This window comes from Flavobacterium aquidurense (genome assembly GCF_001404985.1).
GTDB classification, from domain to species: domain Bacteria; phylum Bacteroidota; class Bacteroidia; order Flavobacteriales; family Flavobacteriaceae; genus Flavobacterium; species Flavobacterium aquidurense_B.
Genome location: NZ_JRLF01000012.1, coordinates 230,686 through 288,356, shown reverse-complemented (window position 1 = coordinate 288,356; position 57,671 = coordinate 230,686). Strand labels below are relative to the sequence as shown.

The window sequence follows — 57,671 nt, the reverse complement described above, 5'->3', positions numbered from 1 at the left end:
AAGAAAAACTTCCAGATCTCCTGAACTTTCACTTTGTCCCTTTTGTTGATTTGATATTTCGGAGTTGTTCCCATCCTCATTTTGAATTTCATCCGGATATAAATTATGAATTCTAAATTTATTAAAAGGTCTTGGTTCGAAATCTACCAAAATTGCAGCTAATTCTATTGTACTGTTTTTTGCAGGCTTTTTCCCTACTTTGTAAAAAGTTCCAACTTTTCTAAATTTATCCGTGTATGTAGTTGAAGTATTTTCTTCTTTAGGATCAAATTCAAACTTAAAAAAATCCAAGTATACTTTCAAATCATCATATTTAGGATTAGATCTAAAAATCTTCCAGCATAAATCCCTTAAACTTGCTTGGCCTGGAACAGCTAAAAAATCATAATATTCCCCTCCTTCTTTTTCTTTACGATATTTTGCTCTAATAGCTTCTTTATAGTCATTTTCAACATTTTCTCGGGTATTTTTTTCCATAAGCTTTCAGGATTTTCAGGATTTTCAAGTTTTTTTCCAGGATTTTTCAAGTTTTTCAGGAGATCTCAGGAAAGTTAGTATATCCCGGAATTCCTTATCAATTCAGGCTCAAAGCCGTTGTTACTTTGCGGTATCAGAATTAGTTCTTGTTCGATATCGTATTAAAACAAAAATACAAAACTAGTTCAATTAAAAGTACGGAAAACCGTAAGACAAGATTTATCTGGGAAGTATAAATCAACCTCTTATAGTTCTACGCACTTCACTTCCCAAAACACGAAATGATTATTGCTTTAACAAGATCCGGACAACCTCCGGACGGCAATACTCATGCTTACTTTAAAATTATAAAAACATGAAAAAGTTATTTATATTGGGAGCGTTTGCGCTATTGAGTACAACTGTTGTTTCTTGCACAGCTGATGAATACGATGAGGTTAAAAAAGAAGTTAAACCTACAGTACCAACATATGCCGATGGACCTGGCGATGCACCGATACCTGTGCCGCCACCAAAAAAACCAGACTAAAAATACTGGTTAATATAAATTTATAACTAAATTCGGGGAAAGTAACTTTTATGCTACGGTCCCCGTTTTTTTGTTTTATTATTTTCTTACTTGTCCTTTCTTGTAAAGAAACAACAACACCATCAATACATAAAAACAAAGTATCTGAGGAAGGTTATAGTTTAAGGGAAAAAGGAATCTCTACTCTTGAAAATAAAAACTTTAATAGTGCTTTTTACTATTTTAATAAATCAAAAATAGCATTTGAAGCTACAAAAGACAGTAGTAATATTGTCTACAATCTCATTCAAATGGCTTCTATCCAGCAAATAAATGGAGATTATTACGGTAGTAAAGAAACTTTAACCGAAGCATTACCTTATATTAAGAAGAAAGATATTTATAGTGCGGCTATTAATAATTTCTTTGGCATTGCAGATAAAGAACTATCCTTATATAATGATGCTATTTTTTATTATAAAGAAGCTTTAAAAGATTGTACAGACGAAGCATCAAAACAATATCCGTTAAACAATATTTCTGTTGTATTTATTGAGCAAAAGAAATATGATGAAGCCATTAAAATTTTGGAATCTGTATTAAACAAAAAGCTTATTGAAGAAAACCCTTCTAATAAAGCCAGAATTTTAGACAATTTGGGTTATGCATACTTTAAAAAAGGTTTACCAGAAAAAGGGCTTTTATTAATGCAAGATAGTTTTAACCTGCGTAATAAAATCAACGATACTTACAGTAGCATAGAAAGCAATATACATCTTGCAGAATATTACTCGAAAACAAATCCTGATAAATCTCATCAATATGCTAAAACGGCATATCAAATTGCTACAAAATTGCACAGTATTGATGAACGCCTGGAATCATTATCTTTTTTAATTTCAAATACTTCCAGCATTCATACTACAGAATATGCGCAAAAATATGTTTTCTTAAATGACAGCATCATTAAGATTAGAAACAATTTTAAAAACAAGTTTGCCAAAATAAAATACGATTCTAAAAAAGAAAAAGACGAAAACCAGAAACTGCGTTTAGAAAAAGCAGAAAATGAATTATCCTTACAAGAAGCAAAATATCAAAGAATATTTTTAATAATTGGCGTTGCCTCTCTTCTACTTTTATTATTATATCTCAGAAAATTTTACCAAAACCGAAACAGGATTGAGAAAATAAAAACTGCCTACGATACCGAAACCAGAATTGCAAAAGATATTCATGATGAGTTGGCAAATGATGTTTTTAATGCCATGACTTTTACACAAACGCAATCTTTGACTAAAGAGGAAATAAAAGAAAACCTGCTTCAAAAACTGAATCACATTTATACCCGCGTTCGTGGAATTTCGAGAGAAAACAATAGTATCGATACCGGAATAAATTATTCGGTTAATCTAAAAGAAATGCTTTCGACCTACAATAGTAACAATACAAATGTGATTATTAATAATATCGAAAAAGTAAATTGGGAATTAGTCGACACTATTAAAAAGGTTACCATTCAGAGAATTTTACAAGAGTTAATGGTGAATATGAAGAAGCATAGTCAGGCATCGCTGGTTGTTGTAAAGTTTGAAAGTAACGGAAAAATAGTTTTTATTGATTATACCGATAACGGAAAAGGCTGCGAAAAAGATCAAATTGTAAAAAATGGTTTGCAAAATATGGAAAACCGTATTTTATCCATAAAAGGAACTATTACTTTTGACACTGAACCAGAAAAAGGATTCAAAGTAAAAATAACACTGCCTAAATAAAAGCCTATGTTTAAAAAAGTAATAATAGCCGAAGATCTTGATGCTATCAGTTTAGGAATTGAGCAAGTTTTAAAAGATTTAAATATTGTTGATTTTCAACATTCAAAGTATTGTGATGATGCGTTTTTGAAAATACGTGCCGCTATTAATAAAAATGAACCTTATGATTTATTGATTAGTGATCTTTCGTTCAAGACAGATCATCGAGAAGTAAAAATTGCCAATGGTGACGAACTGGTCCAAAAGGTTCGGGAATTACAACCTGATATTAAAATCATTGCCTATTCTGTAGAAGATAAAAGTTACCGGATTAAATCTCTTTTTGATAATGCAGATATTGATGGTTTTGTATTAAAAGGTTTAACCAGTATTGAAGAATTAAAAAAAGCAATCAATCTCATTTCTACCTCTGAAGCAAAATATATTTCGCCCGAAGTTGCCTCTGCATTGCAGGAAAAAAGCAATTTCGAAATAGACGATCTCGATATTAAGATCTTAAAACATTTATCATCCGGAACTCCGCAAGATGAAATCATACAAATATTTAAAGACTTAGGTGTAAAACCCAATAGCAAAAGTGCGATGGAAAAAAGGCTTTCGAAATTGAAAGACTTTTTTAAAGCAAATAATACCGTTCATTTGGTTTCTATCGTAAAAGATATGGGGATTATTTAAAATCTCATTATCATAGAATTATAAATTTTAAAAGCTCCTTCGGGAGCTTTTTTTATTGCCTGAATTTAAAAAATTGCTGATTATGGATTTCCGTAAAATACTGGTTTCAAATAGGTTTAAGTTTGAATTATAAATCAATTTAAATTTAAAATTATGAAAAAATTAGTCGTTTTATTTAGTTTATTCTTCCTGGTTTTAGGAGGTAGTATTGAAGCTCAAAGTGGTCACTACAAAAGTGGAAAAGGGAGTTCTCATAAAGGAGGGAAATATAAAAACTCAAGTACCAATAATCACTACAAAAAAAGGAAATAATATCCTCTGACTTCGATTGACATGGAAAAAGTAAACGTCAAGAGAAGTTTTTAAAATTAGAAAAACTTTAATTAACTAAACTTAAAAATCATGGGCTTTCGATTTCAAAAAAGGATAAAACTTGGAGGAGGACTTGGGTTTAACATAAGTAAATCCGGAATTTCTCCAAGTTTAAGAACAAGAATGGGAACATTTAGCAAAAGCGGTTATTCTACCAAAACCGGTATATCCGGATTAAGATATCAAAATAGCGGATGTGTCGTATTAATTGCATTTACAGGAATCATAACATTTTTAATTTATATCATATAACAATCATGGGATACAGAAAAGGATATTTCAAAAAAAACGGAACCTATGTTCAACCTCATTTTACCAATACAAGATCAAAATATTCAGGGAAAAATAACGGATGCATGCTAATATTACTTATATCAATGACATTTGGATTCGCAATTTCTTGTTCAGAATCATCAGATGCATCAAGCACAAATGATATATCAGGTTCAACAGGAAATTCATCAAATTCATCAAACTCGAATTGCCCAACTAAAACTTGTGGAGATTTTGCAACTCGTTCCCAAGCGCAAGCAGCTTTTGACAGTAACAAAAAATGCTACAAAAACTTAGATGCTGATGGAGATGGAATTGCATGCGAAAACTTAAAATAATAAACCAGAAAAAAACATGATAACACTAGAACTAAAAAGTCACTTTTTAAGATTATATCAAATGGCATTGTCTGATGATCAATTTGATGTTTTAGAACTTCAGATGCTATATCACTTTGCAGACGAACGCGGAATTCCGAGAGAGGAACTCGATAAACTTTTTCTGAATCCAATTAATACAGAATTCATTGTACCGGACGACTTAAAAACCAAAATTGAGTATTTGTATGATTTTACAAGAATTATCTGGGCAGACGGTAAAATTACCGATGATGAAGAAAATATGCTGAAAAAGTATTGCCGAAAATTCAATTTTTTAGATGAAAACATCAATGATCTATCGAGTTATCTTATTGATTGTGTCCAAAAAAATATTCAGAAAGAAGAAATTATTAGTCAATTAAATTCCTAAGTTATGAAACCACTATCACAATTATTCAGTTTAAAAAAAACAGAGGATTCTCAGATCAAAACTTTAGATGAAAATGAAGAAGACAGAGAACAAATCAGAATAACGTATTATCAAAGCGGATTTGCTGCATCGATAAAAGCAACCGGAAAACCAATTGTATTAAAAGCGTGTTTACAAAACTTATACATGAGTTTTGAAGATCAATGCCGAAAACAAAAACTGGAACAAGACAGGCTCAAACAACCGTACAAAGAGGAACAGGAGAAAAACAGAACTGAACTTAAAAAATCTGAAGCCGCAATAGGCATCTACGAAAAGAAAGAACAGGATATTACGGATGAAATTGACCAGATCAAGAACGAAATTATCGAGGTAAAACGCAATCCTGATAAATACGGAATCGAAGACGGAAAAGGCTTAAAAGCGCAATTTTATATTGGTTTATTTTTATTGCTTCCTATTACGCTTTATGTATTGGTGTTTTATATTTCGGCGTCTTATTCTGCATTTTTCAAGGAATTTGCAAATGATAGTTTAACGGCTGCAATTTTTGATGCAAATGCATTAACCAATTCTTTTAAGGCAAGCTGGCTCGAAGGTGTTTTGGTAATTACGATTCCGTTTGTATTTATGGGGTTAGGTTATGTTATTCATATGGTGCAAAAAGGAAAAGGGATAAAAAATATTTTCAGAATGATTGCGCTTTTTGTTACAACCTTTTTGTTTGATGCTCTTTTGGCGTATCAAATCGAAAAGAAGATATACGAATTTAATAAAACTACAGATTCCGCTCCTTATAATTTGAATATTGCATTGGGTGAAGCTGAGTTCTGGATGATCATATTTGCCGGATTTGTCGTGTATATTATTTGGGGACTTGTTTTTGATTTTGTAATGAAAGAATTTGAAAATATTGATAAAATCAGGGCATTTATTAGAGGGAAAAAAGAAAATCTTCTTGATCTCGAAAAGCTAAAAACAGATTACATCAACAAGGTAAATGACTTTAAACAGCAAATAGTAACCATAACGGGAAAAATCTCTGAACTGCAATCTAAAATCGACGGTTTTGTATTTCCTGTAAAAGAATATCTGCATTATCATCATCAATATAAAGAAGGATGGTTTCAGGCTATTAATACTGAAATTGCTTTGCCACACACAGAAAAATCAGAGTTATTACAAAATTGTGATCTCTCGTCAGAAGAACATTTAAGTAAATTAAATCTGGTAGATCCTGATTTTCAGCATTTGGTTTATTTTAAAAATTAATAGTTATGAAAAATATTTTACCTATAATGGCAATGTCGTTATTGCTTGTTTTTACAGTTTCGTGCAAGCAGGATTCAGATAAGGAACCAGAAAAAGAAAACGCAACAAAAAGTCCGGTTTCTGAAAATTATAACATTAGTATTCTCCTTGATTTATCGGATAGAATTAGTCTGCAGAAAAATCCTAACCCAACGATGGAATATTATCAGAGAGATTTAGGATACATAAAATCTGTTTCTGAAGCTTTTACAGAACATTTAAAATCAAAAAGAATAAGACAGATTGATGACAAAATGCAATTATTTTTTAACCCAGAACCTCTTGATCCTGCAATTAATACAATTGCCCAGGATTTGAGAATTTCTATTGATAAAAACAATGCTTCAAAAGATTTATTAAATTCTATAAATTCAAATTATGCCTCAAAAACTTCAAAAATTTATGAGTCGGCCATAAAAGATAATAAATATGTAGGATCAGATATATGGAGCTTTTTTGATCATAAAGTAAAAGATCAATGCATTGAAAATAAATATAGAAATATACTCGTAATATTGACTGATGGATATATGTTTTATGAAAGTACGGTCATGAAAGAAGGAAATCGAACAACATATATCACGCCGGAACTAATCAGGAAAAACGGACTGAATACTAAAGATTGGGATAAAAAATTACAAAATCAGGATTATGGTTTTATCAAGGCAAATGACGATTTATCAAATCTCGAAGTTTTGGTGATTGGTATTAATCCGAATAAAAACAATCCGTATGAAGAAAAAGTGATCAGAGCCTATTGGACAAAGTGGTTTACTGAAATGAAAATAGGTCATTTTGAAATTAAAAATGCTGATCTGCCATCAAATATGGAAAACATTATAAAGGATTTTATTCTAAGTAAAGAATAAGAATTATATCAATTTTATACATTTAAAAGAGGAAATTATTGTCCTCTTTTTTCCATTTAAAAAAATCTTCAAAACTTTCCTGAAAATCCTCCCACTTTACGGATTTCCATAAAATACTGGCTTTTATTGGTTTTACTTTTGAAAAAAATACTGGAAACTTTCATACTTTATGAAACCGTATTAAAGCTAAAATCAAGTATTAATACGCATTATAAAGAAAGTATTTCTAATTAGATTTAAGACCTGAAATATTGTTATAATTATTTATTTCAGATGCCAAAAAACAGCAATTTAAATTTTAAATTTTATCCAAACGCCTATGCAAAAAAACTACTTTATTCTATTTTTATTACTTGTAACTCTTTCCTGTAAAAAGGCTTCTGCTCCACCTCCACCACAAATTAATTCGTTCTACAAACAAGTAATTACGCCGGATGACCGTAAAACAATTACAGCCGAAGAAGCCAAAACGTATCATGTAAACAACAAATACCAATATGAATACAGAACTGGAAATCCGGGACAATATGAATATAATTATGATGTAAAAGGAATCAATTTTAAAGGCGATTCTGTTTGCGGGAATATCAATGTTCAGGGAAAATACGGCGCAGGAATTTTAATTTGTGATACTGTCACCGATGTCGAAATTAATACCGAATGGATTTCATACGGCAAGTTAAAAGCCTGCGATAAAAAAGGAAATGAATACCAATTAATTGTCAAATAAAAAACCGTTATGAAATATACATTACTACTTCTATTTGTTTTTCTGACCTCTTTTGGCCCACCGGAAACTAAAGTTTATATCTGCGGATCAACCGGTGCAAAAAAATACCATTTTACTGAATCCTGTCGCGGTTTATCTTCTTGTAGCCACGGAACGGTAAAAACATCTCTTAAACAAGCACAAGGATTAGGCCTTACACTTTGTGGTTGGGAAGATTAATTAAATTGACTTTTATAAAACTTAAAAAATAATTCACTCATTTACAAATCATTACTTTGTATTTGAGTGATTTTTTTTGAATAAAAAAACTCTGTATTTTTATTTAACAAAAATTTATCAGGTAAATTATTATATAAAATAAACACATATATTAATTTTGTAAAATATTATTTACAAAAAAGTGTTTTACAATAAAATAAATAGTGCTTTAGAAATCAAGAATAAAACAAATTTTGTTTTACTATTTAGCGTTATATTTTTATTTTTTCTCTCTTTTAATTTGTTTCTCAACAGCAAAACTTCATTCTTATTACAGGAGAATTCAAAAAAAGAATCTTTACTTAATAAAGTATTTGCTTTAGCAGACAATCATACAAATGCTGCAATTTCTTTAGAAGATATTGATCTGGATAATTTCTTTTTTATCTCTTATAAAATATTTACTTATTTACAAATCAATTCATTTGATAGTCGATCAATTCTGAAAGATCATCAAATAACTATACAATTTCACCTCCCATTATTTTTGCGTTATCACGCATTAAAAATTCCTTAGTTTTTTTTCTATTCGGTATTTGGTTGTCCAAAACCCCTACAACATTCCCGTATTTCTTCAATTTAATAATCTTAAATAAAATAAACATGCACTTAACTCCCAGAGAAACCGAAAAATTGATGGTTTTCTTAGCTTCTGAAGTTGCTTTAAAAAGAAAAGCCCGCGGTCTGAAACTTAATTATCCAGAAAGTATTGCACTGATTACCGCTTATGTAATGGAAGGCGCCAGAGATGGCAGCAGCGTAGCCGAACTCATGCAAAGCGGTGCCAAAGTTCTCACCCGTGATGACGTAATGCAGGGCGTTCCTGAAATGATTCATGACATACAGGTAGAAGCAACTTTTCCTGACGGAACAAAACTCGTAACCGTTCATAACCCAATTCGTTAATCTTAAAAAACTAAAAATGATACCAGGAGAAATATTTATAAAAGAAGGCGATATTATCTTAAATGAATACAGGGAAACAACAAGCATAAAGGTAGTAAACACAGGTGACCGCCCCATACAAATTGGATCTCATTTTCATTTTTTTGAAGTAAACAAAGCTATGGAATTTGATCGCAAAGCCGCATTTTGCATGCGTTTAAATATTCCTGCAGGAACAGCGGTTCGTTTTGAACCGGGAGAACACAAAGAAGTAAACCTGGTAAAAATTGGCGGAAATCGTAAAATTATAGGACTTAATAATCTTGTAAACGGAGATGCTAATTCATCTCAGAATAAAAAATTGGCATTACAATTAGTTGATAAACTGAACTTTAAAACCATATCAAAATGAGCCTTAAAATAATCAGAGATAAATATGCTAATCTTGCCGGACCTACAACCGGAGATAAAATAAGATTAGGCGATACCGATTTAATCATCGAAATCGAAAAAGATTATGCCGTATATGGCGATGAGGTAATTTTTGGAGGAGGAAAAACCGTTCGTGATGGTATGGGACAATCTACCACAACCATAAGAGAACAAGGTTCATTAGACCTGTGTATTACCGGAGTTATCATTATTGATCACTGGGGAATCGTAAAAGCTGATGTTGGTGTTCGTGATGGTAAAATCGTAGGAATTGGTAAAGCAGGAAATCCCGATATTATGGATGGTGTAGATCCTAACCTCATCATAAGTGCCTCTACAGAAGTTCATGGTGGTAAAGGCTATATTCTAACTGCAGGCGGAATTGACACACACATCCATTTTATTTGTCCGCAGCAAATAGAAACCGCTTTATACAGCGGTATTACCACAATGATTGGCGGAGGAACCGGACCAAATGACGGAACTAATGCAACAACCATTACTCCAGGAAAATGGAACCTTGAAAAAATGCTTCAGGCCGCAGAAGAATATCCCATGAATTTAGGTTTCTTTGGTAAAGGAAACTGCTCTACTCTACAACCCTTAATAGAACAAATTGAAGCCGGTGCTTTAGGACTAAAAATTCATGAAGACTGGGGAGCAACTCCAGCCGTTATTGATGCATCATTAACTGTAGCAGATCAATATGATGTACAAGTTGCTATACATACAGATACGCTAAACGAATCTGGTTTTCTTGAAGATACCATGAACGCAATTAATGGCAGGGTAATACATACTTTTCATACAGAAGGTGCCGGAGGCGGACATGCACCGGATATTATAAAAGCCGCAATGTATAAAAATGTTTTACCTGCATCAACAAACCCAACAAGACCTTATACTAAAAACACAATCGATGAGCATCTGGATATGTTGATGGTTTGTCATCACTTAAGTAAAAACATTCCTGAAGATGTTGCATTTGCAGATTCCAGAATTCGCCCAGAAACAATTGCGGCCGAAGATATATTGCAGGATATGGGCGTTTTTAGCATTATGAGTTCAGATTCTCAAGCCATGGGACGCGTGGGAGAAGTAGTGACCAGAACATGGCAGACAGCAAGTAAAATGCGTTCGCAAAGAGGTTATCTGGAAACAGATACGGAGAATGATAATTTCCGCGTAAAAAGATATATTTCTAAATACACCATCAATCCGGCAATTGCTCACGGGATTTCTGATTATGTAGGATCTATAGAAATTGGTAAAATGGCTGATTTTGTACTTTGGAAACCCGCTTTGTTTGGTGTAAAACCTGAAATAATCTATAAAGGCGGATTTATTGCAGCAGCAAAAATGGGAGATCCAAATGCTTCGATTCCAACACCTCAGCCTATTATTTACAGAAATATGTTCGGCGCACATGGAAAAGCCAAATATGGTACCTGTGCCACTTTTGTATCACAAATTTCTATTGATAAAGGAATTATTGAAGAATATGGCCTGAAAAAAATAGTGCTTCCGGTAAAAAACTGCCGAAAAATTTCTAAAGCAAATATGATTCACAATAGCGGAACACCAGATATTGAAGTAAATGCAGAAAACTATAAAGTATTTGTAGACGGAGAACATATCACCTGTGAGCCGGCGGACAAATTACCATTAGCACAACTGTATTTCATGTTTTAGGAATTAGTCCAGAAGTTATTATAAAAAAGTTATCATATGCTTATTAAAGAAATATTAGGTAATACCGCCCTGCAATCGTTAGGTAAACTAAAAATTGATCTATTAGAGATGGAATGGTATGATGCTACAAAACGAATACAACGCAAAACAAGTAATGGCGGAACTGAATTGTCTATAAAATTCCTGAGAGAAGGACAGCGTTTGCATGACGGTGATATCCTTTTTACAGATAATGAGAAAGCAATCGTTGTACATATAAAACCATGTGATGCAATAGTAATTACCCCAAAAACGATGTTACAAATAGGAACTGTTTGCTATGAAATTGGCAATAAACACATGCCTCTTTTTATTCAGGACGAGTTAGTTTTAATGCCTTTTGAAATGCCTATGTTTCGATGGCTGGAAGCCGGAGGATATGAACCTGTAAAAGAGGAGCATCAATTACTTCATCTATTAAAATCAAACGTAGAACCTCACGGGCACTCCGGGAACACCTCTTTATTTAGTAAAATAATCAATATCGCCTCAAAAAATGACTAGTAAATTTTTAGGCAGCTTATTGCACATTTCAGATCCAACATTGCCAATAGGGGGATTTTCGCATTCAAATGGTTTAGAAACCTATGTACAGAATAATAAAGTAAATAATACCGCCACGGCAGAAATTTTTATTGAAAATATGCTGCAATACAACATCAAATTCAATGATGCATCCTTTATGCGATTGGCGTACGAAAAAACATTAAACGATGATCTGCAAGCCCTGATTCTTTTGGATCAGGAATGTACCGCATTTAAATCCCCCAGAGAAATGCGGGACGCGAGCCAAAAATTAGGGCTGCGATTCATTAAAATATTCAGACGGCATAAAGAGTTTGATTTAGCACAACAATATGAAAAAAGCATTCAGAAAGGCGATGCAACAGGTCATTATGCGATTGCATTTGGTATGCATGCCTGCTTGATGGAAATTCCGATTCAAGAATCCTTATTTGCCTTTTTTTACAATAGCTGCATCGGGATGATTACCAATAGTGTAAAGTTAGTGCCTTTAAGCCAGTTAGATGGTCAGGACATGATGTTTCGCTTTCAACCCAAAATAGAGCAATTGGTACAAGAAACCCTTTGCCTGGACAAAAATCTCATAGGAATGTGCAGTATTGCATTCGACATACGTGCCATGCAGCATGAAAGGCTGTATTCAAGACTTTATATGTCTTAAAATAATAAAATAAATACTCAAATGGAAGAAAGAAAATATATAAAAATTGGTGTTGCAGGCCCTGTAGGATCCGGTAAAACCGCCCTTTTGGAAAGACTTTCCAGAAAAATGATCGATAGTTATGATATTGGGGTAATTACAAATGACATCTACACCAAAGAAGATGCAGAATTCATGACTAAAAACAGTCTTTTGCCAAAAGAAAAAATCATAGGTGTCGAAACCGGCGGATGCCCGCATACGGCAATTCGTGAAGACGCAAGTATGAATCTGGAAGCCGTAGATGAACTCGCAAAAAGATTCCCGAATATCGAAATTATTTTGATAGAAAGTGGCGGCGACAACCTTTCGGCCACTTTTAGTCCGGATCTGGCTGATGTTACAATTTTTGTTATTGATGTATCCGGAGGAGAAAAAATCCCCAGAAAAGGCGGACCCGGAATTACCCGTTCTGATCTTTTGCTGATTAATAAAATTGATCTGGCACCAATGGTAGGAGCAAGTTTAGAAGTAATGGAAAATGATGCACGCAGAATGCGCCAAGGGAAACCATTTGTTTTTAGCAATTTAAGATCTGATGAAGGTCTCGACAGCATCATTGGCTGGATTAAAAAATATGCCCTTTTAGAAGAAACAGAAGAGCCTAAGCTGTACCGCTGATGGACTCTAAACTCACTATCGTAACAGGATGCAGAGATGGAAAATCATATCTTAAAGATGTGTTTGTAAATCCTCCTTTTCGGGTTGTTCCTGTAGGACAATTAAAAAAAGATGGCGCTGCCTATTTGATGATAACAAGTTCGTCACCGGGTATTTTAAGCGGCGATCACTATTACATGGATATTCTGATGGAAGAGAATGCCCGATTACAGCTTTTATCACAATCCTATCAGCGTTTATTCAATATGGATGATCATGCAACGCAAAGTTTTACTGTCACCATGCAGCCTCATACTTCTTTTTTTTATGTGCCACATCCAATTGTACCACACGAAAATTCAACTTTTATAAGTACCAATACGATCTATATAGAAGACAATTGCAATTTTATGATAGGAGAAATAATTACCTGCGGAAGAAAACATCATGGAGAAATTTTTAAATACAATCATTTTCAGAATAAAACAGAAGTTATTTACAATCAAAAATTAATTTTTAAAGACAATATTTTATTACGTCCACAAATTATTCCGCTTGATGCTATAGGCTCTCTAGAAGAATTTACGCATCAGGGTACTTTAGTATACTTAAATACAACTAATAACAACACAGATGATTCTATTGAAGAAATTTTTGAAATGCTGTCTCTTGAAAAAGGATTACAATTTGGGATTTCATCTCTTCAAAATGACGGTTTTGTGGTAAGAGTATTAGGTGACGGAGGCGAACAAATTTTTGATTGTTTCCAGAAAATACAGGAAAAAATGTGGTGCATTACACCCAAAGTACTTTAATATGACAGAAACATTATGGGCGTTATCGCTCACTGCAATTTCTATTAGTTCTATACATACAATGTCAGGACCGGATCATTATTTACCGTTTATTGTTTTATCGCGTTCCAGAAAATGGTCCCCATTTAAAACCTATATTCTAACAATTGTCTGCGGATTTGGTCATATTTTAAGTTCAGTTGTTCTGGGGCTTGTCGCTGTGTTTTTAGGATGGCAGATGAATAAAATAAGTTGGTTTCAGGATTTACGCGGAAATATATCCGGCTGGGCATTATTAATTTTTGGCCTTGTTTATTTTACATATGGTCTTTGGCAGGCCTACAAAAACAAACCACATAAACATTTTGATGTTTTAGGTGAGGATGTCTATGTTTTTGAACACAAACACGGTGAAATTGTTATGCCCAATAAAAGAGTAAAAGTAACGCCATTAGTTCTTTTTGCCATTTTTGTAATGGGTCCAAGTGAACCACTTATTCCGTTGCTTTTCTTTTCAGGAACACATCGCTCTGTAACTGAAATTACTGTTTTAATTAGTGTCTTTTCCATTTCTACTGTTATCACAATGTTAATCATGGTAATGTTGGGGCGTTATGGATATAATCTTATCAAAACCGAAAAACTGGAGCGTTATTCTAATGCAATAGGAGGTTTTGTTATCACAATATGTGCCTTTGGGATGGTATTCCTGGGTTGGTAAAAACTACAATAGCATGATAAAATTTTTATCATAAAATAAATACAACTCATAAATTAAAGAAAATGAACAAAATAACAACCCAGAAGTTTCCTCTCATTACTGAAGTTTTTAGAGGTATTGGACAAATAATGCTACAGGAAAATAGTCTCACAGGTTTATTTTTTACAATAGGTCTTTTTATAGGATCACCATCAATGGGAATTGCAGTACTTTTTGCTTCTTTAACTGGTACGCTGACAGCCCGGTTTTTAAAATACGATCAAAAAGAAATCAGTACGGGATTGTACGGATTTAGTCCGGCGTTAATTGGGGTTGCCCTTGTTTTTCTATTTAAAAATGAAGCACTGATATGGATCTGTATTTTTTTAGGATCTGTAACAGCCGCCCTGCTTCAGCATTTTTTTATAAGAAGAAAAATTGTCGTCTTTACTTTTCCATTTATTCTCGTAACCTGGGTAGCAGTAACATTACTTCATCATTTTACTTCTATTGGTCCATCTGACGCTTTTATGAATGTTCCTGACTTATCGAACATAGATAGTTTTACTTCTGAAACAAATGGGTTTGGTGAAGTCATTTTTCAGGCAAATATCTGGGCGGGACTTCTCTTCTTTATTGGTGTATATATTAATTCTCCTATTTCGGCATTATACGGTTTACTGGGTTCTGCCATAAGCTCTGCACTATCTTTTCACGGACATGAACCCATAAACGAAATCCATATGGGACTTTTTAGCTTTAATGCCGTTTTATGCGCCATCGTTTTTGCCGGAACTAAAAAAATAGACGGCATCTTAGTTGTTCTGTCAGTTGTAATTTGTGTCATCATTAACATTGCGCTAGTAAATGCAAAATTTGAAATTCTTAAAAATGCTGGTGGCGCTTTTACTTTACCTTTTGTAATTACCGCATGTTTAGTGTTACCTCTTAAAAACAGAAAAGACAAACTGGAGATTTTCTTGCAAAAAAATCTAAAAAAGCGAATTCAGAATTTACTTAACATTTTAATAATCTTTACATTACGTTAAATTCATATCTGTTTTATTAATTTGAATAAAACTAAACGTTATGAAATTTTTCAACCTAAATTTTCTGGTTTCATTCAAAGAATGGCTTTTTTTAAGAGCTATGCAATCTTCTTTCCTTCATTAATAAATTACAATAGAAAAGGAAAAAACTATTTGAATGAATAAAATTGAGAACTCATTTTTGAACAAAGACCAATTTGGAGATGATTTCTTGTGGGGTGTTTCAACCGCTGCTTTCCAAATTGAAGGGGCTCATGATGCTGATGGAAAAGGTTCGTCTATTTGGGATGTTTTTACTTCTCAAAAAGGAAAAATAAAAAACGGACATCATGCGCTTACCGCTTGCGATTTCTATAACTCTTATCAGAACGATATTGACTTGATGAAGGAATTAAACATTCCGAATTTTAGGTTTTCTATCAGTTGGACCAGAATTATGCCCACAGGAACTGATTCTGTAAACCAAGCTGGTATTGATTATTACAACAAAATCATTGACTCTTTACTGGCATCAGGCATAGAACCCTGGATAACGCTTTATCATTGGGATTTGCCTCAGTCGTTAGAAACAAAAGGAGGCTGGACCAATAGAGAATCCGTTTCATGGTTTTCAGATTATGTCGCCATATGTGCGCAACACTTTGGGGATCGTGTCAAGAACTGGATGGTTATCAATGAACCTTCTGTTTTTACAGGTGCCGGATATTTTCTGGGCATTCACGCTCCGGGGAAAAAAGGAATTACCAATTACCTTAAAGCCATGCATCACGTAACACTGGCAACGACAGCCGGGGCAAAAAAAGTACGTAATCTTGTTCCTGAAGCGAATATAGGAACCACTTTTTCTTGTACTCATATTGAGCCGGCAACGCAAAGCGCAAAAGATATTGAAGCCGCAAAACGTGTTGATACTTTATTGAACAGAACTTTTATAGAACCTATTTTAGGATTGGGTTATCCACAAGCCGATTTACCAGTGCTTAAAAAACTCAATAATTATATTTTAGAAGATGATCTCAACAATTTGTCTTTCGATTTTGACTTTATAGGCCTGCAATGTTACACACGCGAAGTTGTAAAATCGGCAATGTTGATCCCTTATATTGGTGCCGAATTGATAAGTGCTGAAAAAAGAAACGTAATCTCAACCGATATGGGATGGGAAGTGTATCCTCCTGCCCTTTATCATGTTCTAAAGAAATTCAACGAATATAAAGGCATTAAAAAAATAATCATTACTGAAAATGGTGCTGCTTTTCCGGATACACTTTCTAATGGAAAGGTCTACGATATCAAGCGTACCCATTATATTCAGGATCATTTAGAACAAATTCTTAAAGCCAGAAATGATGGTTTAAATGTCGAAGGATACTTTGTATGGAGCCTTACGGATAACTTCGAATGGGCGGAAGGTTACAATGCCAGATTTGGGTTAATTCATGTTGATTTCGAAACACAGCAACGAACTATAAAGCATTCCGGATTATGGTTTAAGGATTTTTTATCTTAAACCCTGATAACTAAAACATAAAAAGCCTTTTGCAACTAAATTGTGAAAGGCTTTTTTATTTCAACTAAAATCCTCTTTCAACGCAATCTAAAATTATATTGCTGTTTTAGGATTCCGATATGAAGCTTGCCATTCGCTTTTAGGTAGGCTGTGACCAGAATATATCTTTCTTCCGGATACTTTATATCATAGCTAAAGGTTGTATCATTTACTTTAACCTGAAGCAGGTGTTTTCCGGCATCTGATACCGGCAATTCTGCTATTTCATAACCAGGCATCCCCTTTGTTGCTTTTAAGCTAATTTCCTGAACTTTCTTTTTATCCAGAAGTATTTCCAGTTTTAAGTTATCCAGTTTTATATTGGTTGGCTGCTCAAACGAAACAACATATTTTTTACAACCAAAAGTGCATAAAACAATTAATAATATTAGGAGCTTTTTCATAAAAAATGTTTTTAAATCGATAGTCACCAGAAATCAAAATCTCTATAATGTAATATAAATATAACTAATTTTATTACAATCTAAATACCCGAAAAAACAAGTTTTATTTGTAAAAAAGATAATCAATAGATCCCAAAAAAAATTGATAAAAAACATCTGTTTTAAAGCAAAAAAAACGATCATTTCCCTTGTTTTCAGTAGGTTTATTGATAAATTTTGCTTATCTTTATTGTAGAAATAACAGTAAATATATGCCAAAAAACAAACTTTTTACACCACTGAATTACTCCTTAAAAAATTATTTGTTTTACTTCTTTAAGCATTTTATTTTTCAAAATGCTTTCCAATTTCTATTAGAAATTATTCTATCCAATCTTTTTTCTGTGCAAAGTATAAACACACAGATAGACTCAAAGCGACAACTCCAATTTCTACCATAATTATTTTTCGTTGATATATTTTCTAAACTATTTTTTTTAGAAAATACAACTTTAAAATCAAACAAAAGATTTCCCGTTTCAGGATTCTCTTTCGACTCTTCATTTTCATTTTTAAAAACTAAACGTAATTCTATGATTTATTTCTTGTTTTTCAACAATTTGATTACTTCTACTATTAATCTCAATTTATTGATTTATTCAAATCTACATTTTAACTTTTTTTTATAGTTCGATCCAACTTTTTTAGAACTTTTTGTATCTATTATAATAGAGATCAGATTCGTTTTCCATTTAAATAAAAGGTTCTAACAGACCTAAATGACTATGCATTGTATTTTGTTTTAGGGAATTTTCAGGAATCTTAGGAAAACGCGGGAATTCTGGGAATCCCTTATCTACAAAGGGCTCAAAGTGCCTTTACTTTGCCAAAGAAATTAGTTCAGGTTTTGTCTGCAGACTAAAACATAAATATAAACTAGTTCAAATTAACAGTGTAAAAAAACCGTAAGACCGAGTTTAATCGGGAAGTATAAACAACGTCTTACAGTTCTACACACTTTACTTCCCAAAAAAGCAATTTGGTATTGCCTCAATCAAGTTCTGGATCAATCCGGACAGCAATACCTATGTCTAATTTCTAAATTAAATTAAAATGAAAAAACTAATACTATTTATCGCTTTTGCGTTATTGTTCACTATATTTTCTTGTACTCCAGATGAATACGAGACGCAACCAAAAAAAGATACAGAAAAAGCTATTAATCACATAAAACCAACTTACGCGGATGGTCCAGGTGATGGTGGTAAGATTCCACCACCAACAATTTAAGCTAAATAAATATTTTTAGTATCTAATTAATTACTATTTTCGGGGAAAGTAAATTTATATGTTACGGTCCCCGTTTTTTTATTTTATTATACTTATTTTTCTATTTTCCTGTAAAGAAAAAAAGATCCTTAATACCAACACTGAATCCATACGAAAAGAAGCACTTAGTTTACGAAATAAAGCCATTGAAAATTACGAAAAACAAAACTTTAATACCGCTTTTTACGAGTTTTATAAATCAAAACAACTTTATGAAACGTTAAAAGAAAGTGGAAAAAAGGACAGTGCTAATATTGGTTACATACTTATAGTAATGGGATCAATTCAGCAAGTCAACGGAGATTACTATGGCAGTAAAGAGACTGTAACCGAAGCTTTATCTTATGTTAAACCAAAGAGCATCTATACAGCTGAAATAAATAATAGATTAGGCATTGCAGACAAAGAGCTTTCTCTTTACGATGATGCTATTTTTTACTATAAAAAAGCAGCAAATGATTATAATGATCCTAATGATAAGATAACCCCTTTAAGTAATATTGCGCCAGTTTACATCCAACAAAAAAAATACGACAAAGCAATTGCTCTTTTAGAATCTCTTTTAAACAAAAAACTATTAAAAGATAAAGATTATATAGTTGACAATGTAATACTTATAGATAATCTGGGTTACGCATATTTTAAGAAAGGAATGGATGAAAAAGGATTTCTATTAATGAGTCAAGCCCTCTCTATAAGAAATGAATTTAAGGATACTTATCATAGTATTGAAAGTTATCTGCACCTTGCCGATTATTATGCTAAAAAAGACCTTCAGAAATCAAATGAAAATGCCTTAGCTGCTTACAATGCAGCCACAAAGCTAAATAGTGTTGACGAAAGATTAGAAGCCTTGCAGATTCTTATTTCTAATGATCATAGTGCTAAAAATAGTACATATGTTCAAAGGTACTTTACACTAAACGATAGTATTATTAAGGTTCGAAATAACTTTAAAAATAAATTTGCTAAAATTAAATATGATTCTAAAAAAGAAAAAGACGAAAACGCAAAACTTCGTTTAGAAAAAGCAGAAAACTTGTTATCCCTTCAAAAAGATAAATATCTCCGAATTGTTTTTGTGATTGTATTTGTCTTTTTAGTCATTTTAATAGCGATATTAATACGATATTATAAAAATAAAAACAGAGCTATAGAATTCCAGACTTCATATAACACTGAAACCCGAATAGCTAAAAAAATCCACGATGAATTGGCAAACGACGTCTTTCAGGTCATTGCTTTCGCCGAATCTCAACCGTTATCTACGGAAAGTACCAAAGAGAATCTACTCCAAAAATTAGATGATATCTACGGGCGCGTAAGAGGCGTTTCAAGAGAAAACAATAAAATTGATACCGGTATAGACTTTACAAACAGGATAAAAGAAATGCTTTCGGCTTATAATACCAGCGAACGAAATATTATTGCCACTAATCTCGAAAATATAAACTGGGAAATTATTGATGATATAAAAAAGATTACCATTAGTCGTATTTTACAGGAATTAATGGTGAATATGAAAAAACACAGTAACGCAAATTTAGTTCTTATAAAATTTGAAAGTGATCAAAAATCAATCTCAATAAACTATAATGATAATGGTAAAGGCTCTGAAAAATCGAAACTTTTAAAAAATGGCCTCCAAAATATGGAAAACCGTATGCAGGCTGTTAAAGGAACTATTGATTTTGATACAGAACCAAATAAAGGCTTTAGAGCAAAGATATCCATGCCGAAATAAACTGAGATTAAATGACTAAGATTATAGACAAAAATTTAACTTCTGATAAGAACACAATAAACAAAAAAGCCTTTCAAAATTTTACTCTTGAAAGGCTTTTTATATAATAATTAATTTAGAATTATTTATTTTTCTAATGAATTTAATCTGTCATTTTGTTTTTCGACAATTTTAATTAATTGGTCTACTTTTTTTTGTTGCTCTATTGCATGCAAAGTCAATTCTTCTATTTTTTTAAGCAAACTCAAATTCATTTCTGCAAGCATTAAGCCATTCTTCTCCATTTCCTGAGCGGAAGGAATTTCAGGTAAATGATTATTTTCTTTAATGTACTTTTCAACTTCCTGCAATGATTTTAATTTGTAATTATTTGTAAAAACGTAATCAGGGACTTCTCCGGCTTTTACGGTTACTTTTACTTCTCGTGCGTGAATATTTCCTGCAACAGTCAATTTTGAATCAGGATTAACTACTCCAATACCAACATTACCATTTTCAATTAATCTAATCGAAGCATTATTTGCAAACTGACCTACTACATTTATTTCTGTAAAATCTCCTATTCCTGAAACCCAACTTGTTTGAAGAATATTTTTGCTTACCCAATTCGTCCCCCCTACAGATAATTTGATACCGTGATACTCTCCTACTGTTAGCGGAGAGGTCAAACTTGTAGTTCCAATACCTACTGATCCTGCAATATTTTGATTCCCTGCAAAATTATTATTTCCAAGTGTCGTTGGTATTTCATTCCATGGATTCCAGACACCAGGATTAGTATCTCCATTTTTTGTCCTAAAAGAGATTCGATTTTTTAAATAATCAGAATTTATCTGACAATCATAATTATTTCCAGCTCCTCCAAAACTTATTAACGAACCATTAAACGGACTGCCCGCTGTTGTATAAGAAAAAGTATAACCTCCTTTAAAAATATCTGCCGCACCAGAATCTTTTATTAAAAAAGTTGGATTCAAAGTTTGAGCTTTTACATTTACTCCACTTAATAATGCAATCGTAATCGCTATTAAACTAATATTTAGTTTCATTTTATTTTCTTATTTTTTATTTACAATATAAACTATATCAACATTTTAACGAATTCTTCAATTTTGCTTCTTTATTTTTTTTGTTCTCGTAAAATGAAAAGTTATACTCACTTTTTTAAAATTCTCTATAGAATAATAATCTTTTTCAAACTAATCTTTTAAACAAAATTTAATCACTTTGCGGGCACGAAGTCAGAGACATTCGCGCAGCGTTGATTAGGAACACTTCGTAGAGCGGGGATAAAACATTATTATCTGCATGAACAAAAGCCCTGCCGCCAAGTCCCCGAGGTTGATATCTAAAGGTAACATCAGCATTACCATTATAACTAAATATAGTATTCCCGTTTGGAGAATTAATTTGCGAAAAGACGTTCATCGTAATCAAAACACAAATTAAAAAGTATTTTTTCTTCACTATTTTATAATTTAGATTTTAGAAAATTTATATCTTGTTTTAAACTTTCAATGCATTTATTCTGCTCAATCATATAAAGTGTCATCTCTTCCATTTTCTTAAGTAAATTCAAATTCATTTCTGCCAGCATTAAACCATTCTTCTCCATTTCCTGAGCAGAAGAAATTTCCGGCAAGTGATTATTTTCTTTAATATAGTTTTCAACTTCCTGCAATGATTTTAATTTGTAATCATTTGCAAAAACGTAATCAGGAACCTGACCTGCATTAACAGTTACTTTTACTTCCTGAGCGTGAATATTTCCGGCAACTGTAAGTTTTGAATCCGGGTTTGCTGTGCCGATGCCAACATTTGCATTAGAACCTTTTATTGTTAAAGCATCAGTATAGAAACTTTCAATTTCTGATCGGCTAGCGGTTGTTTTTACTTTAAAGGTAAGATTACCAAAATCGGTATCTACAGCACCTAAAACTATTTTTGCACTTTGTACATTTCCTGTAGTCGAAACTTTTGTTAATGCAATTTTCGCATCAAAGGAAGCTCCATCTCCGGTGCCACCATTAATATTAAGTTTTTCAATAGGATTATTAGTTCCAATACCAACATTTGCATTAGATCCTTTAATTGTTAAAGCATCAGTATAGAAACTTTCAATTTCTGATCGGCTGGCGGTTGTTTTTACCTTAAAGGTTAGATTACCAAAATTAGTATCATCATCTTTTAAAACTATTTTGGCGCTCTGAACATTTCCTGTACTTGATACTTTTGTCAACGCAATTCTTGCATCAAATAATGCTCCATCACCTGTTCCGCCATTAATGTTTAATTTTTCAATAGGATTTTTTGTTCCTATACCAATATTTCCATTTGGTAAGAATGACATAAATTGATTCTCCCAATCTGTTCCAATGAAGCCATTTGTAAAACTAGAACTCCCATTTATTGATTTTCCACTGGCTCCTATTAAAAATAAATGTTGTGTCCCACTTTCGTTAGAAATAAAAAAACCTCTGCTCCAACTACCTGTATAACCTGGAAAGTTAGTTTTTACATTTACACCCCATGCCGGATCATCCAAGCCAATTTCAACATTATTGAATATCGCATTTTGTGCGTTTACATTTAACAAATTAAGTAGTAAAAGTAATCCTGTAAATATTGTCTTTTTCATTGTAGTCTATTGATTATTATCTTTTACTTTCTCTTCCAGAATTAAAATTTTATTATTTTGTTTCTGAATTTCTTTCTTCATTTCAATCATATAAAGCGTCATTTCTTCTATTTTCTTCAGCAAGTTTAAATTCATTTCTGCCAGCATTAAACCATTCTTTTCTATTTCCTGAGCTGAAGGAATTTCCGGTAAGTGATTATTTTCTTTAATATAGTTTTCAACTTCATGCAATGATTTTAATTTATAATCATTTGAAAAAACGTAATCAGGGACTTCTCCGGCTGTTACGGTTACTTTTACTTCCTGAGCATGAATATTTCCGGCAACTGTAAGTTTTGAATCTGGGTTTGTTGTACCAATGCCAACATTACCATTTTTCAAAATTCGAATAAAACCATAGCTATCACGATAACTTGCAACTTTTAAATCTGTAAAATCACCTATAGCATCAGTGTAGCCAGTTTCAATTATTGAAGTACTCATCCATGTAGAATTCCCTACAGACAATTTAACACCGTGATTGTTTCCAACCGAAAAATTCCCGGCTATATAACCATTTCCTTCTATTTTTAGGTTACCTGTAGATTCAACATCGTTTTTTGAATCTAATATGTTACGCCACTCAGTCCAACTATTTTGACCATAAAATGCAGTTCTGTACTTTATCCTATCATTGTCAGCTCCTGTACCAACAAAATAAAGCTGAGAAACTAAATGATTAACTCTTCCGTTTATTTCTAACAATGAACCATATTGAGAAGGCGAATTTGCACTATTATAATTATCCCAAAGTTTTATAGACATGGGATCAATACCAACTCGTGGAGGACTTGAAAAATCTTTTTGGTTCTGAGTCCAATTCAAACTTTCAGCCCCCAAATTACCATCAAAAGTTTGACTGTAAGAAAACGAATAGAATAGTATAACAAATAGGAGTATTTTTTTTTTCATGTTTATTTTAATCTTTGTTCATTTTAGATAGTCTTTCAAGAATGCTTTTAAAACTATTGTTTTCTTTTTGTAATGTTTCAATTTGTAAAGACTGTTGATTGCTTTTCTTTTCCTGCTCAATCATATAAAGTGTCATTTCTTCCATCTTCTTAAGCAAACTCAAATTCATTTCTGCCAGCATCAAACCATTCTTCTCCATTTCCTGAGCTGATGGTATTTCAGGTAAATGATTATTTTGTTTAATATAGTTTTCAACTTCCTGCAATGATTTTAATTTATAATCATTTGCAAAAACATAATCTGGGACTTGTCCGGCGTTTACCGTTACTTTTACTTCGCGTGCATGAACGTTACCTGCAACAGTCAATTTTGAATCGGGATTAACTACTCCAATACCAACATTACCATTTTCAATTAATCTGATCGAAGCATTATTTGCAAACTGACCTACTACATTTATTTCTGTAAAATCTCCTATTCCTGAAACCCAACTTGTTTGAAGAATATTTTTACTTACCCAATTTGCTCCCCCTACAGATAACTTAATACCGTGATACTCTCCTACTGTTAGCGGAGAAGTCAAACTTGTAGTTCCGATACCTACTGATCCTAAGATATTTTGATTCCCAGCAAAATTATTATTTCCAAGTGTTGTTGGTATTTCATTCCATGGATTCCAGACATTATAATCACCATTTTTTGTTCTAAAAGAAATACGATTCAACCCATAATCAGAACTTATTTGACAATCGTAATTATTTACAGCTCCTCCAAAGCTAATTAGTGCACCACTCCATGGAGTTCCTGCAGTTGCATACGAAAAAGTATAACCACCTTTAAAAATATCTACCGCACCGGGCGCTACTATAACTGGAGTTGGATTCAAAGTTTGAGCTTTTACATTTACTCCACTTAATAATGCAATTGTAATCGCTATTAAACTAATATTTAGTTTCATTTTTATTTTATTATTTTTTATTTACGATATAAACTATATCAGCATTTTAACGAATTCTTCAACTTTGCTTCTTTATTTTTTGTTCTCGTAAAATGAAAAGTTATATCCACTTTTTTAAAATTATTTTTAGAATAATCATTCTTTTCAAACTAATCTTGCACAAAATTTAATTACTTTGCGGGCACGAAGTCAGAGACATTCGCGCAGCTTTAATTAGGAATACTTCGTACAGCGGATTTTTATATTTAATAATTTTACTTTTTATTTATAAAGTTCTTAAGCACGTAATTGCAACTCCTTTTTTTATGAATTTAAGTTCTCTTCCCCTGCAATATCTTACTTTTTGATAATAGGATAAAAAACTTTTTCTGTAGTAATCTTAACATTTTTAAAATTTACCTGTAGTATTTTATCAATTTTACAGGAGTACAAAGAGGTTATTATAAAAAACAAACCATCTTGAAGTTTAATTTTTACGTAATAATAATTACTATGAGCTAAACCTGGGGATACTGTGTTTCTCGTACCTCCTGTATAAACTACAATTTCATTAATTTGATTGACATGGTACTCTTTAATAAAATTACCCTTTTTTAATAACAAAATATTTTCAGTTATTTCAACTACAACACCTCTATTCTCTTTTAAATAATTTACATGTAAAATTATTACCGGAAAAAAAAGCAACAAAAAATAAGGAATAAACAAATAAATTTTTAACTGTTCTTCGACAGAATTAAAAAATAAAAATATTGTAAAAAAATATACTAAAGACATAAAAATTAAATCTTTTAGCATTCTTAAATGGTTCCAAAAATCAATTTTTAACTTCATAAAATATTATTGAATTAAATTATCTTCCGCTAAATTGAGCATTATAAGATGCTCTATATAAATTATTAACAAAACCATTATAACTAGATTGAATTTGTGGGGCGACAATATCATAAGCATATTCAATTCCCTGAAATCCAGCACCAATAAAAACTCCAGCGAAAACACCATATGGCCCAGCATACGCTCCTCCAATTCCCCATTGCCCTATTGCATAAGTTACTCCCCAAGAAGTTGCCGTACCTATCATTTTATAGCTATATCTTTGACGCGATATACCACCTTCTTTTTCATCTTTACGAACCTTCACTGTATTATCAACAGCTTGGGCAAAAGTAGCTATATTTCCTGCATATGAACCAAATCCTTTCATGTATGGACTTGCCATTCCACCAATCTCTAAACCAGAGGTAAGTATTGCAACTGATGTTCCGACTTCATTCGTTTTTCCTGGAATCTTTTCAAGATTATCTCCAATAATTGTTTGATTCTGTTTTATATCATATATTAAATTAAAATTTGTATTAGCCATTTGAGCTCCCGTAAAATTTGTACTATTCAAGTTTATATAACTACTCATATTTGGCTGAGGTCTCGGATTATCACTACCTCTATTTTTGCCCCAAAATTTATTCCAACTTTTTCCCCAGCTATTAAAGTTAAGATTTTTCTTCGCCCAATCTTTTATTCCCCACTCATCCCAGTTAGTTACTACTGTAGAAATTGCACTACCAATAAAAGTTTGATCACTATTACTAAGTCCACAATCTACGCAATCTTTACCATTTCCTTGCGCTTTATTACCACTAGGATCTGTATACATTAAAGGATTATTTAACACATACCCATACTGATTATAGTTTTGCGTATTACTAGGATTCTGTATATAATTATCGACCTGCAAAAACCTATGTAACATTGGGTCGTATAATCTTGCGTTCATATTAACTAATCCTATACTCTGCAAGTGTTCATGACCTGTATAACCTCTATCCAAAACTGTTAAACCAGCAAGTGCATTTCCTGCTCCGTCTAGTACCTTTATGATACTGCCCCAGGCATCAAATAATCGTTTTTCGACTACAGCTCCATCACTATTCGTTATGGCTAATATAGTACCTTGATAATCTCTGTGTAAATATAAATAACTAGCAGCATTTGCTCCATCGCTTTTAGATATTATAGGAGCTGAGTAACCATCACCACCTATATAAGTAACAAATTCGACAGTCCCGGTTACTATGTTTTCTTTAATTTCCATAGTACCATCAGCAGAATAGTGTTTACGTAAAGGTCTTAGCAATTTATCTTCTAAGCCTCCATAATACATTGTACTTCTTTGATTATTATCATTATAAGTAAAGCTTATTTTATCTACCCCAGTTTCATCAATTTGAATAGGACTTTTGAAGGCATTGTAAGTTACAATTAATTTTCTTTCTGCTGTAGCCGCATTGCTGGTTTTACGAATTTCTACATCATCAAACCATACATTTCCTGATCCTACAGCATCTAGTCGTAATCTCAAGTTTTTAATAGTAAAAGGAACCATAAAAGATTGAGTAATATAAACCCAACTATTTTTGACATTTGTATTAACTGAAGTTACGTTGGTGTACCCTGTCTCACCCTCTTTATAAGTAAAAAGCGTTAACTGCGCAGTAGGATTATCAGTATAAACCCATCCTGAAAAAGTATATTCTGTATCAATTTTATTATTAATAGCAACTGACACGTCAGACTGCACATAACTTGTTGTAACCCCTGCGCTAACTGTATTAATTTTTAGAGCATTTTTACCAGTATGTGATTTAGTATCATCAAAAGAAATACATTGAGGATTATATGCTCCTAATGACCATCCTGTTCGATTTTCCATACTGTCATTAAAAATACCTTCTCGATTTGTATAATATCCTGTTGCTTCCGGAGTAAGCGTAATCGCATTATTTTGATATGGTTTAGTAGTATCATAACCATAAACTCCTAAATTATTACTCGTTATTTTTCCTGAAGGATCATAATTTTGAGTTTCCTGTACTCCTAATTTATTAGTAAATTCTTTTAGCCTGTTTATTTCATCATACTTAAAAGTTTCTGTATAATTACCAAAAGCACTATTCGTTCTACTACTTAAATTATCTGTATTTTTATCGAACACAGTAGTGAGCGTTATAATATTTGCTGTAGGATTAGTGGTTTTATCATGTGTTATTTTAGACAAGTATCCATTAGAATCATATTCATTGGTCATTTTTATACCATTACCAATCATACTTTCTTTTACTTGACCTTTAGCATTTAAGATATTCGTTTGCCAAAGTACTTTGTTATTAGTGTTATCTAAAATTTGATATAAATCTCCGTTTTTATAAACATTCTTAGTTTCAACCTTACTTAATTTCCCACCTTTTTCTGCAGTTTTTGTTTCAGTATCAATTCTTCCTAAAACATCATAACTAAACACTTTAGTAAATTTAGTAACATTAAACTTTTCTTCGGTTATGCTTGTTACTCGCTTATAAGTATCATCATACGCTATGGTTATTAGTGTTCTATTAGATTCTGAAGGTTCATTTTTATCAACATAGTTAATCGTTAAAGGCAAATTATTTGAATCATAAGTATAATCTGTAATACTGTTAGTTCCTGAACCCTCAATTGTCTTTTGAATAATCTTTCCTTTAGAATCTCGCTTAATAGTGGTAATAACATTTCCGTTTTGGCTCGTTTCTGAAGTTAATTCGCCAAAATCATTATTATCATACTTAAAAGTACCAGCTGATGGATCGATTAGCTTCGTTTTACGCCCCCAACCATCTTGTTCTATAGTGATGTTTACACCATTGTAATTGGTTTGTTTTAAACTACCATTGGCAAAATAGCTGTAATTAATATTTCCGCCAATGGTTTCATTGACAGATTTTATAGTACCATTAGCATTATTTGTGGCTATTTTATTTTTTTGACCATCAACCAAAGTAGTCGTTAAACCGGAGTAAGACGCTGAAGTAGTTCGTCCGTTAAACAATGTACTTTGCGTATTTCTACCATAGACATCATACTTAATTTCATTCCACTGTGAAGGTGATGTTCCAAAATAAGGCTCACTTGTTTTATAATTTCTGTTATAAATATCATATAAATAAGACACATAAGAGAATGATCCATTAATGTCCTTAACGCCAGATTTTATTTTTCTTCCTAAATCGTCAAATGTTTCTTCACTTGCACTTCCATCTAATACATCTGTTATTGTTGTAACAACTGTTTTTTCAACATCTTTAGTATAACTAATTGTTGTTGTTTTATTTAATTTATCATCTTTTACTGTTATTTTTTTAAACCATGAATCATAAGTATATGAAATCGATGCAAAAGGGCTTGTTTCTGATTTTAATGTCCCATCCGGATAATAAAAAAACGTTGTTGCGATTCTATCTGAATCGATAAGTTTTGTTAAAAATCTTTTTGACGGGTCATATTCATAATCTGTAATTCTTGGCTCTAATGGAGCTGGAGCTGTAATTGTTTTTTTTGTAATATTTCCATAGGAATCATAATCATTATGCTCTTTTATTGTTGCTGTTCCAGAAGCACTTTTATCAATATCAGAAAGAAGTTGGTTACCATCATAAGTATATACTTCCTGATTTCTCATTAAATTTCCAGGCACAGATAAAGTTTGAGTTTTACTAGTAGGCCTGCCTAATATATAAGGAGATGCAGAAGGTGCTTGATAACTAATTTCTGTTATTGCTGTCTGAACAACTGTAGAGCCCTCTTTTGACGATGTTCTGGAATTTGTTACATTATTATAAGCATCATAGGTATTTATTGTTTGCGTACCAGTCCCATCAAGAGTATTATATTGATCTATAGCTATATTTTGTAACTTAAAAACCTTATTTGCAAGTAAGTCACTTTCGTACGTTAATATTGATTTTGTTATATAATCTATCGGTGTATTACTTGAATTATTGGCTTCTGGATTTATTTTTGCCGAAAATGTACTTCCTGATTTTATAAATACACCAGGTTGTAAAGTAATTCTTTGTGTTGCTACTAAGTTATCTGAATCTGTAACGGTGTAACCCTCTCCTTTTGTAATTATTCTAGAAATTGGATTTGCTGATGCGTATAAAGGCGCATAAAAACCGAGTACACTATAATTTTCTGTATTAGCACCACGTTGATCTATATCAAATTTTAAAACATTTGTAATCATTTTTGACTCATCCTCGTACCAATTTGTTTGGCTTACTGAACGAAAACCCAAAAAACCTAATCCTTCAAAATTTGACACTGCACCATAATAAGAGAATAGCCTTTTTTTATAGACATCTTTACTTTTCTTTTCTGTTTTAGAAACAAGATACAAATTTGGATCTATTGTTATATCCATATTGGGATAATTTGATATACCAGTACTAGGAATAAATATTGGATAATATAAATTTTTATATTTAAAATGTAAAGGAGCATAAGATATTAAATCTTGAACTCCATTTCCTGCGGTTATTTTATTAAGAAGATTATTTTCTTTAATATCATATTTTGATTTGAAAAAGTACATTTTGTTTTTGTTAACAAATGCAATTTCTAAGGTAGGCTGAGATTGATTTAAAATATTGTTTGAGCTAAATTTTATTTGAGGCAAATACATTGGAAGGGCATAAATATTAATACTTTCCTGATCGCCAGTATTCGCCCATATTCCACTACTATTAAAATTTCCATCTTCATTGGAAAAACATGCCACTGTAATTATACCCGTTGTATTCGCCGGATTTCTAAAACTTGTAATTCTAATTAAATCTGTTTTACCGTCATTGTTAAAATTTGCTGGAATAAAATTATAAGTATTATAAGAATCATTAGAGCTAAATACTATACTAGAAGTCTTTTCTTGCTTTATTTGCGAAATACCAGTAGAAGTATATTTATACCAATCTGAAGTATTAAATGCTTTTGGTATCATAAAGTCAGATTTACCATCACCATTGTAATCACCAATCAAAATTGGCTTATCTAAAACAATTGCTGGATCTGCCGTTGTATTCTGATAAATTAAAAGAAGGTTATTATTATCGTCTAATGAATATACTTTAAGATAATATAAATCAAACACATATAAATCAGATTTACCATCTCCATTAAAATCACCCACAAAATATTTACTATTATTTGTTATAGAAAGAAATCCTGACTGATTTACAAAATTTGTACTAATTCTTCTGTCTAAATTAATGAAATACGATTTCCCTCCTGCATAATTTTGTTGAGTAGTAGTCGCACAATCCTTATTAATATAATAAGAAACAGAACTTTCTATTGCAATAATATCAGTAAGTCCATCTCCGTTAAAATCACCACTAATATAATTTTTAGGCACATCTTTTTCTACAAAACCTTCTTTTAATGGAGTAGCACTTAAACTGGATTCTTCAGCTTTATTTATTGCTTTTTTTAAAGGATCAACACCATCACATGGATAAAAATATTGACGTGTGAATTTTGGAAAAGCATATTCTTTCAAATCTTGTGGACATATTATAGATGTATCACATTGTGAAAACCCTCTAAATTTAGTACTTTTTGTAACTGGGTCAGTCTGGACAACAGTCCAACCTTGAGATATCACTTTATTATTCCTACTTAGCGATGTCGTTGAAAAAATATCATCAAAATTACCAACTTCAAGTGGATAACCTATATTTTGATTAGAACCTGATTGTATATCATAATACAACCAAAACATTTTTTTTGCTTGAGGTCCGGTGGTTGGATATAATAAAAAATCTGTATTTCCATCATTATTAAAATCTCCAGAAATAGTCGCCGCATTTAAACTATTTATATTTCCAACATCTATTGAAGTGTTTAGTGGCAAATAATCTACAGTACTAGAATTATTAAGCCCATAATTAAATACAGTGGGATTATAACTTTTAGCATTATCACCACTTTTTTCAGTGATACTTACTAATTCACTAGGTGCAGATAACGAATAATTTCTATACCCTACTCCATTTCCAATTACCTTAATACTAGTCAAATTTTTATCTCTTATGATATTCACACCACCTACATAACCATCTTCTTTAAAAGACCTTGCGCCATAATCAAATTGAATCTCGTTTTTTGCTATTGTACTATTAATTGATCCATATTTAATAGAAGATATGTATAATATATTATTTGATAGTGTATAATTATAACTAATCCTTACACCTTGTGGGTTTTCCCAATAGGTTATTGACCAATCAGTAACTGAAAGCGAATCTGATGAATTTCCATAATATGCTTTAGAACCATCCGGATATTCAACAATAAAATAAGCAGGACCATAATTAGTACCACTTGGATGAACTCCATATGAAGTTACCTTAAGATTTGAAAAATCTTCTGTTTCATAAACGGTACCACTTGCTCCATATGTCAAAAATGTTCCATTTTTAACAATTAAACGCTGTCCATCTAAAGCAAAACGATCTAAAGCATCGAAGTCAACGGGATTTATCACGCCATCATGAAATTTAGTTGATGGTATCCTTGTTATTACAGAAATTCCAGCTATATCCCATCCTATAGCTGCAGTTCCATTTAAACCTCTTTGGCTATTGTAATTCAAACTTATTTGCGGTTCGACACCGTTAATTCCAGCTGGAACCAAAATAGGGATTGTATAATTTGCAGCTCCAGATAAAGAAACAGTTAATTCTCCTTGTGTAAGGCCAACTTCTGTAGAAGAACCTGTTGGAGACGTTTGTGCAGAAACAACTATACTAAGAAAAAAAAAAGATAATGTAAAGTAAAAATTCTTCATGCTTAAAATTTATTGCTTGATAATTTTAATAGATTTCTGATCTCCATTTTTGTAATACAGCATTACAGCATATACTCCTCTGGGATATTCCTGAAAAGGAATATTTTGCGAAGTATTGTTTAAATTCGGGCTATAACTTCTGAGTAATTGCCCCGTTAGAGAAAAAATCTGAATAGATGTAATATAATTACCTTCTTGAAGTTCCCATTTTATATACAATTCCTCCTTAACTGGATTTGGATAATAGGAAATAACATCTTCTGATGAAAATTTCAATAGATCATCCTCAGTTAGTGCGGCTATCTCTTTCACCTCTTCTACTTGTTTTGCTGATTGCGAACAACCGGACAAACACAATTCACGAAGAATTTGATTTCCAGCCGAATCGTAATTAAAAGTAATTTTTTGTTGTGCATAACAGAAGAATCCCGATGCCAACAAAATCAGAGTAGTTATTTTTTTCATTTTCGATAATAAATGGTGAATTATTTATAGGATTTAAATGTTTAATTTTTTGTTAAAAAAAACGCAAATCTATTAAAATATATTAGAATTACTTACAAATATTTTTAATTTAATTTTTATGAGTAAATAACATCAAAAGATATTTTTATAGATCAAAGAGTATTGAATACATCGCATAAATTAATAAGCAAATATGATTATTATATCCATACAAACTTTACGGGAACCCGTAAAGTAAAATTTTAAATATGATCAATTATAAATTGGACTAAAGTATAAAGGAATTTAAATTAGAAGAACACAATAAACAAAAAAGCCTTTCAAAATTTTACTCTTGAAAGGCTTTTTCTCTACAAATTAACAGGCAATATTATTTCCAACCGCCGCCTAAGTCTCTATAAACATGGACAGCAGCATTTAGTTGTTCTTTTTTGGTATCTACCAATTCTAATTTAGCTTCTAATGCATCACGTTGTGTCATTAAAACTTCAAAATAATCTACTCTCGCTGATTTAAACAAATCGTTAGACACATCAATAGAAGTATTCAACGCATCTACTTGTTTCGATTTAAGATCATATCCTTTTTGTAAATTCTCAATTTTAGAAAGCTGATTCGATACTTCTAAATAAGCATTCAAAACAGTACGATCATAGTTATACAACGCCTGAAGCTGTCTTGCATTTGCACTGGCAAATTCTGCTTTGATGGCGTTTCTGTTGATTAATGGTGCAGCAAGATCTCCTGCTAATGAATACAATAATGACTCAGGAAATGTAAACAAATACGAAGGTTTGAAAGCATTTACTCCAACTGCAGCCGAAATATCCAGTGATGGATAAAACTCAGAACGCGCTACTTTTACATCTAATTTTGCAGCAACCAATTCTAATTCGGCTTGTTTTATGTCAGGACGATTTGCTAACAATTGAGACGGAATTCCTGAACTTACAGCCGCTGGTAATAAACTTAAGAAGTTAGTACTATCTGTTCTTTTAATTTCCTGCGGATATCTACCCAGTAAAAAGTTGATTTTATTTTCGGCTTCTTTTATTTTCTGAAGAATATCAAATTCCAGACTTTGTGAAGTTAAAACCTCAGCCTGAAATTTCTGAACTCCTAACTCTGTTGCTCTTGCAGCTTGTTTCTGAATTTTTACAATTTCTAAAGCGTTAGTCTGCAATTTGATCGTTTGCTTTACAATATCCAACTGATTGTCTAAAGCCAATAATTCATAATAAGAATCAGCAACTTCAGCAATAAGGTTTGTAATTACAAAGTTTTTACCTTCAACAGTAGCTAAATATCTGTTTAAAGCTGCTTTTTTAGAATTACGCAGTTTTTTCCAGATATCCACTTCCCAGTTTGCATAAGCTGATATAGTAAAATCACCCAACGGATCAGGCGTTTCTACACCTGGCTTAATTTCTGTTGTAGCATCACCTGCACCCTGGCTGGTGTATCTCCCTACTTTTTCTACCCCTGCTCCGGCGCGAACACCAACAGTTGGTAATAAAAGTCCTTTTCTAACTCGAATATCATTCTTTGCGATTTCAATTTCCTGCAAAGTAATATTCAATTCCTGATTGTTTTTTAAGGCAACATCAATTAAATCTACAAGGTTTTGATCTTTAAAGTAATCTTTCCATTGTAATGCTGAGGTGTTGTTTGAATCCTGGGTTTGAGCTGTTGCGCCAAACGACTCAGGAACTGGCGTGCTTGTCGTTACAGTCTCAGGTGCAGGGGCTTTACACCCTGCAACCGTAAGACATATACCTAATGCAATACCATATTGATATGATTTGATTTTATACATGATTGTTGTCAATTTCTTCTGTTAATGGATTCTCTTCTTCATGTTTCACCAATTTGTATTTCTCTGCGATTTTTGCAAAAATGTAATACAAACCAGGAATCACAAATACCCCACAAATAGTTCCTATAAGCATACCTCCGGCAGCAGCAGTACCAATGGTTCTGTTACCAATTTTACCTGGTCCTGAAGCAAACGCAAGTGGAAGCAAACCTGCAATAAAGGCGAATGAAGTCATCAAAATCGGACGGAACCTCGCTTTTGCTCCTTCCATTGAAGCTTCAAGAACTGATCTTCCTGCAGCGTGTCTTTGTATCGCAAACTCTACAATCAACACGGCATTTTTACCCAGTAAACCAATAAGCATTACCATCGCCACCTGAGCATAAATGTTGTTTTCTAATCCTGTTAATTTCAATAATAAGAAAGCTCCAAAAATACCCGCAGGTAAAGAAAGAATTACTGATAATGGTAAAATAAAACTCTCGTATTGAGCTGCTAATACCAAGTAAACAAATCCCAAACAAATCAGGAATACCCAAATCGCCTGATTACCCTGAGCAACCTCATCTGCAGAGATACCTGCCCAGTCAATATCATATCCTCTTGGTAATTTTTTAGCTGCAACTTCCTGAATAACTTTAATCGCCGTTCCAGAACTATATCCTGCAGCAGCAGAACCACTAATTTGTGTAGAAGTGTACATGTTATGTCTTGTAATCTCAGAAAGTCCGTATACTTTTTCTAATCTCATGAAAGCAGAAAAAGGCACCATTTCGTCACGATTGTTTTTCACATACAACTTTAAAATATCATCTGGCTGCGCACGGTATTCCGGAGAAGCCTGAACGATTACTTTATAGTTAATTCCGTATTTAATAAAACTAATTTCATAGTTACTACCCACAAGAGTTGACAAAGTATTCATGGCGTTTTCGATAGAAACCCCTTTTTGCTGTGCCATATCGTTGTCTACTTTCATCATGTATTGAGGGAAACTAGAGCTGTAAAAACTGAACACGTTAGATAATTCCGGATGAGTATTTAACTCCTTAACGAAATCATTATTTACCTGCTCCATTTTTTTATAATCATTAGAACCTGTTTTATCTAACAAACGAAGCTCAAATCCTCCGGCAGCACCATATCCTGGTACAGCAGGCGGTTGAAAAAATTCGATATTTGCACCTGCAATATCTTTGGATTTTTCTTCTAATTCAGCCATAATCTCAAGAACAGAATGTTTTCTGTCACTCCAGTCTTTAAGATTGACCAAACAAGTTCCTGAGTTAGAACCTGTACCTTCAGACAGAATTTCATAACCGGCTAATGAAGAAACCGATTTTACTCCATCTATTTTTTCAGCGATTTTTTGCAGCTTTTCAGCAATATTATTGGTTCTTTCTAATGATGAACCTGGTGGTGTCTGAATAACGGCATAAAACATTCCCTGATCCTCATTTGGGATAAATCCTGAAGGAACAGAACTACTAATCAACCATGTTCCGGCACAAAAAACAAGAAGTGCAATAATAGTAACCGCTCTTCTGTTTACAATTTTAGCCAATAGGTTTTGATATTTGCCTTGTGCTAAATTGAACTTATTATTAAATCCATCTATAAATACATTTACAGGCGTTTTCTTTTTAACTTCTCCGTGATTATTTTTTAACATCATCGCACAAAGTGCCGGTGTCAAAGTCAAAGCCACAATACCCGAAAGGATAATCGCAGTTGCCATAGTAACAGAGAACTGTCTGTAAAATACCCCAACCGGACCGGACATAAAGGCAACCGGAATAAATACTGCCGCCATCAGGAATGTAATCGCTATAATCGCTCCTGCAATTTCGTGCATCGCTTTTTTAGTCGCTTTAAGTGGAGAGAGATGTTCTTCCTCCATCTTGGCGTGAACAGCTTCAATTACCACAATGGCATCATCGACGACGACTCCAATAGCCAGAACTAAAGCAAATAATGTAATTAAGTTCAATGAAATATCAAAGAAAGTCATGAACACAAATGTTCCAATCAGGGATACCGGAACCGCAATTGCCGGAATAACCGTAGAACGCCAGTCACCTAAGAAAAGGAACACCACAATACCTACCAGAATAAAAGCTTCTACAAGAGTGTGAATTACTTTTTCGATAGAAGCATCAAGGAATTTAGAAACGTCATATGAAATTTCATAATCCATTCCTTTAGGGAATCTTTGCTTGATTTTTTCTAATTTAGCTTTTACCTCTTCAATAACCTGATTGGCATTACTACCAAACGATTGTTTCAATACAATAGCTGCAGATGGTCTACCATTTAAGTTCGAGTAAATGTCATACATCGAGCTACCAAATTCTATTTTAGCAACATCTTTCAAACGTAAAAGTTCTCCGTTTGCGTTTGATTTTACAACAATATTCTCATATTGTTCTTTGGTTGTAAAACGCCCTGAATATTTTAATACATATTCAAATGCCTGAGAACGCTTACCAGAACTTTCTCCGGTTTTACCAGGAGAAGCCTCCAAACTCTGACTTGATAATGCTTCCATTATCTCATCGGCAGAAATTTTATAAGCCAACATACGATCTGGTTTTAACCAGATACGCATTGCATATTCACGTGTTCCTAAGATATCTCCGGAACCAATACCATTTACCCTTTTCAATTCAGAAAGTACGTTGATATCAGCATAGTTATACAAGAACTTCATGTCGGTATTTTTGTCTGTACTGTAAAGATTCACATACATCAACATACTCGGCACTTCTCGGGTAATTTTAATACCTTCTCTAATAACTAACGGAGGTAATTTATTGGTAACCGAAGCTACACGGTTTTGAACGTTGATCGCAGCCTGATTAGGATCTGTTCCTAAATTAAAGACCACTTTTATCGTAGCTTCACCATCATTTCCGGCATCAGAAGCCATATATTTCATTCCGGGAACTCCATTTAAGGCTCTTTCCAGAGGAATTACAACCGCCTTGATCATTAATTCACCGTTAGATCCCGGATAATCTGCGGTAACATTCACCATTGGTGGTGAGATTGTAGGGAACTGTGTAATAGGCAAACTTAATACCGATAATACCCCTAAAAAGACAATGATCAGCGATATTACTATCGACAGTACAGGTCTTTGAATAAATTTATTAAACATTTTATATTTTTTTAATGATTAAACCTATTCTGCTTTTAAGCGTAAATTGTTCATTACGGCTTTAGGAGATTGGAATTCAAATTTAATTTTGTCATTCTCTTTTACTTTCTGAACTCCTTCAAGTAAAATTTTATCATTTTCTGTAAGTCCGGTTTTAATCACATATAAATCAGGTATTTCGCCTGTAATAGTAATTTCTCTAGAATTTACTTTATTGTTTTTATCTACAACAAAAACATACTTTTTATCCTGGATTTCGTAAGTTGCTTTTTGCGGAATCACAATAGCATTTTTAAGCGGTACAAGCATTTGAACCTGCCCAGTTTCTCCGTTTCTAAGTAATTTGCCTGAATTAGGGAATCTTGCTCTGAAAGCAATGTTTCCTGTTTCGTTGTTAAATTCACTTTCGATAACTTCTACGTTTCCTTTTTCTTTGAAAGTATCACCATTTGCCAAAACCAAACTTACTTTATTGTCCGCACGGTCTTTTACATCTGTCTGATATTGTAAATACTCAGGTTCCGAAACGTTGAAGTAAGCAAACATCTGACTGTTGTCTGAAAGACTTGTCAATAGTTCGCCTTCATCAATCAAACTTCCTAATTTTAAAGGAATACGGTCAATTGTTCCATCAAACGGAGCTCTGATTTCTGTAAATGATAAATGAAGTTTTGCTAATGCAACTTCAGCTTTTGCAGATTGCAATTTTGCCTGAGCCACACTCAATTCGTTTTTGGAAACGATATTTTTATCTGCCAGTAATTTGGCGTTTTGTAATTCGATTTCTACTGATTTTTGTTCCGCCTGAGCTTTAAGTAATTCTGCCTGATACATGTTTGGCATAATTTTAAACAACAGCTGACCAGCTTTTACAAACTGACCTTCATCTACATAAATGTTTTGTAGAAACCCTTTTTCCTGAGCACGGATTTCGATATTACGCACAGATTTAATCTGCGAAACATACTCCTTTGTAAACGAAGTATCAATTCTAACGGGGTTAGTTACAGTAAACTTTTCCGCTTCTTCTTTTTCTTCTTTTTTAGTTGTACAACTGGTTAGGCACATCAGGGCAATTAAGCCTGAGAACAAGATAATTCTTTTCATGATTTTTATTGGAAATTAAGCGATGAATGCTTGGAATACAGAGATTCCCTTAGATGAAAAAATGCATCGGGCAGCCTTTAGTTATAACTTAACTTTCATACAAGAAGAAGTAAAAAAATACATCAACAAGATATGCAGGATTACAACTTAGGTAACCGATGTATACTGTTGAATCAAATTCTTAAAACCTGTTGAGTAATGTAAATAGGATTTGACTGGCCATTAAATGGCGCGAAGATTTTGAAACGATTGTAATCATTTACTATAGTCTGACCTGAAAATGAAAGATACCAATTATCAAGTAAACTGTAGTTTGCTGCAAAAAATTTATTGCTAAGTGCATCTTTAAGATCATCACTTCCAAGATATTCCTCTTCAAGATCTACATCGGCATCTTCAATAATTGAACTGCCCTGATCCTGATTCGTAAATTTTACCCTGTGCTTTTTCTCAAGAGTATGCTGATGAAAGTTTTGTGGAGTACCAGCATTAAGATATTGCCCTCCGCCAAGCAGAAGCAAATTCATGAATACTAAAAATACTATTAACTTTCTCATTTGGGTGCGAAAGTAATCAAAGTATCGAAACAAAAAAAGATTTTTTTATAAGCTTTAACATTTAATAAAAACGAAAACGTTTTCATTATTTTATTAGCAGGAAATTATATTAAATTCTTAATCTTTTATGCGAAAAAATCATAAAAAAAAGGACTCGAATCATAATTATATTAAGAATGATTCTAAGAAGCTATCAAAACAATCAAAATCGTAAATATTTGATGCTCTATAAGTTATTCTATAAATATGATTATAGATTCTATAGCAAAATTTCCATTATAGTAAATTCCTGTCCTTCTTTGCTAAAAATTTCGCCCGTATCAATCATCCCGAATTTTTCGTAGAATGTTTTTTTGTTGCTTCGGGCATTGCACCATACTTTTCTTAAATTCTTTTGTTTTGCAAGTTCTAAAATATGATTTATTAGTTTTGAAGCGATTCCTTTTCCCTGAAAATCTTCTAAAGTTGCCAGTTTTCGAAACTGCATTTCATCATTTGTGATAAAGCAGGAAATTATTGAAACTAATTTTTCACTTTCAAAAACACCAAAATGCAATCCTAAAGCATCTTCTTCTAATTGTACGAACTCAAAAGGCATATCCGGCCACATTACTTCATGCCTGATTTGCCAGGTTTGCGAAGCTTCAATCCCTTTAATTTTCATATCTTAATATTTTGAACAAGCATACAAATTTACAGGATTTTAAAATTATATCTTACAAATTAACCAAAACCACATTTCTTTCATTATCAAAAACATACATCAAATAAATAAGATAAATCATTCTTTTCTAATTAATAATATTTATTTTTATGTTATATAAAAACAATCCAGTTATGAAAAAATTCATCTTAGTAATATTATTATGTATCAGTGCCAATAGTTTTGCACAATTAATACAGTTTGGACCTCAGGTTTCTTATAATATAACCTCTCCGCTTTCAGATGACTTTAGTTCAAAAAGCTCCGGAACCGGTATGGGAGTTGCAGGATTTGCCAGAGTAAATTTGTTGCTTTTTTATGGTCAGGGAGAATTTGGGTATGCCAAATCAAAATTTAGTATTGCTCAAACCGGAATTGCAGAAACTGAGTATGAGTTATCAGGAACTGATGCCACGTTACTTGTCGGTTTTAAAATAGTTCCGTTAGGAAAACTGGGAAATGTTCGCATCTTTGCAGGATATAACTGGAAAAGTTACTCCGATATTAAAGCAAATAATAATTTAAATTACATTGCTTTTGAGAAAAACAACAGTAGTATTCTTGGCGGAGTTGGCGTAGATTTATGGAAACTGACTTTAGATTACAGATATCTTGCCGGGGTTACAGATCTTGATCCTTCCGGAAGAAACTTAAAAACTGCCGTTTCTAATATATCACTTGGATTTAAATTCTTATAAAACTTAATTTAGCCTATAAAAAAGGGAATCAATTGGATTCCCTTTTTTAGTTATTTTACTTTAACATAAAATCGCTCTGTATTATTGCTGGTTATTTTCTCGACACCATTTTCTCCTGTCTTCCCTACATTAATCACATGTAACTCATTAGCACTATCATTTATGGCACAATTCCAAACAGTTCCATCTGATAAAATAATATCAGAATATCCTGCATCTGACTGTTCTTTATTGTAGTAAACTAATTTCTCTGATTTAACCAGTTTCTTTACCTGCGTTTTTTTATTTTTTTCAAAAAATAAAATTTCGTCTTGCTTAATTTCTACTAGTTCCTCAAAATCTTTTGCTTCAGCAGCATTTGCTTGATTGGCAGCCCAAATTGGTTTATCACCAATCATTTTCCAGTTACCTAAAGCCTGAGTCATTATGTTTTCTCTTAAAATCGTTTTTAGCGTATCTACCTTTTTAATAGATTCCTGACCTATTTCACTATCAGGTTTAATTTTAGAAGCAACATAAAACAAATCAATAGCTTTTTTAAAATCTGCTTTTTTATAATACGATATAGCTAATTCATATCTGCTTTTTTGAAATGCAAGTTTTGAATTATTTTGTGCTACAGTTTTAAAAGCGATTAATAAAACAATAAAAAATAGTTTTCTTTTCATTAACAATGTTGGTTTATTTTTTGCAAACCTAGTTTTTTATTCTGAATATCGATTACGTTTTCCCACATTTGTTTTATTTATATAAAAAACCACCTTATTGTAATAAAAGAAAGGAATCTATGATATTAGACTCCTTTTTTTACGATATTCATTATTTAAGAGGTTTAAAAACTACATAGAGTTCGAAAATAAACCCAGGATTTGTATGGCTTGAGCTGTATCTTTTTTATTCACAAAAATGTGATCATGATAAAAAGCCGCCACAACATTACAGCTAATTTCTTTCTCTGAAAGTGCTTTCGAAAATGCTGCTGTCAACCCCACAGCTTCTAATGAAGAGTGCACCGTAAGGGTTATCCAGGACATTATAACTGAATAATCTAGCCTTAACTTATCTGCAGTTTCTTTTTTAAGGATTAATGTAATTGCTTCTTTTTCTTTAAAGAACATTTCGATGTCATTTAGATTTATCCCTTCTAAATTTTCGACTTTACAAAAAACATAATCACCGGGATTATGTTCCGGTTTCATCATTTTAAGTAATTGCTGCAGATTTTTTTGTCCTGACATTTTACGAGTTTATTTATTCAATTTATTTTACTGCCAAAGTATTGTTCTCTGGAGTAGCATCCATAAAAATACCACCATCAATTGTTATCAGCTCAATATGTTTATTATTTTTTATTGCAACAGAAACCTGTTTTTGATTGGTTTGCCAAACTGCAGGAGTTTGATGAATTGTTTCTTTTGTTTTATCTGAATAAGTAACAATAACATCAAACGGAATAGCAAAACCTCCAACGTTCTCTACAGAAACTACATTTTTAGCTACGCTTTTAACGGAAAGATCAATATAATTATTGGTGAAAAACCAATTATTAAAGAACCAGTTTAAATTTCTTCCGGACGCAGTATTAATAGAATTAAAATAATCCCACGGAATAGGATGTTTACCATTCCAGTTATCCATGTAAGCATGCAATGACTTTTTGAACAAGTCATCGCCAAGTAAATCTTTTAAGGCAAGGTATGACAAAGACGCTTTTCCGTATGAATTGTTTCCGTAACCGGCATCAGAAACCTGAGACGACATCGAAATTATGGGTTGATCTTCTTCAGTCGATTTATCTTTAATATAGTTTTCGACCCTAAATTGTTTGTAAAATTTATCAGCAGCTTCTTTACCATGTTCTGCAATTCCTATTAAATATTCAAAAGTAGTTGCCCAACCTTCATCCATAAAAGCATAACGGGTTTCATTGATTCCCATATAAAAAGGAAAATAAGTATGTGCCACTTCGTGATCCTGAACCAATTGTGCAAAAACAGGATCTCCCATTTGCGAATCATTGCACATCATAGGATATTCCATGTCTGCAAATCCCTGAAAAGCGGTCATTTTAGAAAACGGATATGGAACTCCTGGCCAGCTGTTCGAAAAGAAACCTAAAGCATATTGATTATTTTTTACCGAGTCTACAAAATCAGTTCCTTTTACATCATAAGCTGCCTGAACACTCGCACGACGATTTGTTTTTTTATCGACCACAACACTGCTTGCATCCCATAAATAATGATCACTTAAACCAAAACAAACATCTGTGATATTTTTAGCTTCAAATTTCCAAACGTTCCACTCATTTTGTTTCGTTACAACACCGGTTTTCAATTCTTGCTCATTTGCAATATGCAAAATTTCATCTGTATTGTACGATTTTTTTAAGCTCGCAGAAAACTCCGGCTGTAAAACCTCATCCGGATTTAATAAATCTCCCGTTGCATAAACAACATAATTTTTAGGTGCTTTTACAGAGAAAGTATAGTCATTAAAATCATTATAAAACTCCTGACGATCTGTGTGAGGCAATCTGTCCCAATTATTATAATCATCAAAAACACTAACACGAGGATAACTGTAGGCAACAAAAAAAGTAGTTTCATCTATTTGTCCTTCTCTTCCGCTTTCTTTAGACAAAGGATAATTCCATTCGATATTGATTGTTACCTTAGAATTTGGCAGTACAGGTTTTTTCATCTTTATATTTCCTACTGTTCCCCATTTTCTTCCATCTTCTTTATAAACTTCGTCAGCAATTTTTAATGAAGTAATCGTTAATCCATCACTTAAAAAATCATTGCTTACACTACCGCTTCTTGGAGACGAAGGTTTATGCAGGTTATTTACAAAACGAATAGGCAAATTCCTTAAAGTATCCTTGCTGTTGTTTTCATAAACAATAGTTTCTGTTCCTGAAACAATTTTAGTTTTAGGATCTACAGCTATTTCCATAGTATATTTTGCATGATTCTGCCAGTAGTTTTTTCCTGGTTTTCCGTCAGGAGAACGCGTACCTTTTGCATAAGCATTTTTTATATTTCTGGGCATATAAAGTTCCTGCGCAAAAGTATTTTGTGCCAAAAATAAAAAGGCAACAAGTAATAATTGAAATGGTGGTTTTTTCATAAGTGGTTTCTGAATTTTGATAATTAAATATTGGCTATACTACTTAGAGGCTTTTTTGGATAGAAAGTTACAGTTATTTGTAAAAAATTAATTCCGAAAAGTCGCAAAAGCGCAAAGTTTTTTTATGTACTGAGGTTTGTCATTTCCAGGAACTAGAAATCTTCTTAAGCAGTTCCACAATTAAACCCAATCTTTGTCGAGTTTCTTCTGAAGATTTTTCGTTCCTCGAAATGACAACCTTAACTGATTAATACAAAACTTTACGTTTTACATTTTGCAAAGCAAATCAAGTTTAGCACAGCAACACAAAACCGTCAAAAATAAAAACCGTCTAATTCTAAAAAGAAAAAGACGGTATCTACAATTAATATATAACCTTGATCACTACAAAATATAATCGGTATTAATAAAATTCGATTCCTTGCTGTTTAGCAATTCCTGCAAAATTTCATTATTATAATCGATATCTTTTGAAGCAACAAACGTACGAATGGAGAAGGAACGCAAAGCATCAGGAATACTCAAAGTACCCACAGCAGAATCTTTACGACCTGTAAACGGGAAAGCATCCGGACCTCTCTGGCAAGAACTGTTGAGGTTTACTCTACATACTAAATTTACAAGAGCATCGATAAGCGGTGCTAAAGTTTTGATGTCTTTACCAAACAAACTTACTTGTTGTCCGTAGTTTGATTCGGCCATATCTTCCAGAGGTTCATTAATATCCTTAAAAGAAATAACTGGTACAACTGGTCCAAATTGTTCTTCGTGATACACACGCATTTCTTTATTTACAGGATATAAAACTGCTGGAAAAATATAGTTCTCTGTATGTTTTCCTCCTTTTTCGTTCAGGACTTTTGCTCCTTTGGCAGTAGCATCATCAATTAATCCCTGAATGTAAGCTGGTTTTTCGGTTTCTGGAAGCGGTGTTAATGAAACTCCTTTTTCCCAAGGATTTCCAAATTGCAGACTATCTACTTTTTCAGAGAAACGTTTATTAAATTCATCTGCAATAGATTCATGCACATAAAGCACTTTTAAAGCTGTACAACGTTGACCGTTGAATGATAAAGTTCCTGCAATACATTCCTGAATTGCTAAATCTAAATCGGCATCCGGTAAAATAATCGCCGGATTTTTAGCTTCTAAACCAAGAATCAAACGCAAACGGTTTTTATTTGGATGCTGATCCTGTAATGCAATCGCAGATTTACTATTCCCTATTAATGCCAAAACATCAATTTTTCCTGATTTCATGATTGGCGACGCCACCTCACGGCCTCTGCCATAAACGATATTGATAACTCCTTTAGGAAAACTGCTTCTAAATGCTTCTAACAAAGGCGTGATACATAAAACACCATGTTTTGCAGGTTTAAAAATTACTGTATTCCCCATAATCAAAGCCGGAATCAGCAAAGCAAAAGTTTCGTTTAAAGGATAATTGTATGGCCCAAGACATAAAACAACGCCTAGGGGTCCACGACGAATCATAGCATTCACGCCTTGTACTTTTGAGAAGTAGGAACTACGACTGTTTAATTCTTTATAACTATCGATTGTATCGTGAATATATTCTACAGTCCTGTCAAATTCTTTTTGCGAATCGCCAAGGTTTTTTCCAATTTCCCACATCAATAGTTTAACCACTTCTTCGCGGGTTTCCTTCATTTGTTTTACGAAATTTTCCATGCATTTGATACGATCAACCACTTTCATGGTTGGCCATAAACCCTGACCTTTATTATAAGCCGCATTTGCAGCTTCTACCACTTCAGCAGCTTCTTTCTCTGCCATAAACGGAATCGATCCCAATAAAGTTGGTGTATATTTCTCTGTAGACGAAATGGTCGAAAACACAGGAGTAGTCTGCCCTGTCCATTGTTTTAATTCTCCATTTACAAGATACGTATCTTGATTTATAAGGGTTTTAATCTGATATTCTTCGGGTATTAAACTCATAGTCTGGTAATTTATGTTTGGTTATTAATAGCGCATTAAAGAAAAAAGAGGCTTTTTATGCCTCTTCATTTGTTTTATGGATTTATAGTTTCACCTTCCCAATCCAGGATTCCGCCAAGCAAGTTATAGGCATTATTTATACCTAACTCATTCATAACCTGACATGCTTTAGCGCTTCTGGCTCCAGAACGGCAATACACATAATAGTTTTTATTTTTATCTAATTCTTCGATTTCATAAATAAAACCCTGACCTTTATTAATGTCAATGTTTACGGCATTCTCGATATAGCCGTCATTAAATTCGTCTTCAGTTCTTACGTCCAGTATAACTGCATTCTCGTCAGCAGCAAGCTGATTAACCCAATCTTCTTGTGATAAATTCATAGTATCTGTTTTTTGTAAAATTACGACGTTTCTATTAATTAAAAACGTGCCAAATGCGATTTCGATTATTATTCTCAGAAAACGTTTTAGAGAAAGTATTATAATCAGTGAAACACAAATTTACTTACTATTTTTAAAAATACAGTCTATAAAATCGATAGAAAATAGGATATTTTCATTTTCATAAAATGCATCTCAAATATACTTTTCTCATAATTAATACCATTTCAATCTGCTATCTTTGTATAAAATTGCGCATTTTAATTTTAATTTGATAAAATAGTTTGGCACAAATATTTTTTTATCACAGATTAAAATGATTGGAATCATTAAAAATGTTCGCCACAAATTGCCCTAATTCTCACTAATTAATTCGTGCTAATTTGTGAAATTCGTGGCAAACAAAACAAACTCTATCTAATGCAAAACTCACTTAAAAATATATTTCCTAATTTCTCTACCGAACTAATTTCGACCATCGAAGAAAACGGAAGCCTGCAGGATTTTGAGGCCGGAACTATTTTAATGCGAACCGGACAATACATAAAAAATACCGTTTTGATTACCAAAGGAAAAATCAAAATTTATCGCGAGGGCGAAGATGGTGGCGAATTTTTAATGTATTATTTGCAACCAGGACAAGCCTGCGCCATTTCGATGATTTGTACTGCCAAAAGCGAAAAAAGTCAGATTATGGCAAAAGTTGTCGAAGATGTTTCGGTTATGATGATACCGTTGCAAATGATGGATAAATGGATGATGGAACACAGATCCTGGTACGAATTCGTAATCGAAACTTATAGAAGCAGATTCGAAGAAGTTCTGGAAGTTGTTGATAATATCGCTTTTAGATCTATGGATGAGCGTCTGGAATTTTATCTTAAAAGACATTCTGATGCCTGCGGTTGTACCGAAGTAAAATTATCGCATCAGGAAATCGCAACCGAATTAAATACTTCAAGAGAAGTTATTTCGAGATTACTCAAAAAAATGGAACAAAGAGGTTTGGTCAAACTCAACAGAAACCAAATCGAACTTTTAAGATAGTTTTTTTTGCCCGCAGATTTAGCTGATTAAGCGGATTGTCACCGATTTATTTTTTGCAATGTAAACTCTTAATCCTTAAACTTTCCAATTGATAAATTTAATCATCAATAGAAAAAAGAAAAAACCTGAGAAAATCCGCTTAATCCGTGGGCCTATAAATCCGTAGTAAAAATTTCCTTATGTGATAAATGTTACTGTAGATTTCTTTTTATCCAAGCACCTTTGTATAAAAACAAATACAATGGAATATTTAGGTTATTTTGCTTCGATTATTATCGGGATTTCGCTTGGCTTAATTGGCGGAGGCGGATCTATATTAACCATTCCTATTTTAGTGTATTTGTTTAAAGTAAATCCAGAGCAAGCCACCTCATATTCTTTATTTATTGTGGGATTAACAGCCATGTTTGGTAGTTATAGCCATTATAAAATGGGAAATCTAAAGCTAAAATCGGCATTGTATTTTGCCATTCCTTCGGTAATTTCTATTTTGATAATTCGAGAAGTTATTTTTCCTCAAATTGCTTCTACCCTATTTTCTATCGCTTCCTATTCAGTTTCAAAGGATTTTTTGATTATGATCATCTTCTCCGTATTGATGATTACGGCAGCAATCTCGATGATTAGAAAAAATAAACCCGAAATAAAAGCAACCGAAACCAATTATATTCAATTAAGTATAATAGGTTTTATTGTAGGAATCATAACCGGATTTCTAGGTGCCGGAGGAAGATTTCTAATTATTCCTGCCTTATTGTTTTTCGCCAATTTACCTATGAAACAAGCCGTAGGAACTTCGTTATTAATCATAACAATAAATTCAACAATAGGTTTTACAGGAGATCTTTATATTGGAACTCCTATAAATTATCCTTTTTTATTAGGCGTTTCGGCAATGGCACTTTTTGGGATGATTATTGGGAGTCAGCTTTCTAAAAAAATAGACGGTACAAAATTAAAACCCATTTTTGGCTGGTTTGTTTTGGTGATGGGGTTTTATATTATTACTAAGGAGGTTTTATTTTAAGTTTTTCTCTCGCAGATTTAGCAGATTCGGCAGATTTTTTAAAACCATTTTCTACAAAATAGCCACGATAATTGTCATTTCTACTAAGATTTCTTGTTCCTTGTAATGACAAAAATGTGAGTATCAAAGATGAAAAACTAAAAAATCCGTTTATTCCTGAGAGAGTAAACGGATTTGTATATTTTGGGCGTTCCCTACGGTCGGGCTATCCGCTATATTCCAGATTAACAAAAACTACGGCTAAAAAGCCTTGTTTTTCTAAATCGGGAGATACCGCTTCTATCCCTAACGCAAATTCGCGTCTTTCTATTTATTTAAAAGCTTTTTAAGATATTCTACTTTTGCTTTTTCAGCCAGAACTAATTCTTTTTCTGCAAGAACTAAACGTTCGTAAAGTTCAACCATCTTATCTAAAGGATTGAAAGTAAAAATTGGTCCAGATGCACCTTGACCATTACTTGCGCTATTATCATAAAAATTATTGAAAAATTAAAAACTGATTCTTCCAAAAAGTTTTCAAAATCTTTAAAAATGGGCTGAAAGCACAAAATCACTAGCGTAGTGCATCGCACTACGAACTAAATCAACGATAATATCGCCCTGAAAGGGTTAAGCAAAATGACAATACAAATTCAAAAAAAACTATAACTACCTCACAAACAATACATAAAACATGTAAAACTTTTTTTTGTGCACGAGTAGGCTTTCGCCCTTTCAGGGCTTAAACTAACAATCTTTTTTATTCATAGTGCTTCGCAAAATGCTATTGCTTAGGCTCTTTCAGAGCTAGTTTTGAACTCTTATTATTTCAAATTTTACTATTAAAATTGTCTCCTGCTTTAAATAAATATATTGTATTTGGCTAAAGCCATTCCACAACAAAATAAAAAACCGTTGGTTAAAACCAACGGTTAATCCTATAATTAATTCGTGAATTCGTGGCTAAAAATTCTTAATGCTCCCCATACCCAACATCATCCATCTTTCCGCTAAAAACCCTGTACTGAATAATAAAATAAACAATCACCAGAAACAAAGCAATAAAAAACCAACTCATTCCGGCGTTTAAACCGTATTCTCCAGCGGCTGTATTATAAATCGTCAAGGACGGATTTACTTTATTGGTTGAAGGCAAAACATTTGGGAAAATCGAAACGGCTGTCGAAGCAAATCCTCCCACCAAAAATAAAGAAGAGAATAAAAATCCTAAACCGTCTTTTTGCCAGGAACGAACTTTAAACAAGCCCAAAATTCCAACAAACGTCATTAGAGGAAAAAACCAAAGAATAGGATTTTCGACAAAATTATGAAACGGTTTTGGTTCGATAAAATGCCAGATTTGCAACGAAATACAAACTAAAACCAGCAAAACGATATTCAGTTTAAAAACTATATTTTTAAGTTGCGGATTCAAAGCCGAATTAGTTTTAAAAATAATCCAGTTTGCGCCATGAATCGTTAAAGCGACAACGCTCACAATACCCAAAAAAAGCGTAAACCAGTCGATAATACCCAATTCATTTGCTTGCGGACTAAAAGTAGGATTCCATAAAGGCAAAAAGAAATAATGAGCTTCTTGCGTCGAAACACCGTTAGTTACCATTCCTAAATTTACACCGCGAACAATATTCCCTAAAGCAATCCCAAAGAACAACGCCAGAAGCAAACTTGCAATCCCAAAAGCTTTATCCCAAATGGCTTCCCACATTGGGTGATGTACTTGTCCGCGCATTTCAAGACCAATTGCCCGAAAAATCAAAAGCCATAAAATCATGATCAAAGGCAAATAAAATCCGCTAAAAGAAGAAGCATATAAAGTTGGGAAAGCAAAAAATAAAACACCTCCGGCAGCAATTATCCAAACTTCATTTGCATCCCAAAATGGACCAATGGCGCTTGTAATTGCTTTTTTATCTTTCTCGTTTTTAGCAAAAAATAAATGAATAATTCCTGCCCCAAAATCGTAACCGTCTAATACAATATATACGGCCAGGATTCCCATTAAAACTACGTACCAAAAAAATTCCATATTTATATTTTTTCTGTTGAAAGTTCCACATGACGCGGTCCTTTATTGATAATTTTTCCAACTAAAAGAAGAAACAACATTCCAAGTAAAAGATACAATCCTATAAATCCCAGCAAAGTAAACAAGGTATTTCCGGATGAAACGGTTGGCGAAGCGCCTTCGGCAGTTCGTAATAAATTATAAACCAGCCAGGGTTGTCTTCCTAATTCTGCCGTGTACCAGCCTGTAGTATTCGCTATATACGGAAATGGCATCATGAACATCAAGGACCATAAAACCCATTTAGTCTCAAATAGTTTTTTTCTAATCAATTGAAAAAGCGCAAAAGCCATCAAACCTATAAATATGGTTCCAAGTCCTACCATAATATGATAAGCGTAATACAATCCTGAAATATTGGTTGGGTGGAGATCTTCTTCAAATTGGTCCAGACCTTTTATTTCCTCATGCCAGCTTCCGTAAGTCAGGAAACTCAAAATATTGGGAACGGCGATTTTATTGTCTAGTTTTTTATCTTTTACATCGGGCTGCCCAATTAAAACAATCTCAGAACCTTTCTTTTCGGTATGAAAAATCCCCTCCATTGCGGCAAAAGTTACGGGTTGATATTTTACGACATTTTTTGCCAGTAAATCTCCCGTAGGAACTGCCACTATAATACTCGAAATCAATCCGAAGATTACGCCGGTTTTCACAAACATTCTTCCAAAAGCAACATTCTTTTGGCTCAAAATATAAAAAGCGCCAATTCCGGCTACAACAAAAGAACTTGTAACTAATGAAGCTGCCTGATTATGTAAATACGAAGGCCATAACCACGGATTCAGGAATAAAGCCTTGAAATTAGTCAATACAAATTTTCCGTTTTCAAGAATTTCATATCCCACCGGATTCTGCATCCACGAATGTGTGGCTATAATAAGATATCCGCTGGCCCAGGAACCAATCATAATTAATAATCCGGTTACAAAATGCCACTTATGTCCTATTATTTTTTCTCCAAACAAAAAGATTCCCAGAAAAGAGGATTCTAAGAAAAAGGAGAACATTCCTTCCATCGCTAAAGTTTGTCCAATGATTCCGCCTGTTAGTTCAGAGAATTTTGCCCAATTGGTTCCAAACTGAAACTCCATTGGGATTCCGGTTACAACGCCCATCGCAAAATTCAAAGCGAAGATTTTCATCCAGAAATGAGTCGCGTGATTGTATTGATCGTCTTTAGTTCGTAGATATTTCCATTTAAAATAAACAATGATCAGCGAAAGACCCATTGTAAGTTGCGGAAAAAGATAGTGAAAAGTAATGGTGAAGGCGAATTGCATTCGGTCATAAAAAAGCATTTCTTCCATAGTGGTATTTTATTTATGAAGTCCCACAAATTTACCCATTAAAACCCGAATTTCCTGCCTTTAAAAAAAGTTTATCGCCTGATATTTGTTAAACTTTTCAACAATTTGAATGGTGTAAATTACACTTATATTTAATTCTGATGCGCACAAAGTTTGTCATTTCGACGAAGGAGAAATCTTCACGAGAAACTCGACAAAGATTGGGTTTACGTTGCGGAGTTACTTGCGAAGATTTCTCCTTCGTCGAAATGACAATATCGTAGATATATTTGGACTTGGAACTGCGTGCTTAAAAAACTACTCTTTTTTTAGAATCCCTTTTGCTACGCTTTCATTTATTAAGTCTTCGGCATAATTCCATAAAGTTTTAGAACCTTCTTTTATGACGCTTTTTTTCTCGTAGACTTTTTTATAATTTACGCCAAATTCCTTCCAGGTTCCACCATTATTAGATGTATTTTGCAATAAAGGTTCTAATCTGTCCATTGATTTTGCAAATTTTGCTTCATTGGTTTCTCCGGCTTCAAATTCTTCCCATATAGCAATTAAATCTTGGGCTTGTTTTTCAGGAAGCAAACCAAAAATACGATTTGCTGCCAATCGTTCTTCGTCAGTATTATCGTGACTTTTTTGTGTATCATATATAAAAACATCTCCGGCGTCGATTTCGACAATATCGTGTATCAAAACCATTTTTACAACTTTTAAAACATCAATAGGTTCATCAGAATGCTCAGCCAAAACAATTGCCATTAAAGCCAAATGCCAGCTATGTTCTGCGTCATTTTCGTTTCGGTCACTATTAAACAGCTTCGTTTTTCGCTGAATGTATTTTACTTTATCAATTTCTTTTATAAAAGCAATTTGGTTTAATAAATCTTCTGTGTTCATATCGGGAATGTTTTATAAATGTAAAATTACAAAATGCTTCTCTTTATCAAATCATACTTCTTGAATATACTCGTTTTGCATTTTCCTATAGGACTTATATGGTAAAACCATTAAATCTTTTTTTACATAAAAATCAAATTTCTGTAACATTAGTCACTTATTTTAAGGAAAAACTAGGTTACCTTTGTATTCCCATATTTTTAGAATATTTATCATGAAAATAGAACAAATTTACACCGGATGCCTTGCTCAAGGTGCTTATTATATTACTTCAAATGGCGAAGCTGCAATTATTGATCCGCTTCGTGAAATCCAGCCTTATCTCGATCGTTTAGAACGTGATGCCGTAAAACTGAAATATATTTTTGAAACGCATTTTCACGCTGATTTTGTTTCCGGACATATCGATTTAAGCAAAGAAACTGAGGCGCCAATTGTTTACGGACCTAATGCGGCTTGCGAATTTGATTGCATATCTGCGAAAGACGGACAAGAATTTAAAATTGGAAAAATTACAATAAAAGCGTTACATACTCCGGGTCACACCATGGAAAGCACAACCTATTTATTAATTGACGAAAACGGAAAAGATCACGCTATTTTCTCTGGAGATACCTTATTTATTGGCGATGTTGGTCGTCCGGATCTGGCGCAAAAAGCTGCCGGAATGACACAAGATCAATTGGCAGGAATTTTATATCATTCCTTAAGAGATAAAATCATGACTCTTGCTGATGATGTAATTGTTTATCCTGCGCATGGTGCAGGAAGCGCTTGCGGTAAAAACATGAGTAAAGAAACCGTTTCGACTATTGGAAACCAAAAAGCTACTAATTATGCTTTGCGCGCTAATATGACTGAAGCCGAATTTATCACTGAAGTAACCGACGGATTATTACCTCCGCCAGCTTATTTCAGTATGAATGTTGCCATGAATAAAGGCGGTTACGAAAGCTTTGAATCGGTTTTGAATAACGGAATGAAAGCCATTGATGTAAAAGAATTTGAGGCTGTTGCCGAAGAAACCGGAGCATTGATTTTAGACACCAGAAAAAGTGCCGATTTTCATAAAGGATTTATTCCGCAATCTATAAATATTGGAATCAATGGTGATTTTGCACCGTGGGTTGGAACTTTGATTGCAGATGTAAAACAACCTATTATATTAGTAACCGAAAGCGGTCTTGAAGAAGAAACCGTAACGCGTTTAAGCCGTGTAGGTTTCGATGCAATTATTGGACATCTTGAAGGAGGGTTTGAAGCCTGGGAAAAAGCAGGTTTTGAAGTGGATACGGTAAACCGAATTTCGGCTGAACAATTTGCAGGTGAATTCAAAATTGAAGAAGACAAAATAATTGATGTTCGTAAAGAAACCGAATACGAGGCAGAACATATCGAAGATGCTTACAGCAAACCTCTAGCTTATATTAATGACTGGGTAAAAGACATTAACCCAAATGAACATTTTTACCTGCATTGCGCCGGAGGATATCGCAGTATGATCGCAGCATCGATTTTGCAAGCACGTGGTTTCAGGAATTTTACCGAAATTGACGGTGGTTTTGGAGCAATTGCAAAAACGAATATTCCAAAATCAGATTTTGTTTGTAAGAGCAAGGTATTGAAAGCATAAACATTGAATATTAATTTTCACCATATAAGTGATATAAGTTCATTTTAGTTTGGGATCATTTTAAATCTACATCTTATATTTTAACTTTTCAAAGTAATGTAAGAAGCTCCAACTTATAATTTCTTATATCACTTATATGGTAAAAAATAAAAATCTAATTTTTAAAGTAAAACATGAGTCTAATCGAAATCATCAAAGAACCTTGGCCTTGGTATGTTGCAGGTCCGTTAATTGGACTAACTGTTCCGATTTTATTAATTATCGGAAACAAATCTTTCGGGATTAGTTCCTCACTTCGTCATATTTGCGCGGCTTGTATTCCTGCGAATATCTCGTTCTTTAAATACGACTGGAAAAAAGAAAGTTGGAATTTATTCTTCGTTTTCGGAATTTTCCTTGGCGGAATAATTGCTGCATATTTTTTGGCAAATCCAAATCCGGTTGAAATCACGCCGCAGCTTTCAGAACAATTAGCGACTTACGGAATCACGGATCATTCCGGATTATTGCCAAAAGAGCTTTTTTCGTGGGAAAGTTTATTCACACTTCGTGGTTTTATCATGATTGTGTTAGGAGGATTTCTAGTAGGTTTTGGAACACGTTATGCGGGAGGTTGTACAAGTGGACACGCCATTATGGGAATTTCAAATTTACAATGGCCTTCATTAGTAGCTACAATCTGTTTTATGATTGGCGGTTTTATTATGGCAAATTTGATTTTACCTTATATCCTTTCACTTTAAAATTTCAAAAATGAATAATTTAGAAAATAAAAATACTGATACAGAAGGAATCAACGGAAGTCAAATCAAAGATTCAGGATTCTCAAACTTAAAATATCTTTTGGTTGGAATCTTTTTTGGGATTGTATTCGTAAAAGCCGAAATTATCAGCTGGTTCCGTATTCAGGAAATGTTTCAGTTACAATCTTTCTTTATGTATGGTGTAATTGGCAGCGCTGTAGTCGTTGGGGTTATATCCGTTCAGATAATTAAAAAATTCAACATCAAAACCATTCAGGGAGAAAAAATCGAAATCCAGCCTAAAACTTTTAACAAAGGACAAATTTATGGCGGCTTAATGTTTGGTTTTGGCTGGGCAATAACCGGAGCTTGTCCAGGTCCGCTTTTTGCTCAAATTGGGACAGGAGTCACCGTAATTGTAGTTACTTTAATAAGTGCCATTTTAGGAACCTGGTTTTACGGTCTAATCAAAGACAAACTTCCTCATTAAGATTTAAAATATAAAAAATGAGCAACACAACAGAACAACTACTATTAAGAAAAGCTGATATTTCAGAAGTACCTGTTATCTGGACGATTATACAAGATGCTATCGAACAAAGACGTCAGGAAGGAAGTTCGCAATGGCAAGACGGTTACCCTAATGAAGTTTCGATTAGTAACGACATCAAAAATGGCTACGGATACGTACTTACAGAAAACGAAACTATTTTGTGTTACGCAGCTATTATTTTCGACAAAGAACCAGCATACGAAGACATAGAAGGTAAATGGCTTACCAACGGAGATTATAGTGTTGTACATCGTGTAGCCGTATCGAAATTGGCAAAAGGAAAAGGTATCGCAACCAAACTCTTTAAAAGCATCGAAGGTTTGTGCCTCAAAAAAAATATTAATAGTATAAAAGTAGATACCAACTTTGACAATATTCCGATGCTTAAAATTTTAGACAAATTAGAGTACACTTATTGTGGTGAAGTATATTTTAGAGGAGCAGCCCGAAAAGCTTTCGAAAAAAAGCTAGCCTAAAATATACAATCTCAATATTACAAATCAACCCCGACAGAATTCAAAAAACTGTCGGGTTTCTTATTAAAGCGTATCAAAAAAATGAACAAAATATATTTTCAGATTTTATTATCCTTATTTTTAATAAGTTGCTCCAATATTAAAAAATCAACAGTTCAGACATCAAATAAAACCTATGATGTTCAGCTTGATAGTTTAGAGTTATTTGATCAATCCAGAAACCGCAAAATTCCGGTTGCACTTTATCATCCAAAATCTGATACGAAAATAAACAACCAGCAACTTATAATCTTCAGTCACGGTTACGGAGAAAATAAAGGCGGAGACAATAAAATCTATTCTTACTTAACAGAACATTTAGCATCGCAAGGATATTTCGTTATCAGCATTCAGCACGAATTACCTACCGATGATCTTTTGCCAATGGAAGGAGATCTAAAAGTTACAAGAAGACCAAATTGGGAACGAGGCACAGAAAACATTCTTTATGTTTTAAACGAATTTAAAACAATCAAACCCGAATTAGATTTCAAGCACCTAACACTAATTGGCCATTCGAACGGCGGAGACATGACAGCTTTATTCGCTACCAAATATCCCAAACTGGTTTATAAAATAATCACAATGGACAATCGAAGAATGCCTCTTCCAAGAGTTAAGCATCCTAAAATATATACGTTGCGTTCTAAAAACTATGCAGCAGACGAAGGCGTATTACCCACCGAGCAAGAACAAAAGAAATACGGAATGACAGTTCAGTTCACCCCAATCAACCACAGCGACATGGACAATGATGCAACAACCGAAGAACGAAAAATACTATTTAACCACATCGAAAAATACTTAAGTAAATAATAATTTTTCAGTTCCAATTGGAATTTGGAATTTAAAAATTTGATATTAAAAGCATTGCGGCGTGCCACCATCCCGATAAGAGGGCAAATATACTTTGCGCTTATACGCCCTCTTATCGGCATGCTGTCGGGCTATCCACGCTACTTAGGTAGCCTGCTCCTATCCCTCACGCGCGTAAACGAAAGAACTTATTTCAAAAAATCAAAAGTTTCGTTTTTTCGAATCTTTATAAAAACACTATTTTGATGCAATTATTACCTCTACTCCTATTTCTTCTAGTTTCGTTTTGGTTTCGTTATCGATTCCATCATCAGTAATCAACACATCAATTTTATCTAAATTGCATATCTTGCCAAAGCCTCTAACATTCATTTTTGTAGAATCTACCAGCACAATAACCTTTTCTGCCACTGAAATCATAACTTGATTAAGATGTGCTTCTAAAGCATT

Annotated in this window: 54 protein-coding genes and 2 pseudogenes (2 of these 56 only partly in view); 31 read left to right on the top strand and 25 right to left on the bottom strand. The window is 33.0% G+C overall.

Annotated features, from left to right (window positions below; all coding sequences use genetic code 11):
* Positions 1–477 carry the beginning of a hypothetical protein gene (locus tag RC62_RS13115; protein WP_055095847.1) on the bottom strand. 612 nt of this gene lie to the left of the window's left edge, so only the first 477 of its 1,089 coding nucleotides appear in the window; its start codon is at positions 475–477; the stop codon falls past the left edge of the window.
* A gap of 355 nt (positions 478–832) precedes the next feature.
* Between RC62_RS13115 and RC62_RS23000 the strand changes: the two genes are divergently transcribed.
* From RC62_RS23000 to RC62_RS13015, 21 genes are all read left to right on the top strand, one after another.
* Positions 833–1,006 carry a hypothetical protein gene (locus RC62_RS23000; RefSeq protein WP_167343859.1) on the top strand — a complete coding sequence of 58 codons (174 nt, stop codon included), beginning with the start codon at positions 833–835 and terminating at the stop codon, positions 1,004–1,006.
* Between the two features lie 50 nt (positions 1,007–1,056).
* Positions 1,057–2,760, top strand: coding sequence for an ATP-binding protein (locus tag RC62_RS13110; protein WP_055095845.1), 1,704 nt, complete (start codon positions 1,057–1,059; stop codon positions 2,758–2,760).
* A 6-nt stretch (positions 2,761–2,766) separates the two neighbouring features.
* The gene (locus RC62_RS13105; RefSeq protein ID WP_055095843.1) at positions 2,767–3,435 is read left to right on the top strand and encodes a response regulator; all 669 of its coding nucleotides are present in this window, start codon (positions 2,767–2,769) and stop codon (positions 3,433–3,435) included.
* 153 nt (positions 3,436–3,588) lie between these two features.
* On the top strand, positions 3,589–3,747 hold the full coding sequence (locus tag RC62_RS22870; protein WP_156062672.1) for a hypothetical protein: 159 nt from the start codon (positions 3,589–3,591) through the stop codon (positions 3,745–3,747).
* Positions 3,748–3,837: 90 nt separating this feature from the next.
* Positions 3,838–4,059 (top strand): DUF4236 domain-containing protein, encoded by a 222-nt coding sequence (locus tag RC62_RS13100; RefSeq protein WP_055095841.1) that lies wholly within the window; start codon positions 3,838–3,840, stop codon positions 4,057–4,059.
* A gap of 5 nt (positions 4,060–4,064) precedes the next feature.
* On the top strand, positions 4,065–4,418 hold the full coding sequence (locus RC62_RS13095) for an excalibur calcium-binding domain-containing protein (RefSeq protein WP_245176825.1): 354 nt from the start codon (positions 4,065–4,067) through the stop codon (positions 4,416–4,418).
* Positions 4,419–4,434: 16 nt separating this feature from the next.
* The gene (locus RC62_RS13090) at positions 4,435–4,830 is read left to right on the top strand and encodes a hypothetical protein (protein WP_055095839.1); all 396 of its coding nucleotides are present in this window, start codon (positions 4,435–4,437) and stop codon (positions 4,828–4,830) included.
* Positions 4,831–4,833: 3 nt separating this feature from the next.
* Complete coding sequence (locus tag RC62_RS13085) at positions 4,834–6,102, top strand: ABC transporter permease (protein WP_055095837.1); 1,269 nt, start codon at positions 4,834–4,836, stop codon at positions 6,100–6,102.
* A gap of 5 nt (positions 6,103–6,107) precedes the next feature.
* Complete coding sequence (locus RC62_RS13080; protein WP_055095835.1) at positions 6,108–7,010, top strand: hypothetical protein; 903 nt, start codon at positions 6,108–6,110, stop codon at positions 7,008–7,010.
* A gap of 319 nt (positions 7,011–7,329) precedes the next feature.
* Complete coding sequence (locus RC62_RS13075; RefSeq protein ID WP_055095833.1) at positions 7,330–7,740, top strand: hypothetical protein; 411 nt, start codon at positions 7,330–7,332, stop codon at positions 7,738–7,740.
* 9 nt (positions 7,741–7,749) lie between these two features.
* A complete protein-coding gene (locus RC62_RS13070) occupies positions 7,750–7,959 on the top strand; it encodes a hypothetical protein (protein WP_055095831.1) in 210 nt (69 codons plus the stop codon).
* Positions 7,960–8,601: 642 nt separating this feature from the next.
* Entirely contained in the window at positions 8,602–8,904 is a 303-nt protein-coding gene (gene ureA / locus RC62_RS13060; protein WP_055095828.1) for an urease subunit gamma, read from the top strand.
* Between the two features lie 16 nt (positions 8,905–8,920).
* Positions 8,921–9,295, top strand: a complete 375-nt coding sequence (gene ureB, locus RC62_RS13055; protein WP_055095826.1) for an urease subunit beta — start codon at positions 8,921–8,923, stop codon at positions 9,293–9,295.
* The gene (gene ureC, locus RC62_RS13050) at positions 9,292–11,007 is read left to right on the top strand and encodes an urease subunit alpha (RefSeq protein WP_055095824.1); all 1,716 of its coding nucleotides are present in this window, start codon (positions 9,292–9,294) and stop codon (positions 11,005–11,007) included. Before ureB ends, ureC begins: the two co-directional genes overlap by 4 nt.
* A 36-nt stretch (positions 11,008–11,043) precedes the next feature.
* A complete protein-coding gene (gene ureE, locus RC62_RS13045) occupies positions 11,044–11,550 on the top strand; it encodes an urease accessory protein UreE (protein WP_055095822.1) in 507 nt (168 codons plus the stop codon).
* Entirely contained in the window at positions 11,543–12,232 is a 690-nt protein-coding gene (locus RC62_RS13040) for an urease accessory protein UreF (protein ID WP_055095821.1), read from the top strand. The genes ureE and RC62_RS13040 overlap by 8 nt, the downstream gene beginning before the upstream one ends.
* A 21-nt stretch (positions 12,233–12,253) precedes the next feature.
* Entirely contained in the window at positions 12,254–12,892 is a 639-nt protein-coding gene (gene ureG / locus RC62_RS13035; protein ID WP_055095819.1) for an urease accessory protein UreG, read from the top strand.
* The gene (locus tag RC62_RS13030; RefSeq protein ID WP_055095817.1) at positions 12,892–13,686 is read left to right on the top strand and encodes an urease accessory protein UreD; all 795 of its coding nucleotides are present in this window, start codon (positions 12,892–12,894) and stop codon (positions 13,684–13,686) included. The genes ureG and RC62_RS13030 overlap by 1 nt, the downstream gene beginning before the upstream one ends.
* A 1-nt stretch (position 13,687) precedes the next feature.
* Complete coding sequence (locus RC62_RS13025; RefSeq protein WP_055095815.1) at positions 13,688–14,386, top strand: sulfite exporter TauE/SafE family protein; 699 nt, start codon at positions 13,688–13,690, stop codon at positions 14,384–14,386.
* A gap of 62 nt (positions 14,387–14,448) precedes the next feature.
* Positions 14,449–15,414 (top strand): urea transporter, encoded by a 966-nt coding sequence (locus RC62_RS13020; protein ID WP_082421292.1) that lies wholly within the window; start codon positions 14,449–14,451, stop codon positions 15,412–15,414.
* Between the two features lie 157 nt (positions 15,415–15,571).
* A complete protein-coding gene (locus RC62_RS13015; protein ID WP_055095813.1) occupies positions 15,572–16,924 on the top strand; it encodes a GH1 family beta-glucosidase in 1,353 nt (450 codons plus the stop codon).
* A 77-nt stretch (positions 16,925–17,001) separates the two neighbouring features.
* On the opposite strand, the gene RC62_RS13010 is transcribed toward RC62_RS13015, so the two are convergent.
* On the bottom strand, positions 17,002–17,367 hold the full coding sequence (locus tag RC62_RS13010) for a hypothetical protein (RefSeq protein WP_055095811.1): 366 nt from the start codon (positions 17,365–17,367) through the stop codon (positions 17,002–17,004).
* A gap of 1,092 nt (positions 17,368–18,459) precedes the next feature.
* On the opposite strand from RC62_RS13010, the gene RC62_RS22995 reads away from it, so the two are divergent.
* The gene (locus tag RC62_RS22995; protein WP_167343858.1) at positions 18,460–18,636 is read left to right on the top strand and encodes a hypothetical protein; all 177 of its coding nucleotides are present in this window, start codon (positions 18,460–18,462) and stop codon (positions 18,634–18,636) included.
* 58 nt (positions 18,637–18,694) lie between these two features.
* On the top strand, positions 18,695–20,419 hold the full coding sequence (locus RC62_RS13005) for an ATP-binding protein (protein ID WP_055095809.1): 1,725 nt from the start codon (positions 18,695–18,697) through the stop codon (positions 20,417–20,419).
* Between the two features lie 125 nt (positions 20,420–20,544).
* Here the strand turns inward: RC62_RS13005 and RC62_RS13000 are convergent, their stop codons facing one another.
* The 13 genes and pseudogenes from RC62_RS13000 to RC62_RS12940 form a co-directional block, all read right to left on the bottom strand.
* Positions 20,545–21,468, bottom strand: coding sequence for a tail fiber protein (locus RC62_RS13000; RefSeq protein ID WP_055095807.1), 924 nt, complete (start codon positions 21,466–21,468; stop codon positions 20,545–20,547).
* A 422-nt stretch (positions 21,469–21,890) separates the two neighbouring features.
* Entirely contained in the window at positions 21,891–23,057 is a 1,167-nt protein-coding gene (locus tag RC62_RS12990) for a tail fiber protein (RefSeq protein ID WP_055095803.1), read from the bottom strand.
* 6 nt (positions 23,058–23,063) lie between these two features.
* Positions 23,064–24,008, bottom strand: coding sequence for a tail fiber protein (locus tag RC62_RS12985; protein ID WP_055095801.1), 945 nt, complete (start codon positions 24,006–24,008; stop codon positions 23,064–23,066).
* 7 nt (positions 24,009–24,015) lie between these two features.
* The gene (locus tag RC62_RS12980; protein ID WP_055095798.1) at positions 24,016–24,966 is read right to left on the bottom strand and encodes a tail fiber protein; all 951 of its coding nucleotides are present in this window, start codon (positions 24,964–24,966) and stop codon (positions 24,016–24,018) included.
* A 336-nt stretch (positions 24,967–25,302) separates the two neighbouring features.
* Positions 25,303–25,800: a hypothetical protein gene (locus tag RC62_RS12975; RefSeq protein WP_055095797.1), complete on the bottom strand. Its 498-nt coding sequence runs from the start codon at positions 25,798–25,800 to the stop codon at positions 25,303–25,305.
* Between the two features lie 19 nt (positions 25,801–25,819).
* Positions 25,820–32,326 (bottom strand): RHS repeat-associated core domain-containing protein, encoded by a 6,507-nt coding sequence (locus tag RC62_RS12970; RefSeq protein WP_245176824.1) that lies wholly within the window; start codon positions 32,324–32,326, stop codon positions 25,820–25,822.
* A gap of 39 nt (positions 32,327–32,365) precedes the next feature.
* Positions 32,366–32,629 (bottom strand): annotated as a pseudogene (locus RC62_RS23260) (SpvB/TcaC N-terminal domain-containing protein); the annotation flags it as partial.
* Between the two features lie 9 nt (positions 32,630–32,638).
* A complete protein-coding gene (locus RC62_RS12965) occupies positions 32,639–33,094 on the bottom strand; it encodes a T9SS type A sorting domain-containing protein (RefSeq protein WP_055095792.1) in 456 nt (151 codons plus the stop codon).
* Between the two features lie 370 nt (positions 33,095–33,464).
* Positions 33,465–34,910: a TolC family protein gene (locus RC62_RS12960; protein WP_055095790.1), complete on the bottom strand. Its 1,446-nt coding sequence runs from the start codon at positions 34,908–34,910 to the stop codon at positions 33,465–33,467.
* The gene (locus RC62_RS12955; RefSeq protein WP_055095789.1) at positions 34,903–38,070 is read right to left on the bottom strand and encodes an efflux RND transporter permease subunit; all 3,168 of its coding nucleotides are present in this window, start codon (positions 38,068–38,070) and stop codon (positions 34,903–34,905) included. Before RC62_RS12955 ends, RC62_RS12960 begins: the two co-directional genes overlap by 8 nt.
* A gap of 24 nt (positions 38,071–38,094) precedes the next feature.
* Positions 38,095–39,177 (bottom strand): efflux RND transporter periplasmic adaptor subunit, encoded by a 1,083-nt coding sequence (locus RC62_RS12950; RefSeq protein ID WP_055095787.1) that lies wholly within the window; start codon positions 39,175–39,177, stop codon positions 38,095–38,097.
* A 173-nt stretch (positions 39,178–39,350) separates the two neighbouring features.
* Positions 39,351–39,734: a hypothetical protein gene (locus tag RC62_RS12945; RefSeq protein ID WP_055095785.1), complete on the bottom strand. Its 384-nt coding sequence runs from the start codon at positions 39,732–39,734 to the stop codon at positions 39,351–39,353.
* A gap of 259 nt (positions 39,735–39,993) precedes the next feature.
* Positions 39,994–40,398: a GNAT family N-acetyltransferase gene (locus RC62_RS12940; RefSeq protein WP_055095783.1), complete on the bottom strand. Its 405-nt coding sequence runs from the start codon at positions 40,396–40,398 to the stop codon at positions 39,994–39,996.
* 173 nt (positions 40,399–40,571) lie between these two features.
* On the opposite strand from RC62_RS12940, the gene RC62_RS12935 reads away from it, so the two are divergent.
* The gene (locus RC62_RS12935; protein ID WP_157472508.1) at positions 40,572–41,135 is read left to right on the top strand and encodes an outer membrane beta-barrel protein; all 564 of its coding nucleotides are present in this window, start codon (positions 40,572–40,574) and stop codon (positions 41,133–41,135) included.
* A 50-nt stretch (positions 41,136–41,185) separates the two neighbouring features.
* On the opposite strand, the gene RC62_RS12930 is transcribed toward RC62_RS12935, so the two are convergent.
* From RC62_RS12930 to RC62_RS12910, 5 genes are all read right to left on the bottom strand, one after another.
* A complete protein-coding gene (locus tag RC62_RS12930; protein WP_055095779.1) occupies positions 41,186–41,803 on the bottom strand; it encodes a hypothetical protein in 618 nt (205 codons plus the stop codon).
* A 171-nt stretch (positions 41,804–41,974) separates the two neighbouring features.
* The gene (locus RC62_RS12925) at positions 41,975–42,373 is read right to left on the bottom strand and encodes an ACT domain-containing protein (protein ID WP_055095777.1); all 399 of its coding nucleotides are present in this window, start codon (positions 42,371–42,373) and stop codon (positions 41,975–41,977) included.
* A gap of 22 nt (positions 42,374–42,395) precedes the next feature.
* Complete coding sequence (locus RC62_RS12920) at positions 42,396–44,267, bottom strand: M1 family metallopeptidase (protein WP_055095775.1); 1,872 nt, start codon at positions 44,265–44,267, stop codon at positions 42,396–42,398.
* 384 nt (positions 44,268–44,651) lie between these two features.
* Positions 44,652–46,232, bottom strand: a complete 1,581-nt coding sequence (locus tag RC62_RS12915; protein WP_055095774.1) for an NADP-dependent glyceraldehyde-3-phosphate dehydrogenase — start codon at positions 46,230–46,232, stop codon at positions 44,652–44,654.
* Positions 46,233–46,306: 74 nt separating this feature from the next.
* The gene (locus RC62_RS12910; RefSeq protein ID WP_055095772.1) at positions 46,307–46,618 is read right to left on the bottom strand and encodes a rhodanese-like domain-containing protein; all 312 of its coding nucleotides are present in this window, start codon (positions 46,616–46,618) and stop codon (positions 46,307–46,309) included.
* Between the two features lie 420 nt (positions 46,619–47,038).
* On the opposite strand from RC62_RS12910, the gene RC62_RS12905 reads away from it, so the two are divergent.
* Positions 47,039–47,665, top strand: coding sequence for a Crp/Fnr family transcriptional regulator (locus RC62_RS12905; RefSeq protein ID WP_055095770.1), 627 nt, complete (start codon positions 47,039–47,041; stop codon positions 47,663–47,665).
* Between the two features lie 241 nt (positions 47,666–47,906).
* On the top strand, positions 47,907–48,692 hold the full coding sequence (locus RC62_RS12900) for a sulfite exporter TauE/SafE family protein (protein ID WP_055095768.1): 786 nt from the start codon (positions 47,907–47,909) through the stop codon (positions 48,690–48,692).
* Between the two features lie 306 nt (positions 48,693–48,998).
* Here the strand turns inward: RC62_RS12900 and RC62_RS23255 are convergent.
* From RC62_RS23255 to RC62_RS12880, 4 genes and pseudogenes are all read right to left on the bottom strand, one after another.
* A pseudogene (locus RC62_RS23255) lies at positions 48,999–49,210 on the bottom strand (transcriptional regulator); the annotation flags it as partial.
* Positions 49,211–49,644: 434 nt separating this feature from the next.
* Positions 49,645–50,721 (bottom strand): cytochrome d ubiquinol oxidase subunit II, encoded by a 1,077-nt coding sequence (gene cydB / locus RC62_RS12890; RefSeq protein ID WP_055095763.1) that lies wholly within the window; start codon positions 50,719–50,721, stop codon positions 49,645–49,647.
* 2 nt (positions 50,722–50,723) lie between these two features.
* Positions 50,724–52,070: a cytochrome ubiquinol oxidase subunit I gene (locus RC62_RS12885; RefSeq protein ID WP_055095761.1), complete on the bottom strand. Its 1,347-nt coding sequence runs from the start codon at positions 52,068–52,070 to the stop codon at positions 50,724–50,726.
* A 297-nt stretch (positions 52,071–52,367) separates the two neighbouring features.
* Positions 52,368–52,961, bottom strand: a complete 594-nt coding sequence (locus tag RC62_RS12880) for an HD domain-containing protein (protein ID WP_055095759.1) — start codon at positions 52,959–52,961, stop codon at positions 52,368–52,370.
* A gap of 214 nt (positions 52,962–53,175) precedes the next feature.
* Between RC62_RS12880 and RC62_RS12875 the strand changes: the two genes are divergently transcribed.
* From RC62_RS12875 to RC62_RS12855, 5 genes are all read left to right on the top strand, one after another.
* A complete protein-coding gene (locus tag RC62_RS12875; RefSeq protein ID WP_055095757.1) occupies positions 53,176–54,594 on the top strand; it encodes an MBL fold metallo-hydrolase in 1,419 nt (472 codons plus the stop codon).
* Positions 54,595–54,767: 173 nt separating this feature from the next.
* Positions 54,768–55,337 carry a YeeE/YedE family protein gene (locus RC62_RS12870; RefSeq protein ID WP_055095754.1) on the top strand — a complete coding sequence of 190 codons (570 nt, stop codon included), beginning with the start codon at positions 54,768–54,770 and terminating at the stop codon, positions 55,335–55,337.
* 10 nt (positions 55,338–55,347) lie between these two features.
* Positions 55,348–55,827, top strand: a complete 480-nt coding sequence (locus tag RC62_RS12865; RefSeq protein WP_055095752.1) for a DUF6691 family protein — start codon at positions 55,348–55,350, stop codon at positions 55,825–55,827.
* A gap of 17 nt (positions 55,828–55,844) precedes the next feature.
* Positions 55,845–56,366 (top strand): GNAT family N-acetyltransferase, encoded by a 522-nt coding sequence (locus RC62_RS12860; protein WP_055095750.1) that lies wholly within the window; start codon positions 55,845–55,847, stop codon positions 56,364–56,366.
* Positions 56,367–56,447: 81 nt separating this feature from the next.
* The gene (locus tag RC62_RS12855) at positions 56,448–57,221 is read left to right on the top strand and encodes an alpha/beta hydrolase family protein (protein ID WP_055095748.1); all 774 of its coding nucleotides are present in this window, start codon (positions 56,448–56,450) and stop codon (positions 57,219–57,221) included.
* 237 nt (positions 57,222–57,458) lie between these two features.
* On the opposite strand, the gene RC62_RS12850 is transcribed toward RC62_RS12855, so the two are convergent.
* Positions 57,459–57,671, bottom strand: the 3' end of a protein-coding gene (locus tag RC62_RS12850; protein ID WP_055095747.1) for a DeoR/GlpR family DNA-binding transcription regulator. It continues 558 nt past the right edge of the window; only the last 213 of its 771 coding nucleotides appear in the window; its start codon lies beyond the right edge, outside the window — the gene reads right to left on this strand; the stop codon is at positions 57,459–57,461.

What these genes read in the sequence shown, in the direction of transcription:
- RC62_RS23000 (WP_167343859.1), top strand. Translation starts at nt 833, where the DNA reads ATGAAAAAGTTATTTATATTGGGAGCGTTTGCGCTATTGAGTACAACT.
- RC62_RS13110 (WP_055095845.1), top strand. Translation starts at nt 1,057, where the DNA reads ATGCTACGGTCCCCGTTTTTTTGTTTTATTATTTTCTTACTTGTCCTT.
- RC62_RS13105 (WP_055095843.1), top strand. Translation starts at nt 2,767, where the DNA reads ATGTTTAAAAAAGTAATAATAGCCGAAGATCTTGATGCTATCAGTTTA.
- RC62_RS22870 (WP_156062672.1), top strand. Translation starts at nt 3,589, where the DNA reads ATGAAAAAATTAGTCGTTTTATTTAGTTTATTCTTCCTGGTTTTAGGA.
- RC62_RS13100 (WP_055095841.1), top strand. Translation starts at nt 3,838, where the DNA reads ATGGGCTTTCGATTTCAAAAAAGGATAAAACTTGGAGGAGGACTTGGG.
- RC62_RS13095 (WP_245176825.1), top strand. Translation starts at nt 4,065, where the DNA reads ATGGGATACAGAAAAGGATATTTCAAAAAAAACGGAACCTATGTTCAA.
- RC62_RS13090 (WP_055095839.1), top strand. Translation starts at nt 4,435, where the DNA reads ATGATAACACTAGAACTAAAAAGTCACTTTTTAAGATTATATCAAATG.
- RC62_RS13085 (WP_055095837.1), top strand. Translation starts at nt 4,834, where the DNA reads ATGAAACCACTATCACAATTATTCAGTTTAAAAAAAACAGAGGATTCT.
- RC62_RS13080 (WP_055095835.1), top strand. Translation starts at nt 6,108, where the DNA reads ATGAAAAATATTTTACCTATAATGGCAATGTCGTTATTGCTTGTTTTT.
- RC62_RS13075 (WP_055095833.1), top strand. Translation starts at nt 7,330, where the DNA reads ATGCAAAAAAACTACTTTATTCTATTTTTATTACTTGTAACTCTTTCC.
- RC62_RS13070 (WP_055095831.1), top strand. Translation starts at nt 7,750, where the DNA reads ATGAAATATACATTACTACTTCTATTTGTTTTTCTGACCTCTTTTGGC.
- ureA (WP_055095828.1), top strand. Translation starts at nt 8,602, where the DNA reads ATGCACTTAACTCCCAGAGAAACCGAAAAATTGATGGTTTTCTTAGCT.
- ureB (WP_055095826.1), top strand. Translation starts at nt 8,921, where the DNA reads ATGATACCAGGAGAAATATTTATAAAAGAAGGCGATATTATCTTAAAT.
- ureC (WP_055095824.1), top strand. Translation starts at nt 9,292, where the DNA reads ATGAGCCTTAAAATAATCAGAGATAAATATGCTAATCTTGCCGGACCT.
- ureE (WP_055095822.1), top strand. Translation starts at nt 11,044, where the DNA reads ATGCTTATTAAAGAAATATTAGGTAATACCGCCCTGCAATCGTTAGGT.
- RC62_RS13040 (WP_055095821.1), top strand. Translation starts at nt 11,543, where the DNA reads ATGACTAGTAAATTTTTAGGCAGCTTATTGCACATTTCAGATCCAACA.
- ureG (WP_055095819.1), top strand. Translation starts at nt 12,254, where the DNA reads ATGGAAGAAAGAAAATATATAAAAATTGGTGTTGCAGGCCCTGTAGGA.
- RC62_RS13030 (WP_055095817.1), top strand. Translation starts at nt 12,892, where the DNA reads ATGGACTCTAAACTCACTATCGTAACAGGATGCAGAGATGGAAAATCA.
- RC62_RS13025 (WP_055095815.1), top strand. Translation starts at nt 13,688, where the DNA reads ATGACAGAAACATTATGGGCGTTATCGCTCACTGCAATTTCTATTAGT.
- RC62_RS13020 (WP_082421292.1), top strand. Translation starts at nt 14,449, where the DNA reads ATGAACAAAATAACAACCCAGAAGTTTCCTCTCATTACTGAAGTTTTT.
- RC62_RS13015 (WP_055095813.1), top strand. Translation starts at nt 15,572, where the DNA reads ATGAATAAAATTGAGAACTCATTTTTGAACAAAGACCAATTTGGAGAT.
- RC62_RS13010 (WP_055095811.1), bottom strand. Translation starts at nt 17,367, where the DNA reads ATGAAAAAGCTCCTAATATTATTAATTGTTTTATGCACTTTTGGTTGT.
- RC62_RS22995 (WP_167343858.1), top strand. Translation starts at nt 18,460, where the DNA reads ATGAAAAAACTAATACTATTTATCGCTTTTGCGTTATTGTTCACTATA.
- RC62_RS13005 (WP_055095809.1), top strand. Translation starts at nt 18,695, where the DNA reads ATGTTACGGTCCCCGTTTTTTTATTTTATTATACTTATTTTTCTATTT.
- RC62_RS13000 (WP_055095807.1), bottom strand. Translation starts at nt 21,468, where the DNA reads ATGAAACTAAATATTAGTTTAATAGCGATTACGATTGCATTATTAAGT.
- RC62_RS12990 (WP_055095803.1), bottom strand. Translation starts at nt 23,057, where the DNA reads ATGAAAAAGACAATATTTACAGGATTACTTTTACTACTTAATTTGTTA.
- RC62_RS12985 (WP_055095801.1), bottom strand. Translation starts at nt 24,008, where the DNA reads ATGAAAAAAAAAATACTCCTATTTGTTATACTATTCTATTCGTTTTCT.
- RC62_RS12980 (WP_055095798.1), bottom strand. Translation starts at nt 24,966, where the DNA reads ATGAAACTAAATATTAGTTTAATAGCGATTACAATTGCATTATTAAGT.
- RC62_RS12975 (WP_055095797.1), bottom strand. Translation starts at nt 25,800, where the DNA reads ATGAAGTTAAAAATTGATTTTTGGAACCATTTAAGAATGCTAAAAGAT.
- RC62_RS12965 (WP_055095792.1), bottom strand. Translation starts at nt 33,094, where the DNA reads ATGAAAAAAATAACTACTCTGATTTTGTTGGCATCGGGATTCTTCTGT.
- RC62_RS12960 (WP_055095790.1), bottom strand. Translation starts at nt 34,910, where the DNA reads ATGTATAAAATCAAATCATATCAATATGGTATTGCATTAGGTATATGT.
- RC62_RS12955 (WP_055095789.1), bottom strand. Translation starts at nt 38,070, where the DNA reads ATGTTTAATAAATTTATTCAAAGACCTGTACTGTCGATAGTAATATCG.
- RC62_RS12950 (WP_055095787.1), bottom strand. Translation starts at nt 39,177, where the DNA reads ATGAAAAGAATTATCTTGTTCTCAGGCTTAATTGCCCTGATGTGCCTA.
- RC62_RS12945 (WP_055095785.1), bottom strand. Translation starts at nt 39,734, where the DNA reads ATGAGAAAGTTAATAGTATTTTTAGTATTCATGAATTTGCTTCTGCTT.
- RC62_RS12940 (WP_055095783.1), bottom strand. Translation starts at nt 40,398, where the DNA reads ATGAAAATTAAAGGGATTGAAGCTTCGCAAACCTGGCAAATCAGGCAT.
- RC62_RS12935 (WP_157472508.1), top strand. Translation starts at nt 40,572, where the DNA reads ATGAAAAAATTCATCTTAGTAATATTATTATGTATCAGTGCCAATAGT.
- RC62_RS12930 (WP_055095779.1), bottom strand. Translation starts at nt 41,803, where the DNA reads ATGAAAAGAAAACTATTTTTTATTGTTTTATTAATCGCTTTTAAAACT.
- RC62_RS12925 (WP_055095777.1), bottom strand. Translation starts at nt 42,373, where the DNA reads ATGTCAGGACAAAAAAATCTGCAGCAATTACTTAAAATGATGAAACCG.
- RC62_RS12920 (WP_055095775.1), bottom strand. Translation starts at nt 44,267, where the DNA reads ATGAAAAAACCACCATTTCAATTATTACTTGTTGCCTTTTTATTTTTG.
- RC62_RS12915 (WP_055095774.1), bottom strand. Translation starts at nt 46,232, where the DNA reads ATGAGTTTAATACCCGAAGAATATCAGATTAAAACCCTTATAAATCAA.
- RC62_RS12910 (WP_055095772.1), bottom strand. Translation starts at nt 46,618, where the DNA reads ATGAATTTATCACAAGAAGATTGGGTTAATCAGCTTGCTGCTGACGAG.
- RC62_RS12905 (WP_055095770.1), top strand. Translation starts at nt 47,039, where the DNA reads ATGCAAAACTCACTTAAAAATATATTTCCTAATTTCTCTACCGAACTA.
- RC62_RS12900 (WP_055095768.1), top strand. Translation starts at nt 47,907, where the DNA reads ATGGAATATTTAGGTTATTTTGCTTCGATTATTATCGGGATTTCGCTT.
- cydB (WP_055095763.1), bottom strand. Translation starts at nt 50,721, where the DNA reads ATGGAATTTTTTTGGTACGTAGTTTTAATGGGAATCCTGGCCGTATAT.
- RC62_RS12885 (WP_055095761.1), bottom strand. Translation starts at nt 52,070, where the DNA reads ATGGAAGAAATGCTTTTTTATGACCGAATGCAATTCGCCTTCACCATT.
- RC62_RS12880 (WP_055095759.1), bottom strand. Translation starts at nt 52,961, where the DNA reads ATGAACACAGAAGATTTATTAAACCAAATTGCTTTTATAAAAGAAATT.
- RC62_RS12875 (WP_055095757.1), top strand. Translation starts at nt 53,176, where the DNA reads ATGAAAATAGAACAAATTTACACCGGATGCCTTGCTCAAGGTGCTTAT.
- RC62_RS12870 (WP_055095754.1), top strand. Translation starts at nt 54,768, where the DNA reads ATGAGTCTAATCGAAATCATCAAAGAACCTTGGCCTTGGTATGTTGCA.
- RC62_RS12865 (WP_055095752.1), top strand. Translation starts at nt 55,348, where the DNA reads ATGAATAATTTAGAAAATAAAAATACTGATACAGAAGGAATCAACGGA.
- RC62_RS12860 (WP_055095750.1), top strand. Translation starts at nt 55,845, where the DNA reads ATGAGCAACACAACAGAACAACTACTATTAAGAAAAGCTGATATTTCA.
- RC62_RS12855 (WP_055095748.1), top strand. Translation starts at nt 56,448, where the DNA reads ATGAACAAAATATATTTTCAGATTTTATTATCCTTATTTTTAATAAGT.